General features: G+C 43.4%; 48 protein-coding genes, 1 other RNA gene and 1 pseudogene (1 of these 50 running past the window's edge). 41 read left to right on the top strand and 9 right to left on the bottom strand.

What is annotated here, in order from left to right; translation table 11 throughout:
- From fabK to A3I5_RS0104365, 9 genes are all read left to right on the top strand, one after another.
- On the top strand, window positions 1-363 hold the 3' portion of the coding sequence (gene fabK, locus A3I5_RS0104405) for an enoyl-[acyl-carrier-protein] reductase FabK (RefSeq protein WP_018373415.1). The gene continues 618 nt to the left of window position 1, outside the view; the window shows 363 of its 981 coding nt (coding positions 619-981); its start codon lies beyond the left edge, outside the window; the stop codon is at window positions 361-363.
- Window positions 356-1282 carry an ACP S-malonyltransferase gene (gene fabD, locus A3I5_RS0104400; RefSeq protein ID WP_018373414.1) on the top strand — a complete coding sequence of 309 codons (927 nt, stop codon included), beginning with the start codon at window positions 356-358 and terminating at the stop codon, window positions 1280-1282. The genes fabK and fabD overlap by 8 nt, the downstream gene beginning before the upstream one ends.
- Window positions 1283-1438: 156 nt before the next feature.
- Complete coding sequence (fabG, locus tag A3I5_RS0104395) at window positions 1439-2170, top strand: 3-oxoacyl-[acyl-carrier-protein] reductase (RefSeq protein WP_018373413.1); 732 nt, start codon at window positions 1439-1441, stop codon at window positions 2168-2170.
- A 180-nt stretch (window positions 2171-2350) separates the two neighbouring features.
- The gene (fabF, locus tag A3I5_RS0104390) at window positions 2351-3583 is read left to right on the top strand and encodes a beta-ketoacyl-ACP synthase II (protein ID WP_018373412.1); all 1233 of its coding nucleotides are present in this window, start codon (window positions 2351-2353) and stop codon (window positions 3581-3583) included.
- Window positions 3584-4057, top strand: coding sequence for an acetyl-CoA carboxylase biotin carboxyl carrier protein (accB, locus tag A3I5_RS0104385; protein ID WP_018373411.1), 474 nt, complete (start codon window positions 3584-3586; stop codon window positions 4055-4057).
- Entirely contained in the window at window positions 4054-4533 is a 480-nt protein-coding gene (fabZ, locus tag A3I5_RS0104380; protein WP_018373410.1) for a 3-hydroxyacyl-ACP dehydratase FabZ, read from the top strand. The genes accB and fabZ overlap by 4 nt, the downstream gene beginning before the upstream one ends.
- 203 nt (window positions 4534-4736) lie before the next feature.
- Complete coding sequence (accC, locus tag A3I5_RS0104375) at window positions 4737-6101, top strand: acetyl-CoA carboxylase biotin carboxylase subunit (protein ID WP_018373409.1); 1365 nt, start codon at window positions 4737-4739, stop codon at window positions 6099-6101.
- Between the two features lie 248 nt (window positions 6102-6349).
- Complete coding sequence (accD, locus tag A3I5_RS0104370) at window positions 6350-7216, top strand: acetyl-CoA carboxylase, carboxyltransferase subunit beta (RefSeq protein ID WP_018373408.1); 867 nt, start codon at window positions 6350-6352, stop codon at window positions 7214-7216.
- Window positions 7213-7983, top strand: coding sequence for an acetyl-CoA carboxylase carboxyl transferase subunit alpha (locus A3I5_RS0104365; RefSeq protein WP_018373407.1), 771 nt, complete (start codon window positions 7213-7215; stop codon window positions 7981-7983). The genes accD and A3I5_RS0104365 overlap by 4 nt, the downstream gene beginning before the upstream one ends.
- A gap of 162 nt (window positions 7984-8145) precedes the next feature.
- Here the strand turns inward: A3I5_RS0104365 and serS are convergent, their stop codons facing one another.
- Window positions 8146-9420, bottom strand: coding sequence for a serine--tRNA ligase (serS, locus tag A3I5_RS0104360; RefSeq protein WP_018373406.1), 1275 nt, complete (start codon window positions 9418-9420; stop codon window positions 8146-8148).
- Between the two features lie 35 nt (window positions 9421-9455).
- Window positions 9456-9680, bottom strand: a complete 225-nt coding sequence (locus A3I5_RS0104355; protein ID WP_018373405.1) for a hypothetical protein — start codon at window positions 9678-9680, stop codon at window positions 9456-9458.
- Window positions 9681-10635: 955 nt separating this feature from the next.
- Here A3I5_RS0104355 and rimP point away from each other — a divergent pair.
- The 11 genes from rimP (at window position 10636) to A3I5_RS0104295 (ending at window position 21640) form a co-directional block, all read left to right on the top strand.
- Window positions 10636-11115, top strand: a complete 480-nt coding sequence (gene rimP / locus A3I5_RS0104345; protein ID WP_040834552.1) for a ribosome maturation factor RimP — start codon at window positions 10636-10638, stop codon at window positions 11113-11115.
- A gap of 24 nt (window positions 11116-11139) precedes the next feature.
- Window positions 11140-12372 carry a transcription termination factor NusA gene (nusA, locus tag A3I5_RS0104340; protein WP_018373402.1) on the top strand — a complete coding sequence of 411 codons (1233 nt, stop codon included), beginning with the start codon at window positions 11140-11142 and terminating at the stop codon, window positions 12370-12372.
- 10 nt (window positions 12373-12382) lie between these two features.
- Complete coding sequence (rnpM, locus tag A3I5_RS0104335) at window positions 12383-12679, top strand: RNase P modulator RnpM (protein ID WP_018373401.1); 297 nt, start codon at window positions 12383-12385, stop codon at window positions 12677-12679.
- Window positions 12672-12974: a YlxQ-related RNA-binding protein gene (locus A3I5_RS0104330; RefSeq protein WP_018373400.1), complete on the top strand. Its 303-nt coding sequence runs from the start codon at window positions 12672-12674 to the stop codon at window positions 12972-12974. Before rnpM ends, A3I5_RS0104330 begins: the two co-directional genes overlap by 8 nt.
- A 17-nt stretch (window positions 12975-12991) precedes the next feature.
- A complete protein-coding gene (gene infB / locus A3I5_RS0104325; RefSeq protein WP_018373399.1) occupies window positions 12992-15826 on the top strand; it encodes a translation initiation factor IF-2 in 2835 nt (944 codons plus the stop codon).
- 593 nt (window positions 15827-16419) lie between these two features.
- Window positions 16420-16770 carry a 30S ribosome-binding factor RbfA gene (gene rbfA / locus A3I5_RS0104315; RefSeq protein WP_018373397.1) on the top strand — a complete coding sequence of 117 codons (351 nt, stop codon included), beginning with the start codon at window positions 16420-16422 and terminating at the stop codon, window positions 16768-16770.
- 109 nt (window positions 16771-16879) lie between these two features.
- The gene (locus tag A3I5_RS0104310; protein ID WP_018373396.1) at window positions 16880-17698 is read left to right on the top strand and encodes a Cof-type HAD-IIB family hydrolase; all 819 of its coding nucleotides are present in this window, start codon (window positions 16880-16882) and stop codon (window positions 17696-17698) included.
- Between the two features lie 233 nt (window positions 17699-17931).
- Window positions 17932-18183, top strand: coding sequence for a GFA family protein (locus A3I5_RS13050; RefSeq protein WP_408640763.1), 252 nt, complete (start codon window positions 17932-17934; stop codon window positions 18181-18183).
- Window positions 18184-18419: 236 nt separating this feature from the next.
- Complete coding sequence (glyQ, locus tag A3I5_RS0104305; protein WP_018373395.1) at window positions 18420-19337, top strand: glycine--tRNA ligase subunit alpha; 918 nt, start codon at window positions 18420-18422, stop codon at window positions 19335-19337.
- Window positions 19337-21376, top strand: coding sequence for a glycine--tRNA ligase subunit beta (gene glyS / locus A3I5_RS0104300; protein WP_018373394.1), 2040 nt, complete (start codon window positions 19337-19339; stop codon window positions 21374-21376). Before glyQ ends, glyS begins: the two co-directional genes overlap by 1 nt.
- A 9-nt stretch (window positions 21377-21385) precedes the next feature.
- Window positions 21386-21640: a DUF896 family protein gene (locus A3I5_RS0104295; RefSeq protein ID WP_018373393.1), complete on the top strand. Its 255-nt coding sequence runs from the start codon at window positions 21386-21388 to the stop codon at window positions 21638-21640.
- Between the two features lie 206 nt (window positions 21641-21846).
- Here A3I5_RS0104295 and pbp1a read toward each other — a convergent pair whose 3' ends face one another.
- Window positions 21847-24009 carry a penicillin-binding protein PBP1A gene (gene pbp1a / locus A3I5_RS0104290; RefSeq protein WP_018373392.1) on the bottom strand — a complete coding sequence of 721 codons (2163 nt, stop codon included), beginning with the start codon at window positions 24007-24009 and terminating at the stop codon, window positions 21847-21849.
- A 5-nt stretch (window positions 24010-24014) separates the two neighbouring features.
- Window positions 24015-24611 carry a Holliday junction resolvase RecU gene (gene recU, locus A3I5_RS0104285; RefSeq protein WP_018373391.1) on the bottom strand — a complete coding sequence of 199 codons (597 nt, stop codon included), beginning with the start codon at window positions 24609-24611 and terminating at the stop codon, window positions 24015-24017.
- 71 nt (window positions 24612-24682) lie between these two features.
- Between recU and A3I5_RS0104280 the strand changes: the two genes are divergently transcribed.
- From A3I5_RS0104280 to trxA, 11 genes and pseudogenes are all read left to right on the top strand, one after another.
- Window positions 24683-25222, top strand: coding sequence for an SLOG family protein (locus A3I5_RS0104280; protein WP_018373390.1), 540 nt, complete (start codon window positions 24683-24685; stop codon window positions 25220-25222).
- A gap of 64 nt (window positions 25223-25286) precedes the next feature.
- Window positions 25287-25616, top strand: coding sequence for a cell division regulator GpsB (gene gpsB / locus A3I5_RS0104275; RefSeq protein ID WP_018373389.1), 330 nt, complete (start codon window positions 25287-25289; stop codon window positions 25614-25616).
- Between the two features lie 28 nt (window positions 25617-25644).
- Window positions 25645-26010, top strand: an RNA gene (rnpB, locus tag A3I5_RS12230) — RNase P RNA component class B.
- 88 nt (window positions 26011-26098) lie between these two features.
- The gene (locus A3I5_RS0104270) at window positions 26099-27253 is read left to right on the top strand and encodes a THUMP domain-containing class I SAM-dependent RNA methyltransferase (protein WP_018373388.1); all 1155 of its coding nucleotides are present in this window, start codon (window positions 26099-26101) and stop codon (window positions 27251-27253) included.
- Between the two features lie 13 nt (window positions 27254-27266).
- Window positions 27267-28667 (top strand): cell division site-positioning protein MapZ family protein, encoded by a 1401-nt coding sequence (locus A3I5_RS0104265; protein ID WP_018373387.1) that lies wholly within the window; start codon window positions 27267-27269, stop codon window positions 28665-28667.
- A 358-nt stretch (window positions 28668-29025) separates the two neighbouring features.
- A pseudogene (locus A3I5_RS11610) lies at window positions 29026-30228 on the top strand (IS110 family RNA-guided transposase).
- A gap of 810 nt (window positions 30229-31038) precedes the next feature.
- On the top strand, window positions 31039-32499 hold the full coding sequence (gene gltX / locus A3I5_RS0104255) for a glutamate--tRNA ligase (RefSeq protein ID WP_026216919.1): 1461 nt from the start codon (window positions 31039-31041) through the stop codon (window positions 32497-32499).
- A gap of 164 nt (window positions 32500-32663) precedes the next feature.
- Window positions 32664-33023: a ribonuclease P protein component gene (rnpA, locus tag A3I5_RS0104250; protein ID WP_018373383.1), complete on the top strand. Its 360-nt coding sequence runs from the start codon at window positions 32664-32666 to the stop codon at window positions 33021-33023.
- A complete protein-coding gene (locus tag A3I5_RS0104245) occupies window positions 33007-33831 on the top strand; it encodes a YidC/Oxa1 family membrane protein insertase (protein ID WP_018373382.1) in 825 nt (274 codons plus the stop codon). The genes rnpA and A3I5_RS0104245 overlap by 17 nt, the downstream gene beginning before the upstream one ends.
- Before the next feature lie 18 nt (window positions 33832-33849).
- Entirely contained in the window at window positions 33850-34827 is a 978-nt protein-coding gene (gene jag, locus A3I5_RS0104240) for an RNA-binding cell elongation regulator Jag/EloR (RefSeq protein WP_018373381.1), read from the top strand.
- A 472-nt stretch (window positions 34828-35299) separates the two neighbouring features.
- Window positions 35300-35611 (top strand): thioredoxin, encoded by a 312-nt coding sequence (gene trxA, locus A3I5_RS0104230; protein WP_018373379.1) that lies wholly within the window; start codon window positions 35300-35302, stop codon window positions 35609-35611.
- Window positions 35612-35884: 273 nt separating this feature from the next.
- Here trxA and A3I5_RS0104225 read toward each other — a convergent pair whose 3' ends face one another.
- Complete coding sequence (locus A3I5_RS0104225) at window positions 35885-37429, bottom strand: ATP-binding cassette domain-containing protein (RefSeq protein WP_018373378.1); 1545 nt, start codon at window positions 37427-37429, stop codon at window positions 35885-35887.
- Window positions 37430-38045: 616 nt separating this feature from the next.
- Between A3I5_RS0104225 and A3I5_RS0104220 the strand changes: the two genes are divergently transcribed.
- Complete coding sequence (locus tag A3I5_RS0104220; RefSeq protein ID WP_018373377.1) at window positions 38046-38894, top strand: mechanosensitive ion channel family protein; 849 nt, start codon at window positions 38046-38048, stop codon at window positions 38892-38894.
- A 329-nt stretch (window positions 38895-39223) separates the two neighbouring features.
- Here the strand turns inward: A3I5_RS0104220 and gdhA are convergent, their stop codons facing one another.
- Entirely contained in the window at window positions 39224-40570 is a 1347-nt protein-coding gene (gene gdhA / locus A3I5_RS0104215) for an NADP-specific glutamate dehydrogenase (protein ID WP_018373376.1), read from the bottom strand.
- Window positions 40571-40752: 182 nt separating this feature from the next.
- Here gdhA and A3I5_RS0104210 point away from each other — a divergent pair, with 182 nt between their 5' ends.
- From A3I5_RS0104210 to A3I5_RS0104190, 5 genes are all read left to right on the top strand, one after another.
- Window positions 40753-41688: a dihydroorotate oxidase gene (locus A3I5_RS0104210; protein ID WP_018373375.1), complete on the top strand. Its 936-nt coding sequence runs from the start codon at window positions 40753-40755 to the stop codon at window positions 41686-41688.
- 1459 nt (window positions 41689-43147) lie between these two features.
- A complete protein-coding gene (locus tag A3I5_RS0104205; RefSeq protein WP_018373374.1) occupies window positions 43148-45082 on the top strand; it encodes a beta-glucoside-specific PTS transporter subunit IIABC in 1935 nt (644 codons plus the stop codon).
- 81 nt (window positions 45083-45163) lie between these two features.
- Window positions 45164-46651 carry a prolyl oligopeptidase family serine peptidase gene (locus A3I5_RS0104200; protein ID WP_018373373.1) on the top strand — a complete coding sequence of 496 codons (1488 nt, stop codon included), beginning with the start codon at window positions 45164-45166 and terminating at the stop codon, window positions 46649-46651.
- A gap of 9 nt (window positions 46652-46660) precedes the next feature.
- Window positions 46661-48334 carry a carboxylesterase family protein gene (locus A3I5_RS0104195; protein ID WP_018373372.1) on the top strand — a complete coding sequence of 558 codons (1674 nt, stop codon included), beginning with the start codon at window positions 46661-46663 and terminating at the stop codon, window positions 48332-48334.
- A gap of 334 nt (window positions 48335-48668) precedes the next feature.
- A complete protein-coding gene (locus tag A3I5_RS0104190; RefSeq protein WP_018373371.1) occupies window positions 48669-49922 on the top strand; it encodes a CapA family protein in 1254 nt (417 codons plus the stop codon).
- Between the two features lie 157 nt (window positions 49923-50079).
- Here A3I5_RS0104190 and A3I5_RS11605 read toward each other — a convergent pair whose 3' ends face one another.
- From A3I5_RS11605 to A3I5_RS0104175, 3 genes are all read right to left on the bottom strand, one after another.
- Window positions 50080-50613, bottom strand: a complete 534-nt coding sequence (locus A3I5_RS11605; protein ID WP_018373370.1) for an RDD family protein — start codon at window positions 50611-50613, stop codon at window positions 50080-50082.
- Window position 50614: 1 nt separating this feature from the next.
- The gene (gene sppA / locus A3I5_RS0104180; protein ID WP_018373369.1) at window positions 50615-51628 is read right to left on the bottom strand and encodes a signal peptide peptidase SppA; all 1014 of its coding nucleotides are present in this window, start codon (window positions 51626-51628) and stop codon (window positions 50615-50617) included.
- Window positions 51629-52077: 449 nt separating this feature from the next.
- Entirely contained in the window at window positions 52078-52983 is a 906-nt protein-coding gene (locus tag A3I5_RS0104175) for an AraC family transcriptional regulator (RefSeq protein ID WP_018373368.1), read from the bottom strand.
- 669 nt (window positions 52984-53652) lie between these two features.
- On the opposite strand from A3I5_RS0104175, the gene A3I5_RS0104170 reads away from it, so the two are divergent.
- From A3I5_RS0104170 to A3I5_RS0104155, 4 genes are all read left to right on the top strand, one after another.
- The gene (locus A3I5_RS0104170) at window positions 53653-55092 is read left to right on the top strand and encodes a glycoside hydrolase family 1 protein (RefSeq protein WP_018373367.1); all 1440 of its coding nucleotides are present in this window, start codon (window positions 53653-53655) and stop codon (window positions 55090-55092) included.
- A 24-nt stretch (window positions 55093-55116) separates the two neighbouring features.
- Window positions 55117-55500, top strand: coding sequence for a VOC family protein (locus A3I5_RS0104165; protein ID WP_018373366.1), 384 nt, complete (start codon window positions 55117-55119; stop codon window positions 55498-55500).
- Window positions 55501-55778: 278 nt separating this feature from the next.
- Window positions 55779-57260 (top strand): family 1 glycosylhydrolase, encoded by a 1482-nt coding sequence (locus tag A3I5_RS0104160; protein ID WP_018373365.1) that lies wholly within the window; start codon window positions 55779-55781, stop codon window positions 57258-57260.
- Between the two features lie 202 nt (window positions 57261-57462).
- Window positions 57463-57671: helix-turn-helix domain-containing protein (locus A3I5_RS0104155; protein WP_018372921.1), on the top strand; the 209-nt coding region annotated here is incomplete at its 3' end.

Genomic DNA, 57671 nt, shown 5'->3' with positions numbered 1-57671 from the left:
AAGGACAAAATCTTAAAGGCCAAGGATATTGATACAGTTGTGACAGCGGCTAACTTTGGCCATGCGGTTCGTGCTATTAAAAATAAGTTGACCCGTGATTTTGATATAGCGGAAAAAGAGGCCTTTAAGCAGGATAATCCTGATTTGACGATCTTTGAAAATCTAGGTGCTGGTGCCCTTCGTCGTTCTGTTGTTGATGGGGATGTGGATAATGGATCTGTTATGGCAGGTCAGATTGCAGGATTTATTGGCAGGGAAGAAACGTGTAAAGAGATTCTAGAGGATATCTACTACGGTGCAGCAGAAATCATCACGGCTGAGGCGCAACGTTGGGCAAGTATTGGAGAAGCAGGCAATGACTAAAACAGCTTTCTTATTTGTAGGACAAGGTGCTCAAAAATTGGGCATGGCAAGGGATTTGTATGAAACATATCCTATTGTTAAAGAGACCTTTGAGGAAGCCAGTGAAGTTTTGGCTTATGATTTGAGACGCTTGATTGATGAAGATGAAGCCAAACTGAATCAAACCCGTTTTACTCAACCAGCTATTTTGACGACGTCAGTAGCGATTCAACGTTTGTTAGCCGAAAAGGGTTGGAAGCCTGATATGGTTGCGGGGCTCTCTCTTGGTGAGTATTCTGCCTTGGTGGCCTCAGGGGCTCTTGCTTTTACTGATGGCGTGGCCTTGGTGGCTAAACGAGGAGAGCTGATGGAGACAGCAGCTCCAACGGGTAGCGGTAAGATGGTTGCGGTGATGAATACAGATGTAGCTGTGATTGAGAAAGCCTGTGAGGAAGCGCGTTTGCAGGGTATTGTTTGTCCTGCTAACTACAACACGCCTAAGCAGATAGTGATTGGCGGTGAGGTGGCTGCCGTTGATATGGCGGTGGATCTGCTCAAGAAAGCTGGGGCTAAACGATTGGTTGAGCTCAATGTCTCTGGTCCTTTCCACACGCCTTTGCTAGCGTCAGCTAGCCAGGCCTTAGCAGAAGTTTTAGAGGACGTGCCGTTTACAAACTTTACGTTACCACTGGTCGGCAATACGGAAGCTCGAGTTATGAAAGAAGATCAGATCAGAAGCCTTCTGGCACGTCAGGTCATGGAGCCTGTCAAGTTCTATGAGTCCATCAGAACCTTACAGGAGCTTGGAGCGACTCGCTTCATTGAGATTGGCCCTGGAAAGGTCTTGTCAGGTTTTATGAAGAAGATTGACAAGTCAGCAGAAGTTAGTCAAGTGGAAGATATTGCTAGCTTAGAAGCTCTGCTATCAGAACCTCTTTGAAAACCAAAAGAACAGGTCGTTAATGCCTTGATGTTTTTTTGAAGAGACAATAACTTTCGGTAATAAGCTGCTTTGTGAATTAATATCGCTAGTATATCATGCTTGCTCTTCATCAAGTAAAGATCAGGAGAATTTTATACAAAAAAGGAAATAGTGATGGAAATCAAAAATAAAAATGTATTTGTGACGGGCTCAACGCGTGGAATTGGCCTTGGAATTGCGCATAAGTTTGCTAGTCTTGGAGCTAATGTGGTGCTCAATGGGCGCAACCCCGTTTCTGAGGAAATCTTGGAGCAATTCGCAGACTATGGTGTGACAGTCATTGGGATTTCGGGTGATGTGTCTGATGGTGCTGATGCTAAGCGCATGGTGGAAGAAGCGCGAGCAGTTTTGGGATCTATTGATATTTTAATCAATAATGCCGGTGTGACGCGCGATAAGATGTTGCTCCGCATGACGGAGGAGGATTTTGAAACGGTTCTTAAGACTAACCTGACAGGTGCTTTTAACATGACACAGGCAGTGCTTAAGCCGATGACTAAGGCGCGTGAGGGGGCTATTGTCAACATTTCAAGCGTTGTTGGTCTTATGGGAAATGCTGGTCAAGCTAACTATGCGGCATCAAAGGCTGGTTTGATTGGGTTTTCTAAGTCTGTGGCGCGTGAAGTGGCTGGACGTCATGTCCGTGTCAATGTGATCGCACCTGGCTTTATCGCATCGGATATGACAGATGTGTTATCTGATAAGGTCAAGGAGGCCATGATGGGGCAGATTCCAATGAAAATGTTTGGAACAGCAGATCAGGTGGCTAATGCAGCGGTCTTTATGGCGAGTCAGGATTATCTGACAGGCCAAGTTTTGGCCATTGATGGCGGGATTTCAATGTAAACACCTAGATTTACAGTGAAAGTACCGACCTTAAAACCGTTTTCACTAGTCATCGTCGCTTTTATGAAATAGACTTTATCCATCAAAAAGCGGTCTTAACAGTCGAAAATATCACTTCTCCAAGAATTTTGCTTGTGAACCTCGGTTTTAAGCATTGAGAAAGAATAAGAGGAATCGAAAATGACAGTCAATCGTGTGGTCGTAACGGGTTATGGTGTGACATCACCAATCGGAAATACTCCTGAAGAATTTTGGAATAGTTTGAAGACTGGTCAGATTGGGATTGGAAAAATCACTAAATTTGACACAGAAGATTATGTTGTTAAAAATGCTGCTGAGATCAAGGAATTCCCTTTTGACAAGTACTTTGTCAAAAAAGATAATAACCGCTTTGATTCCTACTCGCTTTACGGCATTTATGCTGCCAAAGAAGCTGTGGCACATGCTAATTTGGATACTGCTGCGATTAACAGAGACCGTTTTGGCGTTATCTTATCAACGGGGATCGGTGGCATTAAAGAAATCGAGGACCAGGTCAATCGTTTGACGGAAAAAGGTCCAAAGCGGGTACGCCCTTTGACCTTGCCTAAAGCTCTTCCTAACATGGCAGCTGGAAATATTGCTATGGAAGTGGGAGCAAATGGGGTTTGTAAATGTGTGATTACAGCCTGTGCATCATCCAATGATGCTCTGGGAGACGCCTTTCGTGAAATTAAATTTGGCTTTCAAGATGTCATGTTAGCAGGTGGTGCTGAGGCAGCTATTACACCATTTGCGATCGCTGGATTCCAAGCTTTAACTGCTATGTCAACCACGGAAGACCCAAGTCGTGCGTCCATTCCTTTTGATAAGGAGCGTAATGGCTTTGTCATGGGTGAAGGCTCAGGTGTCTTGGTGCTTGAAAGTTTAGAGCACGCTCAAAAACGTGGTGCGACGATTCTGGCTGAGATTGTGGGTTATGGCAATACCTGTGATGCTTATCACATGACTTCGCCGCATCCAGAAGGTCTTGGGGCGATTAAGGCGATGAAACTGGCCTTGAATGAAGCTGGTATTGAGCCGTCTGTTATTGATTATATCAATGCTCATGGCACATCAACACCTGCTAATGAGAAGGGCGAAAGTGCAGCGATTGTGGAAGTATTTGGACGAAAAACACCTGTATCGTCAACCAAGTCCTTCACAGGTCATTTGTTAGGTGCTGCTGGCGCAGTTGAAGCCATTGCAGTGATTGAAGCGATGAAACATAATTATGCACCAATGACTGCTGGGACAAAAGAATTGTCAGAAGATATTGAAGCAGATGTCATCTATGGCAATGGTCGCGAGATGGCTATCAACTACGCCATTTCAAACACATTTGGTTTTGGCGGTCACAACTCTGTTATTGCTTTCAAACGTTGGGAGAACTAAATGCAAATTTCAGATATTAAGGACTTGATGGCTCAATTTGATCAGTCAAGCCTCAGAGAATTTTCTTATAGAGCTGGAGAGATCAATCTAGCTTTTTCAAAAAATGAATCACTTGCACTCAGTCCAGTCGCTGTTGCGACACCAGCACCAGCTACGACAGAAGTCTCTAGTCCAGCTGCTGTCAGTCAGCCAGCGTCAGCCGTAGCAGAAACTGATCCAATCGCACCAAGCTTGGCTGAAGGAGATGTCGTGGAGAGTCCGCTGGTCGGTGTGGCCTATCTCTCACCTGGTCCAGACAAGCCTGCCTTTGTTGCTGTTGGTGATCGCGTGAAGGAGGGGCAAACCCTTCTCATCATTGAGGCCATGAAGGTGATGAACGAAATTCCAGCACCTAAGGATGGTGTTATCACAGAGATCTTGGTGGCTAATGAGGAAGTGGTTGATTTTGGGAAAGGTTTGGTGCGAATCAAATGATTGATATTCAAGCGATTAAGGAAGCTTTACCACACCGCTATCCATTTTTACTGGTTGACCGTGCATTGGAAATGTCTGAAGATGAGATTGTGGCTATTAAAAATGTCACCATCAATGAACCATTTTTTCAGGGGCATTTTCCTCAGTATCCCGTGATGCCAGGTGTGCTCATCATGGAAGCGCTGGCCCAGACAGCAGGTGTTTTGGAACTATCAAAGCCTGAAAATAAGGGTAAATTGGTCTTTTATGCTGGTATGGATAAGGTCAAATTCAAGAAGCAAGTAGTGCCGGGAGATCAGTTGGTAATGACCGCTAAGTTTATCAAACGTCGTGGAACCATTGCGGTCGTTGAAGCGAAGGCAGAGGTTGATGGCAAATTAGCTGCTTCAGGAACGCTGACATTTGCGATTGGGAGTGGGAAAGAGCGCGAGCAATCAAAAAAGAGTTCGTTTTTCCACCCCCGCACAGTTGATTAGGCCGGATTTGGAGTGTCAAACACGAACAAATCTGCCAATCAGCAGTGGTTCATTGGCGCTAAAGCACCTAATGATCTTTGCTGGAGTAAGACTAAGTTGGCATAGCCAACAAGTCTTACTCCCAACCACTGCGCTGAGATGTTTACGCAAATTATGAGAGGTGGGGTTGGACTTTTTTCCCAGCCTCAAGATTGGGAGGTAGGATGTTTTCAAAAATTTTAATTGCCAATCGTGGTGAAATTGCGGTGCGAATCATTCGTGCAGCGAGAGAATTGGGCATCGAAACAGTAGCTGTTTATTCAGAAGCTGATAAGGAGGCTCTGCATGCTATCTTGGCAGATGAGGCCATCTGTATTGGCCCAGCCCGATCAGTCGAATCCTACTTAAACATGAACGCAGTCCTTTCTGCTGCTGTGGTGACTGGCGCGCAAGCCATTCATCCAGGATTTGGATTTCTATCTGAAAACTCCAAATTTGCCACCATGTGTGAAGAGGTTGGGATCAAGTTTATTGGACCATCAGGCCAAGTAATGGATGCGATGGGTGATAAAATCAATGCCCGTACGGAGATGATTAAGGCTCAGGTACCAGTCATTCCAGGTTCAGACGGCGAGGTTTATAATGCTGATGAGGCTTTGGAAATTGCTCAGAGAATTGGCTACCCTGTCATGTTAAAAGCATCAGCAGGTGGTGGCGGGAAAGGGATTCGTAAGGTAGAACGAGCAGAAGATCTAATCGCAGCCTTTGAGAATGCCTCTGCCGAAGCCCAAGCAGCCTTTGGTAATGGAGCGATGTATCTAGAGCGCGTGATTTACCCTGCTCGCCATATCGAGGTGCAGATCCTAGCTGACCAGCAGGGAAATGTCATTCACCTAGGAGAGCGAGATTGTTCTATCCAGCGGAATAACCAAAAAGTCTTGGAAGAAAGTCCTTCAATTGCGATTGGAAAAACGATGCGAGATGAGATTGGTGCTTCAGCTGTACGAGCTGCTCAGTCAGTCGGCTACGAGAATGCAGGCACGATCGAGTTTTTGTTAGATGAAGCTAAGGGCGAGTTCTACTTTATGGAAATGAATACCCGTGTGCAGGTCGAGCATCCTGTGACGGAGTTTGTCACAGGTATAGATATTGTCAAGGAGCAAATCCGACTTGCAGCAGGAGAGGCACTTTCTATCACTCAGGAAGAAGTGACTTTTACAGGTCATGCCATCGAATGTCGCATCAACGCGGAGAATCCCGCCTTTAATTTTGCACCGAGTCCAGGCACCATTACCAATTTGCATCTGCCAGCTGGAGGTGTTGGTCTGCGTGTGGATTCGGCTGTTTATCCAGGTTACACGATTCCACCTTATTATGATTCGATGATTGCCAAGGTCATTGTTCATGGGGAAACGCGCTTTGAAGCCCTCATGAAGATGCAACGAGCGCTTTATGAGTTTGATATTGATGGTGTCATGACCAATGTGGATTTTCAATTGAACCTCATCTCAGATGAGCATGTGGTTGCTGGAGATTATGACACAGCCTATCTGGCGGAGCATTTTTTGCCGAGCTACCAAGAGAAGTAATAAGCAGTTTTCCTATTGCTCCGCTGAAAAAAGCAGAAAATTGACAAGCAGTATGAACGATATGTAACAAGAAAGAAGTTTTGCACGTCTGAGTTTTAAAAGAATTCATTTTTTCGTTTAGTGTTCTTGAATTTTGCTTAGCGTTATTTTTCAGTGGCTCTGCGATTTTGGTTTTTTCCGAGATTAGGATTGGGAAGACTTTTCACTAAGAACAGATGGAACACTGTAGAGAATCGAAGGAGTAAGGTATGGCCCTATTTTCAAAAAAGGAAAAATACATTCGGATTACCCCCAATCGGTCAATCCGCAATGAGCCAGCTCAAACAAAGCCAGAAGTACCTGATGAGCTTTTTGGCAAGTGTCCAGCTTGCAAGAAGATGGTGTACCGAGAAGATCTGGGCCAGACTAAAACCTGTCCAGTGTGTGGTTATAATTTTAGAATCACTGCTCAGGAGCGGCTGCGTTTGACTGTCGATGAGGGGAGTTTTGAGGAGTTATTCACGGGTATTGAGACTAAAAACCCTCTGAATTTTCCTGGTTATTCTGAAAAAATTGCGAGTACAAAGGAAAAAACAGGTCTGGATGAGGCGGTCATGACAGGCTTGGCTAAGATTGATGGCCAGCAGATTGCTTTGGGGATCATGGATTCTCGTTTTATCATGGCGTCGATGGGGACGGTTGTCGGTGAAAAAGTGACCCGTCTCTTTGAACTTGCGACAGAAAAAGGCTTGCCTGTGGTAGTCTTTACAGCTTCTGGTGGCGCTCGGATGCAAGAAGGCATCATGAGTCTCATGCAGATGGCCAAGGTTTCTGCAGCGGTGAAACGCCATTCTAATGCTGGTCTGTTCTACTTGACTATTTTGACAGACCCAACAACTGGCGGAGTGACTGCTAGTTTTGCTATGGAAGGTGATGTGATCATAGCAGAGCCACAGACTTTGATCGGTTTTGCTGGTCGTCGTGTCATTGAAAATACGGTTCGGGAGACTTTGCCGGACGATTTTCAAAAGGCTGAGTTCTTGCAGGAACACGGTTTTGTTGATGCTATTGTGGCTAGGCAAGACTTGCGAGCAACAATTGCTCGTCTGCTGCATTTTCATGGAGGTGGTCAATGAGCCAAGTCAGTCGTATTATCAAATCGGCGCGTGATCAATCGCGTTTGACAAGTTTAGATTTTGCAGAACACATTTTCGATGATTTTATAGAATTTCATGGAGATCGTCACTTCCGTGATGATGGTGCTGTTGTCGGTGGTATTGGGCTTTTGGCAGGCCAGCCAGTGACTTTTGTCGGCATCCAAAAAGGGAAGAACCTGCAAGGCAACCTCAAACGTAATTTTGGACAACCCCATCCCGAAGGTTATCGTAAGGCTTTACGCCTTATGAAGCAGGCAGAGAAGTTTAAACGTCCCATCGTTACTTTTATCAACACAGCAGGTGCCTATCCTGGCCTAGGAGCTGAAGAGCGCGGTCAAGGGGAGGCAATTGCCCGCAATTTGCTTGAGATGAGTGATCTTAAGGTGCCTATCATTGCTATCATCATCGGGGAAGGTGGCTCTGGTGGAGCGCTTGCCTTGGCTGTGGCAGATAGGGTCTGGATGCTGGAAAACTCCATGTACGCCGTTCTCTCACCAGAAGGCTTTGCTTCGATTCTCTGGAAAGATGGAAGTCGTGCTATAGAGGCCGCTGAACTCATGAAGATCACCTCCTTTGAACTCCAAAAATTAGACATTGTTGATACCGTTATTCCAGAGGAGGGGCGCTCTAATCTGGAGTTGGTCGCACAAATCAAAGAAGATCTCATACAAGCTTTCGCGGAGCTTGGACAGCTCTCTGTAGAGCAGCTGTTAAATGCGCGCTACGCGAGGTTTAGGAAATATTAGATTTAGAGGAATGAGGTTTAGTGGCATTCACCCTTTTCCAACGTACCTTTATCTCGTATCTGAATGAAACGATTAAAAACTGCATGAAATCAACGTTTACTAAACATTGATTTCATGCAGTTTTACTGTTTTTAAAGTTTTTACTCAGCTCTGTCCTGGCTATTAAGGTTTAATCACCTCAACTCCTCCCATATAAGGGCGAAGAGCTTCTGGAATAGTGACGGAGCCGTCTTCATTTTGGTAATTTTCAAGGATAGCAGCAACGGTGCGGCCGACAGCCAATCCTGAACCATTGAGGGTATGAAGAAGCTTCACTTTGCCATCTGCCTCATCGCGGTAACGGATTTGGGCACGACGGGCTTGGAAGTCCTCAGTGTTAGAACAGCTTGAGATTTCACGGTAGGCGTTTTGAGCCGGAATCCAAACTTCCAAGTCATAAGTTTTAGCAGCTGAGAAGCCCATGTCTCCAGTACAGAGAGCCAATACACGATATGGAAGACCGAGTTTTTGGAGAATGTTTTCAGCGTTGGCAGTCATTTTTTCCAACTCGTCATAGGACTCTTCTGGCTTAGCAAACTTGACCATCTCTACCTTGTGGAATTGGTGGAGGCGGATAAGACCGCGGGTGTCGCGCCCAGCAGATCCAGCTTCAGAGCGGAAAGATGGGCTCATGGCTGTGAAGTAGATTGGCAGATCCTTGCCATCAACGATTTCATCGCGGTAATAATTGGTCAGTGGCACCTCAGCAGTTGGGATGAGGACATAGGGGCTGTCTGCTAGCTCAAAGGTATCTTCCTTGAATTTCGGATATTGGCCTGTACCAAACATGGAATCCTGGTTAACCATATAGGGAGGAATGACTTCAGTATAGCCTTCTTTGGCATGCTCATCCAGCATGAAGTTGTAGAGGGCGCGTTCAAGACGAGCTCCGAGGCCTTTGTAAAAGAGGAAGCGAGCGCCAGTGACCTTACCGCCACGCTCCCAATCCAAAATACCTAGATCCTCACCCAAGTCCCAGTGCGCCTTAATCTCAAAGTCAAACTCGCGTGGTGTTCCCCAACGGCGGACTTCGACGTTATCTTCTTCATCAGCGCCAATTGGTACAGAGTCATGGGGGATATTTGGGATGGTTGTGATGATAGCTGTAACCTGCTCTTCAATACCTGCTAACTCAGTATCGATGTCCTTGATTTCAGCAGAAAGAGCCTGCATAGCAGCGATCTTGTCATCTGCATTTTCTTTGTTACGTTTAGCTTGGGCAATTTCAGCTGAGACGGTATTGCGCTCTGCTTTTTTCTCCTCGGCTACGACTAAGAGCTCACGGCGCTTACCGTCTAGCTCTTTTAGAATTGCGATAGTATCTGCCTCAACACCACGAGTGGCTAATTTTTCAGCAACAGCGTTGAAGTCTGCACGAATTTTTTTAATGTCTAACATAGGTTTTCCTCCAAAATGTAATTAAATATAGTGAATTAGGTGGTAAAGTCGTCTGGACTGATCGCCACAGAAGGGAAGTGTCTTAACTGTGTCAGGTCTGTGTCCAGAGGGAGATCGTAGATGGCGAGATAGTCATTTGGAAGCTGCTCCTTGAGTGCTTTGTAGCGTTTCGAGACAGCAAGATGGTCACTAGAAGCGTAGACAACTTGTACAACGGCTTCAGACGTATCTGCAAAAGCATGAACAATAATCTGAATCATAAAGAACCTCTTCGTCTAAGATGTAAGAGAACAAAAAATGTGTGGGAAACTGAAGAAGCTACCGTTGACCCAGGAAATCAGTGTTCACAGCTTTAAGGCTACTTTTTACGCCTCAATCGTTCGGCACAGTCAGTAGATCTCCAAAAACCAGTCTCGATGTTGAAAAAGCTTTTCCTGAATCAAAGTATAAGCTGTGACTATTAAATCAAGGCCATACAGGCTAGCCTGTTTTCAGCTGTTTGGCGTGATGTCATGAATGATAGATTTTCACTCCCCTATTTATCTGGAAAGAGCGTCATCAGGCTAGCAAAAACACTCCTGCTCATGCTGGAGCGTGTTACCGCGGTTCCATCCAGCTTTCACAAAAGTGCTTGATTACTTATAAAATTGTGTCGTAACGGTAGAATTTCACATGCTTTCCTTATCTGCTCACAGCAACCGCAGACTTTCTGAAAAGGACTGGCACCCTACTTATCCGTTAGAGGTCTTGTTTGGTTTACCTTTTATGACGCTACTAACCCAGTTTGTCACACATCCGTGTCTCGCCCTAAAAGTAACTTAGACAACTATCATTATACAAGATTTTAAGAAGAATGTAAATAGGCATGCCAAATGTCTGAAGAAAAATCTTCCAAATTATTTCCGAAATATTGCAAATTCAAGCCTATGCAGAAAACATTTTTTCATAGGTCATTGAAAGATGCAAAACTGAAGAATTTCAGATAAACCTCATCCAGTTTTTTCATAGGCTGCCACAAATAGGCGTTTTTGTCATTTTCACAACTTTTTTCAACAAATGATTTTTTCATGCGTTTGGCGTGTGTAAAACATCTAGTTCTTGCATTCTTTCTGAGGGTGTGCTATAATACACTTAGTTGAATAGGAAAAAGGAGGTTGAGGCAGCAAGTCTTGACCTCTCTTATATGCTTTTATCTCTATAGAAACGGAGGACATTATCATCGCAAGCAAATCTATTGTTGAGCTGGTAACTGAGGTTGTCGCCCCAGCCATTCAGATTCCGTATGAGCTCGTGGATGTCGAATATACCAAAATGGGCGGCGACATGGTTCTGAGTATTTTTATCGATAAGGAGGGTGGTATTTCGCTCAATGACACAGCAGACCTGTCGGAGATTATCAGTCCGCTTTTGGATGAAATTAAGCCGGATCCTTTCCCAGACCAGTATATGCTTGAAGTGACTAGCCCAGGTCTTGAGCGTCCGCTTAAAAATGCGGAAGCTATCGAAAAGGCTGTGGGTAAGTACATCAATGTTAGTCTGTATAAGGCTATCGATAAGCTCAAAATTTTTGAGGGAGACCTGATCTCTTTTGATGGCGAGACTCTACATATGGTCTATATGGACAAGACTCGTCGCAAAGAAGTGAAAATTCCCTATGAGACGGTTGCTAAGGCGCGTCTCGCTGTAAAACTGTAACGCTAATTGAATAAAGGAACAATCATGAGCAAAGAAATGCTAGAAGCCTTCCGTATTTTGGAAGAAGATAAAGGAATCAAAAAAGAAGATATCGTTGATGCGGTAGTGGAGTCGCTTCGATCGGCCTATAAGCGCCGCTATGGCCAGGCTGAATCCGTTGCGATCGAATTTGACGAGAAAAAAGGCGACTTCCATGTCTACACAGTTCGCGAAGTCGTGGACGAAGTGTTTGATAGTCGCTTGGAGATTTCTCTCAAAGACGCAATGGCCATCAGTTCAGCCTATGAGCTTGGGGACAAGATTAAGTTTGAAGAATCTCCCACGGAATTTGGTCGTGTCGCAGCCCAGTCAGCCAAGCAGACGATCATGGAAAAGATGCGCAAGCAGACCCGTGCTATCACATACAATACCTACAAGGAACATGAAAATGAAATCATGTCAGGAACAGTGGAGCGTTTTGACAACAAATTTATCTATGTTAATCTAGGAACTATCGAAGCTCAGCTATCTAAGCAAGATCAAATTCCTGGTGAAGTTTTCCAATCTCACGACCGTATCGATGTTTATGTTTACAAGGTTGAAGAAAACAACCGTGGTGTCAATGTGTTTGTAAGTCGTAGCCATCCTCAGATGATCAAGCGTCTTATGGAGCAGGAAATACCTGAGGTTTATGATGGCACTGTGGAAATTATGAGTGTGTCTCGTGAAGCTGGTGATCGTACCAAGGTTGCCGTTCGTAGTCACAACCCTAACGTTGATGCTATCGGGACTATCGTCGGTCGTGGCGGTGCTAATATCAAAAAAATCACTGGCAAATTCCATCCCGCCAAGTACGATCCGAAGTTGGACCGCATGGTGCCAGTGGAAGAAAATATTGATGTCATTGAGTGGATGGAAGATCCCGCTGAATTTATCTACAATGCCATCGCACCAGCAGAAGTGGACATGGTTCTCTTTGACAGTGAAGATGCTAAGCGTGCAACAGTTGTTGTTCCCGATAACAAGCTGTCGCTTGCCATTGGTCGTCGTGGACAAAATGTTCGTCTGGCGGCTCATTTGACAGGTTTTCGTATCGACATCAAGTCTGCTAGTGAGTACGAAGCCCAAGAAGACCAATTCTTCCCAGACGCTATCGAGCCAGAATCGGATACATTTGGAGAGGAAGAGGACGGATTTGCGGCTGTCGCGTTGGCAGATTTGGATGATGACATGCTGGCTGCAGCAGCAGAATTTGGTGTGAGTGCAGACCAAGACTAGGAGGTGGCGGATGGCAAAAGTTCGTAAAATCCCACTCAGAAAATCGGTGGTTTCCAATGAAATCATTGATAAGCGAGACCTCTTGCGCATCGTTAAAAATAAGGAAGGTCTGGTCTTTATAGACCCGACTGGCAAGGCCAATGGTCGTGGTGCCTACATCAAGTTGGATAACGAGGAAGCAATGCTTGCCAAGAAAAAGCAGGTCTTCAACCGTGCCTTTAGCATGGAAGTGGATGAGAGCTTCTACGATGATTTGATTGCCTATGTTGACCATAAAGTCAAAAGAAGAGAGCTCGGCCTTGAATAATCAACAGAAATTATTAAATTTATTGGGATTGGCCCAACGCGCTGGAAAGCTCATTTCCGGAGAAGAGTTGGTCGTCAAGAGTATCCAGACTGGTCAAGCGAAACTCATTTTTCTGGCTCAGGATGCAGGCCCAAATTTAAGTAAAAAAATAACGGATAAATCCGACTATTATCAGGTAAACGTCTCTACAGCGTTGACAACGTTGGAAATTAGCACAGCCCTTGGCAAACCGAGAAAGGTTCTAGCCGTGGTTGATGCTGGATTTGTAAAGAAGATGAGGTCTATTATGGAATAGAACAGGAGGACAGGGTATTGTCTAAGAAGAGATTAAATGAAATCGCCCGTGAATTGGGGGTTCCGAGTAAGGAAGTCGTTGCTAAAGCTCAAGCGCTCGGATTCGATGTCAAAAGTCATGCATCGAGTGTTGAGGCAGATGCAGCAGCTAAGATTGCTGCTAGCTTAAGCGGTAGCAAGCCTGTATCAACACAAAAGACAGAGCCTAAGATGACTAAGGTTGCTGAAAAACCAAGGGCTACTGCTCAACCCGCTGCTAAAAAAGAAACGGCGCCAGTAGCTGAGAAGCCAGCTGTAGAAAAGTCTACTGAGAAACCTGTGGCAGCAGAAACCAGCTCATCGACTCAAACTACTGCTTCAGTTGCTCGTCCGCAGAGCCGTAATTTTAAGGCTGAACGTGAAGCAAGGGCTAAGGCCCAAGCGCAAAAAGGTCGCGGTAGTCAAAATAACCGTCGCAATGACAATCGTGCTAGCAATAGTCAAGGTAATGACAACCGTCGCTCTAACGATCGTAATAATCGTCGCAACGATAATCGCAAGGACAACCGTCCTAATCGTGAGGATCAAAATCGTGGTCGTGACAACCGCAGCGGACAGTCAAACCGTCGCAGTGATAATCGACAACGTCAGCAAGCATCACAAGCAGCGCCAAGAATTGACTTTAAGGCACGAGCAGCGGCTCTTAAAGCTGAGCAAAATGCAGCTTATGCTGCAAGCAGTGAAGAACGCTATAAGCAGGAGTTAGCGGCTAAAGAAGCCAGACGTCAAGCACAAGCTCGGAAACCAAAATTGGAAGAGGTCTTTGTAGATCCAATGCCAACTGTTCCAGCAGAGCCTGTCAAGCCAGTCGTATCTGTAGCGCCAGTTGCAGACAAACCTGTTGATAATCGTCGTAAAAAACAAGGTAAACAAGACAAATCGCGCAGTTTCCGTCAGGATAATGAAGATGGGCCGCGCAACAAGCAAACTAATAGAAATCGAAACAACCAACAAGTGCGAAATCAAAGAAATTCCAATTGGAACAACAAGAAAAACAAGCGTGGCAATAAGAATCAGGTTCAAAAACCCGTTACAGAGCGTAAATTCCATGAATTGCCAACCGAATTTGAGTATACAGCAGGTATGACTGTCGCTGAGATTGCAAAGCGTATCAAACGTGAACCGGCTGAAATTGTTAAGAAACTCTTTATGATGGGTGTCATGGCAACTCAAAACCAGTCTCTAGATGGGGATACGATCGAGCTTCTCATGGTGGATTACGGAATTGAAGCCAAGGAAAAAGTTCAAGTCGATGAGGCTGATATTGAACGCTTCTTCGTAGAAGATGGCTACCTCAACGAGGACGAATTGACAGAACGTCCGCCAGTCGTAACCATCATGGGGCACGTTGACCATGGTAAGACAACGCTTCTTGATACCCTGCGGAATTCTCGTGTGGTAACAGGAGAAGCTGGAGGAATCACCCAGCATATCGGTGCCTATCAAATTGAGGAAAACGGAAAGAAAATTACTTTCCTTGATACTCCAGGTCACGCGGCTTTCACATCGATGCGTGCGCGTGGTGCTTCTGTCACTGATATTACCATTTTGGTTGTCGCAGCTGATGATGGTGTTATGCCTCAAACAGTTGAAGCAATCAACCATGCCAAAGCGGCTGACGTGCCAATCGTTGTCGCCATCAACAAGATTGATAAGCCAGGAGCTAATCCCGAGCGTGTCATTGGTGAATTGGCTGAGCATGGCGTTATCTCGACTGCTTGGGGTGGTGATTCTGAATTTGTGGAAATCTCTGCCAAATTCAACCAAAATATTGATGAGCTTCTTGAGACGGTTCTCCTGGTGGCAGAGCTACAAGAGCTACAGGCAGATCCTACCGTTCGTGCTATCGGTACGGTTATTGAAGCCCGTCTGGACAAAGGAAAAGGTGCGGTTGCCACTCTCTTGGTGCAACAAGGGACTCTCAATGTTCAGGATCCAATCGTTGTCGGCAATACCTTTGGTCGCGTTCGTGCCATGACTAATGACCTTGGTCGCCGCGTCAAAGTCGCTGGGCCATCAACGCCAGTATCTATTACAGGTCTCAATGAAGCACCGATGGCAGGGGATCATTTTGCGGTTTATGCAGATGAAAAAGCTGCGCGTGCAGCAGGTGAAGAACGTGCTAAGCGTGCCCTTCTTAAACAGCGTCAAGCAGCTAGTCGTGTCAGTCTGGACAACCTCTTCGATACCCTCAAAGCAGGGGAAGTGAAATCTGTCAATGTTATCATCAAAGCAGACGTTCAAGGGTCAGCTGAAGCCTTGGCAAGCTCTCTTCAAAAGATTGAAGTTGAAGGTGTGAAAGTGACGATTGTCCATTCAGCGGTTGGTGCTATCAATGAATCAGATGTGACACTCGCTCAGGCTTCTAATGCTTTCATTGTCGGGTTCAATGTACGTCCGACATCAATGGCTCGTCAACAAGCTGAGGCTGATGAGGTCGATATCCGTCTTCACAGCATTATCTATAAGGTGATTGAAGAAGTTGAAGATGCGATGAAAGGGATGCTTGATCCTGAGTACCAAGAAAAAGTCATTGGTGAAGCGGTTATTCGTGAAACCTTTACCGTATCAAAAGTCGGTACTATTGGCGGTTTCATGGTCTTGTCTGGTAAGGTCACTCGTGACTCCAAAGTGCGTGTTATCCGTGACGGTATCGTTATCCACGATGGTGACCTGATTAGCCTTAAACACTATAAGGACGATGTTAAAGAAGTGACTAACGGTCGTGAGGGTGGTCTCATGATTGATAAGTACAACGACCTCAAGATCGATGACACCATTGAGGCTTATATCATGGAAGAAGTCAAACGCTGATACTCGCCAAAAACTAACCTCTGACATCGTTATCTCACTTTGATGATGTTTAACTTTATCGGAGATGTTGGAACGGCAAGTTAGTAGAGAGTTGGCAGAAATCGTGATTCTAAAAAAACGATTTTATAGCCTTTCTCTCGTACAGTTGAGTAGGGGCTAGGTAATCTGTTTTACCAACGCCCCGAACTAGCAATAAAAGAGCGAGGATAGTCATTTTTAATAAAATCACGACTTCTATCTCACTTTCTGACTTACCGCCGTTTTCCATCGGATTTTTAACGGGCTTATATCTTAACGAACTGAACACGCCCTAAAAAGCTAGATAAAATTCAAAAATTTCCTAGAGTCTACAGACTCGTCGTCAATTTTTTCATTTTTCAACGCTTTTTTTAACGGGCTTTGTATCTTAGAACTGAACACGGGCTAAAATGCTAAATTAGTCTTATCGGACTGGGACCGTAGACGTCTGGATTTTCTTCGATTTTATCTGTGAAAATCCTAGTCGTCCTGGTCGGGGTGCGTCGACGTCATCAAAGATGACTGACTTACCGCCATTTTTCAACGCCCTTTGTATCTTAGAAAGGAAGCAAATTATGGGAAATGCATTTCGTACGGATCGGGTTGGTATGGAGTTGATGCGTGAGATCAATGACATTCTTCAAAAGAAAGTGCGTGATCCACGTGTTCAAGGCGTGACCATCACCGATGTGCAGATGGTGGGAGATCTCTCCTCTGCCAAAGTTTATTACACAATTTTGAGCGATTTGGCCTCTGATAATCAAAAGGCTCAAACTGGCCTTGAAAAAGCCAAAGGGACCATTAAACGGGAACTTGGTCAGCGATTGACCATGTACAAAATTCCGGATCTGGTCTTTGAGAAAGATCAATCGATCGCCTATGGTAATAAGATTGATGAGATGCTCAGAAATCTGAATAAAGATTAATCAAAAAACGTTCCTGTAGGAACGTTTTTTAGGTTTATAAGCGACCACGCCCTGAAAAAATGGTAGACTAGAACTGTAGACAAAAATTAGCTTATGAAATGGAGGGAATATGATTAAACTAATCGCTATCGACATGGATGGGACCTTGCTGGATTCTAAAAAACAGGTCCCTGAGGAAAATATCAAGGCCTTACGTCAGGCGGCAGATCAAGATGTCAAAATCGTCATCTGCACAGGTCGTCCTAAATCTGGAGTAGTACCAATCTTTGAGCAGCTGGGTTTGGAGACAAAAGAGGAGTATGCGATTCTTGACAATGGTTGCACCATCTATAAGGCTAATGACTGGTCACTCCTAGCCTATGAGTCTCTTAGTTCAGGTGATATAGATTGCTTAGCGGAGTCTGCTGAAACCTATCCAGAGATTTCCGTGACTTATTTTGACTCAGATCATTACTATATCTTAGGTGAAGAGGTGCCAGACTTGGTCAGCTATGATGCGGGGCTGGTTTTCACCACGCCGACACCAACGACTCTAGAGCATCTGAAAAACAGTTCAGTTCCGATTTTTCAGGGAATGTTTATGGGAGACGCGTCAGCCTTGGATCGTTTTCAGGCAGAGCAAGAAGAGCGTCTCAGCCAAGTCTTCTCGACAGTGCGCAGCCAATCTTGCATCTACGAAGCCATGCCTAAGGGTACGACAAAAGCTAGTGCCTTGGCCAAGCTAACAGAGAAATTAGGCTTGGAATCTAAGGAAATTATGGCCATCGGAGATGCCGCTAATGACATCGAAATGCTGCAGTTTGCAGGCATCAGTGTAGCTATGGGCAATGCCGGCGAGGCAGTTAAAGCAATCTGTAACCATGTGACGACCAGCCATGATGAAGCAGGTGTGGCCAGAGCTATTGAGCAATTGGTTTTGAAAAAGTAATCGTTGTTGATGTGTATGACCACCTGAAATAAGGCACCTTACTTGTGGGAATTAACTGTGAAAAAACACTGCTCACAATCATTAGACAAACTCAGACAAATCTGGTACAATGGGTTCAGAAAGAAAATCCTATCAGCGGTTTTTAGCGAGCCTGAGGTGGTGGAAGTCAGGTGAACCAAGAGACGGATTGGCGCTTTCGGTACAATCGTATACAAATGAAGTAATAAATTAGGGTGGAACCGCGTTTTAAACGCCCCTATGTCAATGGCATAGGAGTGGGGAGCGCGGTTCTTTTTTGTATCTTAGCTGAGAATGAGTGGGAAGGAAGTCTCAGGGAGCTATTTTTTATATGTAAATCTGTCACTAATGGTGTTGATGATGAAATCACAGTATGTCATTGTTCCTTTTGCCGCAGGTCAACAGTTTCGGCCTATTCGGTGAATAGCAGAGTGTTTAAGCAGAAATTGGAGCTATTAACCGGATAGGATTGTTTGTTTAGCTACGAATCAACTTCAGGAAAAATACGATATTACTGTGAGAACTGTTATAGATAATTATTTCATTATCAAGATGACTTTTCTAAATAACTCACCTTAAAAATAGGCACAGTTGACCACTTTGATCAGGCATTTTCAGGTGGAAACATGCGTCATATTCATCGGACTTCTGACTATGATTGGTTGCTGGACTGATAATTTTAGATTAACAATGGAGGATAGATATGTCTAAAAAACTTACATTTCAGGAAATTATCCTGACCTTACAACAATACTGGAACGACCAAGGCTGTATGCTTATGCAGGCTTATGACACAGAGAAGGGGGCTGGTACTATGTCGCCCTACACCTTCCTGCGCGCTATTGGGCCGGAGCCTTGGAATGCGGCCTATGTAGAGCCTTCGCGTCGTCCGGCTGACGGGCGTTACGGGGAAAACCCTAATCGGCTTTACCAACACCACCAGTTTCAGGTGGTGATGAAGCCATCTCCAAGTAATATTCAGGAGCTTTATCTGGAGTCCTTAGAACGTTTGGGTATCAATCCACTGGAGCATGATATCCGCTTTGTTGAAGATAACTGGGAAAATCCATCAACAGGTTCTGCTGGTTTGGGATGGGAAGTTTGGCTAGATGGTATGGAAATCACGCAGTTTACTTACTTCCAGCAGGTTGGAGGTCTAGAGACCGGTCCTGTGACGGCTGAGGTGACCTACGGTTTAGAGCGCTTGGCTTCCTATATTCAAGAAGTTGATTCGGTTTATGAGATTGAATGGGCGCCTGGTGTTAAGTATGGAGAGATTTTCCTCCAGCCTGAGTACGAGCATTCTAAGTACAGCTTTGAGGTGTCTGATCAGGATCTGTTGCTTGAGAATTTTGAGAAATTTGAAACGGAGGCAGGTCGTGCTCTTGAAGAAGGGCTTGTCCATCCAGCTTTTGACTATGTTCTTAAATGTTCGCATACCTTTAATCTTTTGGATGCGCGCGGGGCAGTTTCCGTCACCGAAAGGGCAGGTTATATCGCTCGCATCCGTCATTTGGCGCGTGTCGTCGCAAAGACTTTTGTAGCAGAGCGCAAAAAATTGAGATATCCTCTTTTGGATGAAGCAACCCGTCAGCAATTATTAGCAGAGGAGGCAGAATAATGACTAAAAATTTATTGATTGAACTGGGCTTGGAAGAGATGCCAGCTTACATTGTCAGCCCTGCTATGGAGCAGTTGCGCGACCGCTTAATTGCTTTTTTGAGGGAAAACCGTTTGACCTTTGACAGGGTGGAAGCCTTCTCGACACCGCGTCGCTTGGCGGTCCGCGTATCTCATTTGGCAGACAAGCAAGAAGATCTAACAGAGGATTTTAAAGGACCAGCCAAGAAGATTGCCCTAAATGCGGACGGTAGCTTTACCAAGGCTGCAGAAGGTTTTGTTCGTGGTAAAGGATTGACAACAGATGCCATCACCTTTCGTGAAGTGAACGGTGAAGAGTATGTCTACGTGACAAAAGAAGAGGTCGGACAGCCTGTTGAGACTGTTCTTGCAGGTCTTGCTGAGGTGCTCAAGAGCCTGACTTTCCCTGTCACCATGCGCTGGGCAGGTAATAGTTTTCAGTATATTCGTCCTGTTCATACCCTTGCCGTTCTTTTGGACGATATTGCCTTAGATTTGGAATTCCTAGATATCTCCTCTAGCCGAGTTAGCCGAGGCCACCGTTTTCTTGGTCACGAAATTACCCTGACATCTGCCGATAGCTATGAAGATCAGCTTCGTGAGGTCTATGTTATTGCTAATCCGAATGAGCGTGTGAATAGGATTGTGGATCAGATTCATGCTCTGGAAGTTAAGCATGATGTCAAGGTGGAGATCGATGAGGAATTACTCAATGAAGTCCTTAACCTTGTCGAATACCCAACAGCTTTCTTAGGGCAATTTGACCAGCGTTATTTGGCAGTGCCTGAGGAAGTTCTCGTGACCTCTATGAAGAATCACCAGCGCTACTTTGTTGTCCGTGATCAGGACGGTAAGCTCTTGCCTTACTTTGTCTCTGTCCGAAATGGTAATGATCAGCACTTGGAAAATGTTATTAAGGGCAATCAGAAAGTCCTTGTAGCGCGTCTAGAAGACGCTGAGTTTTTCTGGCGTGAGGATCAAAAACTACAGATCGCAGACCTTGTGGAGCGCCTGAAATCGGTCACCTTCCATGAAAAGATTGGCTCATTGACAGAGCATATGGCACGCACTAAGGCTATCGCTGAGGTTCTGGTTGACATGGCGAATGTTTCTGCAGAAGATGCGGCTAGTGTAGCGCGTGCAGCTGATATTTACAAGTTTGACCTTTTGACTGGCATGGTTGGCGAGTTTGATGAACTTCAAGGTGTCCTTGGTGAGAAGTACGCTCGCTTAGCAGGCGAATCTGATGCAGTGGCAACAGCTATTCGTGAGCACTACATGCCAACCTCAGCAGACGGCAAATTGCCTGATACCGTTCCTGGTGCGGTTCTAGCTATTGCGGATAAGCTGGATACCTTGCTTAGTTTCTTTAGTGTGGGCTTAATTCCAAGCGGTTCAAACGACCCCTATGCCCTTCGCCGTGCCACAGCTGGTATCGTACGGATCTTGGATAAATTCGGTTGGAATCTTTCGCTTAAGGATCTAGTTGATAAACTTTATGCCCTAAAACTTCCTAGTCTTAGCTATGCTAACAAGGCTGATGTCATGGCCTTTCTCAAGGCCCGTATCGAGAAGATGTTTGATACTGCTGTGCCAAAAGACATCATAGCAGCAGTCCTTGCAGGAGATAACTTTGTCGTTCGTGATCTTATTGATTCGGGAAATGCCCTGCTTGAAGCTAGTAAGACTGACAATTACAAGCCTTCAGTTGAAAGCTTAGCTCGTGTCTTTAACCTTGCTAAGAAAGCTCCAGCAGCTGTTACAGTGACTCCAGAACTCTTTGAAAATGACCAGGAGAAACTCTTGCATGAAGCTGTTGAACAACTTGACTTGACTGACCGTGCGGATGAGCAGGTGGAAGCCCTGTTTGCCCTTAGTTCAGTCATCAATGACTTCTTTGACAATACTATGGTTATGGTCGAGAATGAGGCTGTCAAGAACAATCGCTTAGCCCTCTTAGCGAGCCTGACTGCTAAGGCTGGACAAGTTGCCCAGTTTGACCAACTGGCCACTAAATAAGGAGAAGACATGGAACAAGAAAAGATTGATCGTATTAACGAACTGGCACGTAAGAAAAAAGCAGAAGGCTTAACGCCTGAAGAACAAGCCGAGCAAGCCCGCTTGCGAGAAGAGTATATTGAAGGCTATCGCCGCTCCGTCCGCCATCACATTGAAGGCCTTAAGATCGTTGATGAAGAGGGAAACGACGTAACCCCAGAAAAGCTCAAAGAAATCCAACGTCAAAAAGGCTTGCATGGACGCAAGCCAGAAGACAACACTTAAAAGACAAACAACACGTTAACGAATAACCAGTTAGCGTGTTGTTTTCCATGAAAAGCAACTCTAACTTTTTAAAAAAAATGAGTATTAGAATCCGATAATACACTAGATGCTAGTCCGATTTTGAGAAGTTACTGTCAAAATTGAATAATAGCAAAAATGCTGAGCCAAACTTTGGTCTCAGCATTTTTCTACTCATTTATATATTTTTATTCTTCTTCAGAGGGTGAAGCACTTGTATTTGTGTCTGAGGAGCTAGCTTGTGTGGAACTATCAGTAGTCTCGGTTGACTCTTCTTCAGAAGAAGTTGAAGTAGAAGAAGAGCTGTAAGTGATACGCGCTCCATTCAAGTAGACATGGTTGCCATATCTGTATAAGCCATCAGGTATGGTCCAGTCTTTGGTGCCACTACCTGTTGTTTCGTAAAGGTAGAGCATCATGTTTCGATAAACATCAGTGGCAACGTACAGACTGGAATCTAGGATTGGAACCATACGGTTTTTATAGCCGGTCCAGACTGCCATCGCATATTGGCTGTTATAACCGACAAAGCTTTCGTCTGGAGCAACAATACTAGAGCTATAGATTGGATAGTTTTGAGCTAACTCGGCCATCTCATCGTCAGTATAGTTTGACGTTCCTGTTTTACCAGCTTGGTAAAGGCCACGAATTACCGCATTGTTACCTGCTCCGTAGTTAAAGACAGTCTTCATCATATTGGTCATCATGTATGCTGTTGTGGCTTTCATAGCTTGACTACCCTCAGGCTCAAAGGTCATCTCAGTTTCATCTCTAAAGACAACTCTGTTGACGTACTGCGGTTTATAGTAGGTTCCTCCATTAGAGAAGGCAGCGTAAGCTGCAGCCATTTTTTCAGAACTGGCGCCGTACTTAATGTCGGAAACACTGGTTGCAGATGAAATAGCATTGGAGTAGAACATTTCTGGGTAATTAATTCCAAGTTTATTAAGAAAGGTTAGTGAATTCTTCAATCCGACAGCTTCAAGGGATTTGACCGCAGGAACATTGCGGGAGTACATAATGGCATCTTGTATAGTAATGTAGCCAAAGTAGCTCCTATCCCAGTTGTTAACAGGGGTGGTCGTTCCTGGATAGTAGTACGGAGCGTCATTGATGATGTCAGAAGTTGCATTGTAAATACCATACTCAATAGCTGGAGCGTAATCGGTGATTGGTTTCATGGTTGAACCCCAGTCTCGATTTGTCTCGACAGCTTGGTTAACTCCAAGTGAAGCGGCCTCAGTTTGATGGCGAGATCCTAGCTGTGCTATAACTTTACCGTTTGTAACATCGATAACAGTAGATGCTACTTGTAATTCATTATCAGGGTAGTTAACATAGGTATCTGAATGGTAAATGTCCCAAAGGCGCTGTTGAGCATCTGAATTAACATTGGTGTAGACATGGAGACCAGCATCCATCAGATTATAACCTGTCTTTTCCTGAACTTCTTCGATGACTTCTTTGATATAGTTGTCCATATATTTTGGATAACTGGAGGTAGGTTTTAGAGGCAACAAGCCGTCTTCGATAGGTGTTGCAACAGCGGCGTCATACGATGCTTGGTCAATGTAGTTGTGTCTTAACATCTGGCTTAAAACAAGATCACGACGATATTTAGCGGCCTCAGGAGCAGCATAAGGATCGTATTGATTCGGTGCTTGTGGCATGCCTGCTAAAAGAGCTAACTGGGCTAAGGAAAGCGTATTAAGGTTTTTTCCATAGTAAGCATTAGCAGCGGTTTGCATGCCGTAATTTCCATTAGCCATGTACACCTTGTTGACGTAATAGGTCAGGATTTCTTCTTTAGTATTGCGACGTTCTAATTGGAGCGCTAACCAAGCTTCTTGGGCCTTACGCGCAATGGTCTGATGTTCTTTTGTTGTAGAGAAAAAGGATAGTTTAATAAATTGCTGGGTAAGTGTTGAACCGCCTTGTGTGCTTGAAGAGGTCAAATTATTCCAGACTGCGCCAAGGATTCGGACGACGTCAACCCCACGATGGTCGTAAAAACGATGGTCTTCAATGGCTACAATCGCATTCGCCAAATCAATAGGGATTTCTTCAGTAGTTGCGTTTGTCCGTTTTTCTGAACCAAGATCAGCTATCAAGTTATTGTCCGCGTCGTAAATCAAACTAGAACTAGTAGCGGTTAGAGATTCCTCAGTGAGCTCTGGTGCAGTGACAGCATAGTAGAAAAAGAGAGAAGCTCCTGCAATAAATAAAGCAACAAAAAGCCCCAACAATAGGTTAGCCAGTATAACAAGGCTACGTTTCAAAGGATTACTGGTATCCGTTAATTTTTTAGTTTTTTGTAGAAAAGCTGAAAAATTGAAATTTGGTTTCTTCATAAATGTTAGTTACCACCTATTAAATGTCTGTCAACCACATCAAGATATGGGACACTTGGAAAACTTTGAAGCGGAATTTCAAAGCCATGTTCACGAATATAAGAAAGAGGCATAGACTTGCCACCCTGATCGATTTGATAAAACGAAATCAAAGGCTCAGCAGGTAGTAAATAAGTCTCTTTCAAGCTTGAAAAATGAAGGAGCACAAAGCATATTCCTCCTTGCTTTACAACGCTTGCCATGTGGTCGATCTGGTGAGCATGAAAGTTTTTCAAGGGCATGGAAGTCGTCTGTCTGGTTTCCTTGGCTTCAAAATCAATGTAATGACCTTTGTAAACACCTGAATAGTCTGTTGTTGATGCCTGCCTAAAGTAAGCTTCGACAATCTTAGCACGACTTCGTCTAGGGTAGTCAACCTTGACGATTTGTACAGGAGTTGGCTTCTTATGAATGACTGCAATTTCTCTTGAGAGATAGTAGGTGTTGCTGTCATTGATCAAAGTTTCAAAGGACATGCCACGATTGGCAAAATTGACCGCTTTTTTTTTCAGAATTGGAGATTTGGAAAGACTAGCACGTTTTGCATTGGGGTAGTTGACCATAGAGCTCCTTCCTGATAAAATAATATCACCATATTATATCATATTCAAAAAGAGAATGCTTAAAACGGAGGTTGGAAGCCTTGCGATTATTACTATCAGGTTACAAGCAGACCGATTTAGGAATTTTTAACGAAAAAGATCCTCGATTAAAAGTGATTAAAATGGCTATCAGACGAGATTTGCTGAGCCTTTTAGATGAGGGCTTAGAATGGCTGGTTTTTACTGGAAACTTAGGTTTTGAGTATTGGGTCTTGGAAGAAGCCCTGCAATTGAAGGAAGATTATGGTTTGCAGCTAGCTTGTATTTTACCATTTAAAACCCACGGTCAGAATTGGAGTGAACAAAATCAGGAAAAACTAGCGAAATTCAAATCGTTGGACTTTGTCAAGGTGGTCTACCCACACTATGAAAACCCCAGTCAATTTAGGGTTTATCATCAATTTTTAATTGACCATACAGATGGTGCCTATCTCTTTTATGATTCTGAAAATGAAACGAATTTGAAATATTTGTATGAAAAATTGCAAAATCAAGACGATTATTTTTTGAAAATTTTACGATTTGATGACCTTAACGACATTGCTGAAAACTTTTCGAATTTAGGTGGATAATGCTTGCTTTTTTGGGGTGAAATCATCTATAATAGAAGTTAGTAATCACGAGATGGAGAGAGACATGGCAGGTATTAAGTACACAACGAAAGATATTTTTGAACAAGAGTTTAAAATCTCAATGCGAGGCTACAATAAGGAAGAAGTTGATGAATTTTTAGATGATATCATGAAGGACTATGATGTCTATGAAGCAAAAATTAAAGAGTTAAAGGCTGAGATTGCTCGTCTTAAGGCCCAGGAAAAATCAGACTTAGCTCCGCTATCAGCTGGTTCGCCGATCACTGAGAGACCAGAGTTTGCCCGTGCTTCAACAGCCACAAATTTTGATATACTCAAACGTATCAATCGTTTGGAAAAAGAGGTCTTTGGCAAGCAGATCACAGGAGATTAGTTTTTGCTTTTAAAATAGAAAAAGTGCAATTTTTGGATAATCGCGCGAGCCTTGATGTTCGTGAGGAAAGTCCATGCTAGCACTGGCTGTGATGCCAGTAGTGTTTGTGCTAGGCGAAACGATAAGCCTAGGCGCGCCGAGTGCGTGACGGCGGTTAAACGAGCTAAGTCGCAAGATAGGCTTTACTAGACCTGAAAGTGCCACAGTGACGAAGTTTTTGTGGAAACACAAAAAGTGGAACGCGGTAAACCCCTCAAGCTAGCAACCCAAACTTTGGTAGGGGCATGGGATAGGAAGAATCCGAATGACTATCCTGACTGCGTAAGCAGTAGACAGATGATTATCGAAGGAACTGGTTCCTAGTCAGTTCTGGAACAAAACATGGCTTATAGAAGATTGCATATAGGTCGAGGTTGGGGCATTACCTCAGCCTCGTTTTTTCTCAAAAAGACGTTTAATACAATATATAAGATAGAAGAAATATGAAGAATCAATTTAATTTAATAGCGACAGTTGCGGCAGGGTTAGAAGCAGTCGTTGGTCGTGAACTCAAGGAATTGGGTTATCAAACCCAAGTGGAAAATGGACGTGTACGCTTCTCAGGAGGTACTCAAGCCATTATTGAGACAAATCTCTGGTTGCGTGCAGCAGACCGTATTAAGATTGTGGTTGGTGAATTTCCTGCCCGAACTTTTGAAGAACTTTTTCAAGGTGTTTTTGCACTTGATTGGGAAAATTACTTGCCATTAGGAGCGAAATTTCCAATTTCTAAAGCAAAGTGTGTCAAATCTAAACTCCACAATGAACCGTCTGTTCAGGCAATCTCTAAAAAAGCTGTGGTCAAAAAGCTTCAAAACCATTATCATCGTCCAGAGGGAGTGCCCTTGCAGGAGATTGGTGCAGAGTTTAAGATTGAGGTGTCAATTTTAAAAGACCGTGCCATAGTGATGATTGACACGACTGGCTCCAGTCTTTTCAAACGTGGCTATCGGACGGAAAAAGGCGGAGCACCGATTAAGGAGAATATGGCAGCGGCCATCTTGCTTTTATCCAATTGGTATCCAGACAAGCCCCTGATTGATCCCACTTGTGGTTCAGGTACTTTTTGCATTGAGGCTGCTATGATCGGCAAGAACATCGCACCGGGACTTTACCGTGAATTTGCCTTCGAGACTTGGCCTTGGATTGATAGTCAGGCTGTGAACAAGGCGCGTCAAGAGGCGAAAGCGACGATTAAAGCAGATGTGGAACTAGATATTGCAGGCTATGATATTGACGGTCGCATGATTGAGATTGCTAAGAAGAACGCTGAGAAGGCTGGTCTTGAAAATGTCATCCAATTTAAACAAATGCGTCTACAAGACCTAAAAACCGATAAAATTAACGGTGTCATCATCTCAAATCCGCCTTACGGGGAGCGATTACTGGATGACAAGGCAGTTGATATTTTGTATAATGAGATGGGAAAAACCTTTTTACCACTTAAGACTTGGTCTAAGTTTATTCTAACCAGCGACGAGAACTTTGAAACCAAGTACCAGCAAATTGCTGATAAAAAACGAAAACTTTACAATGGGACCTTGAAAGTTGATCTTTATCAATTCTTCGGGGAACGTGTGAAACGCCAAATGCAATAGAAGGAGAGTGAAGATGTCAGATAAAAATAAGTCAAATCTGCCTGAGGATGCCGAGCGTATTTTGGACTTAGAAGATGCCAAGGAGATGACGGTGGCTCAAGCGGCTAAGACTCAAGGTGAGATTGAGGCCGGTATCACTGAAGATGACAGTTTATTGGATCGCTATATCAAACAACACCGAGACGAAATCGAAGCGGATAAGTTTGAAACGAAGAAAATTCGTGAAGAAGAACTGGTTCAGGCTAGCGCTCTAGCAGATCAGCAGGAATCACCTGAACTTGACGAAACGATTGCGGTACCCGTAACACCTGTTGATTCTAGCTTATCAGTATCTGCTTCACAAGCACCAACAATACCATCAACAACAGAAGACGACAGTTTTGATGATTTTCCTGAAAATGAAGAGTATTTAGCAGATGAACGGGCTGAAAAACGTCGTAAAATGATTGGCCTATTGCTTGCAGCTCTAGCTCTTTTGGGAATCGGCTTTACTTTATATAGCCAACGCAGCGCTCTGTCAGGCCTTTTTGGCAGCGATAGGTCATCTAACTCTACGACACGTTCAAGTGCTTCAAGTTCCTCGTCTAGTCAAGAAGAGTCTGCTCCGCTTAAGGCCTTTAATGAGCTTTATGGGACTTTCTTTACAAATGATGCTCAGACAGCCCTGAAAAACGACAGCTTTGAGCAACTTTCAGCGCTTGAAACAGCCCTAGCTACTCTTGAAGGGACAGCTGAATATGAGTCTGCTAAAGCTAAATTTGATAAATTAAAGGCAGCTATTGAAGCCATCCAAGCTGTCAATGGCCAGTTTGATAAGCCGGTTTTGGTCAATGGAGAAATTGATACGACAGCAACGGTTAAACCTGATGTTGCATTTGCAACGGTGACGACAGGTATTTCTTCTATAGATGCAGCTATCACAGCTGCTGTAAACTTCGGTCGGTCGCAACAGGAAAATGCTTCTGTTGGAGCAGCACTACCTTCACAAGGGAGTGCAGGTGCCGCCGAAACAACTCCTAGCGCACCAGCTTCTACAAGTTCAGCTTCTTCTAAAACAGTCACCCTATCTAATGGTATCGTACTGGATTATGGCAAGCGGGTGGTCTATGGTAGTGATCAAGTGGCGCTTAAACGTGAGTTATCTCGCGTTCCTTATAATGATGAGGTTATTGCAGATGCTCACAATGAAGCTTGGGAATTTGCACCAGGCGTCCTTGAAAAAATTATTGCAACCTCCAATCAACGTGGCTATTTCTCAGGAAATGAGTTTATTCTAGAAAAGGTCAACATCATTAACGGACGCGGTTATTACAATATGTTCCGAACTGATGGTACTTACCTCTTTTCTATCAATGCTAAGACAGGTTATTTCGTTGGTAACGGTGCCGGTTATTCAGATGCTCTCGATTTTTAAGATGGTAAAAGGTGTGAGCCTATTGTTTTTAAATCCCGATATTGGAGCTTGAATGCAAGATCGGTTCACTATTACAATATGAAGATGGGAGTGGGAAAGAACTCGAGCAATCAAAAATATACTAAGATTAGTAGTGAAGAAATCTCCGACGGGAGAGAGTACTCACTACTTTTTCATTATGTTAAAGTAGAGGTGTCTTGTTAAGTCGTGGGCTCTTTTGACGCTAGATGTCGTATCAAAAACTGGCAAGACACCTGTTTTAGTAGGAATGTTATCTAAGTATGTGGGACGATAAACGTCGTGTATTGAAAATGACATCACTAAAATAAGGAATCAATCAAGACAAAGAGGTAATATCATGCGTGCAGTATTTGGAATTGACGTCAGTAAAGCTAGCTCTGAGGTGGCTATTGTGATCAATGGAGAGAAAGTTCATGGTTATTCGATAACGAATGACGTCATCGGTTTTTCTCGTCTCTTGGAAGATTTAAAGACTGTCCATAATCCTGAGATTGTCTTTGAGGCAACAGGAGTCTATTCTCGTCGCCTTCAAGCTTTTCTAGAGGACAATGATTATGCTTATACAAGACTCAATCCACTAGCTGCTAAGAAGCAACTAGATAGCTTGCGTGTGCGTAAAACAGACAAGATTGACGCCGAGAAATTAGCACAATCTCAATTTGTTCTCAATCGTAAACCAACTGATATCCAAGAAGAAGTCTACCAAGAACTACGTGACCTCAGTCGTTTCTATCAAAACTTGACAGAAGATATCGTACGTACTAAGAATAGACTTCATAAAGTCTTACAAGTCACTTTTTCTGAAATTGAGACACTCCTCTCAGCACCAACCGGGGAACAATACTGGAACTTGGTCATGAGCTTTCCAAGTAAAGACTACGTGCTAGCTTTGAATGCAAGTGAATTAGAAAATAGTGTTCGTTTATCTACGTCAAAACGAATCTCTGATAAGCGAGTGTCCGATCTAACGGAGAACTTACAAGACTTAGCGAAACAGTCTTATTGCGCTGTTAAGAAAACCTCCCCAATCATTGAAGAGGTCAGATATGACGCAGAGGAGTTATGACGACTTTCCAAGCGTAGAGAGGATGTTCTAAATCATATGGTAGCCTTGGCTCAACCTCTACCAGAGTACGACATTTTATTATCTATTCCCGGTATCGCTGAAACAACAGCGACAAGTATCATTGGAGAACTTGGAGACATTCGTCGTTTTCAGTCAGCTAACCAAATCAATGCCTTTATTGGGATAGATCTCCGTCACTATGAGTCTGGAAACTTTTTAGCCAAGGAACACATTACAAAACGTGGGAATCCTTATGCCAGAAAGATTCTGTTTAAGTGTATCCACAACATGGCATCGGCTAGCCATACGAATCCTTGTCACATCGCTGAGTTTTACGACAAAAGAAAACGACAATCGCAAGTGACTTCAACGAAACCACATACGATTGCCGCTATGCATCGTCTTATTCGGACGATACATTACCTCATAACGCATAACAAACAGTACGACTACCATTCAACCCAAAGTCAATAAGGTTTGTCTATGCTTTATCATTGTAACACCTTATCGAAAAAATCGCTAGATAAGGGGCTCTTTTACTGTACACTTTTTTCAGACTAAACAACCTAAAAAGAGTCAGTAGATATCTTAATTCTACTGAATTTCTAAAAAATGATTCTAAAATTCATTGAGTTACTTGACAAATGGTAGAAAAAGAGTTCGTTTTCCTACCCCCGCACACTTGTTTAGGCCAGATTTGGAGTGTAAAACACGAACAAATCTACCAATCAGCAGTGGTTCATTGGCGCTAAAGTACCTAATGATCTTTGCAGGGGTAAGACTAAGTTGGCATAACCAACAAGTCTTACTCCCAACCACTGCGATAAGATGTTTATACAAACTATGAGAGGTGAGGTTGGGCTTGAGCCCAGCCTCTTGCTCTGTTCCCTATAAACATGTAACCGTTGAAGCTTATGTATACAACAATAAAATTGCATGAAAACTTCGTTAAGTAAACGTTGATTTCATGCAGTTTTGTTATCCTGCATTTTTTAAAAGCACAAGAATAAATATATGAAGAGACAAGGAATAGCATTAGAGGAAGCGTCTTATACTATTTGAAAATCAAAAGGCTACATCGTCAACTCGTCTTGTCTATTTTTGATTGTCTTTGAGAATTAGACTTTATTCCATCGTAAAAACACGTTTCACACTAACTGACACTTTCAAGAAATAAGAGGCTGAAACAGATCATTATACGTTTGTGAAAAAGTGGAAGCAACTGTCCACAATACTAGGAATTGTGCTATAATAGGAATGATTGAAAACAAACAGGAGATGAATATGACCAAGACAATTCGTGTGCGTTACGCACCAAGTCCAACTGGACTTTTGCATATCGGGAATGCCCGTACAGCTCTTTTTAACTACCTCTATGCTCGCCATCATGGCGGAACTTTCCTCATTCGTATTGAAGACACCGACCGCAAGCGCCATGTCGAGGATGGTGAACGGTCTCAACTAGAAAATCTGCGTTGGTTAGGGATTGATTGGGATGAAAGTCCAGAAACTCACGCCAACTACCGCCAATCAGAACGCTTGGAGCTTTATCAAAAGTACATTGATCAACTTCTGGCTGAAGGCAAGGCTTACAAGTCTTATGTGACCGAGGAAGAGTTGGCAGCAGAGCGCGAACGTCAGGAAAAAGCTGGTGAAACACCGCGCTACATCAACGAATTTTTGGGCATGTCAGAAGATGAAAAAGCAGCCTATATCGCTGAGCGTGAGGCAGCTGGTATCGTACCAACTGTGCGTTTAGCGGTTAATGAAGCAGGAATCTATAAGTGGAACGACATGGTCAAGGGAGAGATCACTTTTGAGGGCGCCAATATCGGTGGCGACTGGGTGATCCAGAAAAAAGATGGTTACCCAACCTATAACTTTGCTGTGGTAGTTGATGATCATGACATGCAGATTTCTCATGTGATTCGCGGGGATGACCACATCGCCAATACCCCCAAACAACTGATGGTTTATGAAGCTTTGGGCTGGGAAGCGCCAGAGTTCGGTCACATGACCCTTATCATCAACTCTGAGACTGGGAAAAAACTATCCAAACGCGACATCAATACCCTGCAATTTATCGAAGATTACCGCCAAAAGGGCTACCTGCCTGAGGCTATCTTTAACTTCATCGCTCTTCTTGGTTGGAATCCTGGTGGAGAAGATGAGATTTTCTCTCGTGAACAATTGATTGCGCTTTTTGATGAAAATCGCCTCAGCAAATCTCCAGCCGCCTTTGACCAGAAAAAACTGGATTGGATGAGCAATGATTACATCAAAAATGCCGATCTTGACAAGATTTTTGCCCTTTGCAAGCCTTACTTGGAAGAAGCAGGACGTTTGACGGACAAGGCTGAAAAATTAGTGGAACTTTACAAACCTCAGATGACTTCTGCTGATGAAATCGTCCCATTGACAGACCTTTTCTTCTCAGACTTCCCAGAGCTGGGCGAAGCAGAGCGTGAAGTCATGGCTGCTGAGACTGTGCCAACAGTCTTGGAAGCCTTTAAAGCCAACTTAGAGGCCATGTCTGACGAGGACTTCTTGCCAGAAAATATCTCGCCACAAATCAAGGCTGTCCAAAAAGAGACTGGGATTAAGGGAAAAAACCTCTTCATGCCAATCCGTATTGCTGTTTCAGGAGAAATGCACGGACCTGAGTTGCCAAATACGATTTACCTCTTGGGGCGTGAGAAATCAATCAAGCATATTGACCAAGTGATAGAAGAGCTCAAACGTTAAGAAAATATAGAGAAGCTTTCTTGGTTAAACGCTGAGTTCATCGACAAGCAACTGTAGATAAAATTTAATCGAAATACCATAAAAAGCTAAGAATTTGTAAGGATTCTTGGCTTTTTTGTAAAATGTGTTATAATAATAAGGTAATTAGGAGATGGAGGATCTTTTTGAGAAAGAGTTATCGTATCAAACGTGAAAAAGATTTTTCAACTATTTTCAAGCAAGGGCAAAATGTTGCCAATCGAAAATTTGTCCTCTATCGTTTGGATAAAGAACAAGCGCACTTTCGAGTTGGCTTGTCAGTCAGCAAAAAGCTAGGCAACGCTGTTGTTAGAAACCGTGTAAAACGACTGATGCGGCATGTTTTAATCAATCATCGCCAGCAGATTAAGGCTGAGGATTTTGTCTTGATTGCCCGCAAAGGGGTGGAAGAGTTGAACTACCATGAAGTTGAAAAGAATCTGTTGCATATTTTGAGATTAGCTAATTTATACCAAGAAGGAAGAGATTGTGAAACGAACGACTAAACTAACCAGCTTACTGATAGCAAGTATTCTATTTTTGTCAGCCTGTGCGCGAACGCCAGTCAGTCAACCACCTATAACGAGCGAAACACCCGGTCTTTGGAACCAATTCGTCTATTATTTTGCAGAAGCCGTTCGTTTTTTGAGTTTTGGTGGCAGTATTGGCATCGGGATCATTCTTTTTACGATTATCATTCGGACTGTTCTTCTTCCTCTTTTTAAAGTTCAGATGGCCTCGACTCGGAAAATGCAGGACTTGCAACCTCAAATCAAAGCTTTAAGGGAAAAGTATCCAAGTCGTGATGACATGGTTTTGCTTAATGAAGAGACGCAAAGGCTTTACAAAGAAGCTGGTGTCAGACCGATGGCCTCTATGATTCCCCTTTTTATTCAGATGCCTATTCTGATTGCGCTTTTCCAAGCACTTAGCCGAGTAGAGTTTCTGAGAACAGGTCATTTTCTTTGGCTCAATCTTAGCCAGCAAGACCCTTATTATATCTTGCCTGTTTTAGCGGCAATCTTTACTTTTTTAAGTTCCTGGCTAAGCAATAAGGCTCAAATTGAGAAAAACGGAATGATGATGGTTATGACTTATGCCATGCCAGTTATGATTTTCTTCTTTGCTGTAACAGCTTCAAGCGGGGTAGCCCTCTATTGGACAGTCAGCAATGCCTACCAAGTTTTCCAAACGCTTCTTCTTAACAATCCTTTTAAAATTATTGCTGAGCGCGAAGAGAAGGTTCGGAAAGAAAAAGAGCGTCAGGCCAAAATTCGCCGTGCTCAGAAGAAAGCTACTAAAAAAAGAAAATAATAGACTAGGAGAATTCTTATGTTATTCACAGGAAATTCAGTAGAAGAGGCTATCCAAGCAGGCCTTGGGCAACTCCAGATTCCACGTCACAAAGCGCACATCACCGTTATTGCGCGTGAAAAGAAGGGATTTCTTGGTTTTGGAAAAAAGCCAGCCCAAGTAGAAGTTGAAGCAATCAACGAAACCACGGTTCAAAAGGCAAATCAACAGGCTGTTCGCGGTGTTCCAGAAGAAATAAACGCTCAAAACGAGCCTGTTAAGAGTGTTAGTGAGGAGACTGTTGACCTCAGTCGTGTCGTATCAGCTGTCAAAAAAGCTGAGCAAGACGGCACAGCAATTGGTGATGAAATCAAGGCTGAGATTTTGAAGAATGAAAAATCTGCAACAACAATCCTTGAAGAAACAGGGAAAGCTGATATTCTAAATGAAAAACCGCAGCAACCTCAGTCGTCAGAGACAAGTGCTATCCATCGCGAAGCTGGCGAAGAAACAGGTTTTGACCAAATGGGTATTCCTGTTGAGCCAACTTACAAGGTGGAAACTGTTGCTGCTGAGGTATCGTCCTACCTTCAGTCCATTTTAGATGGTATGGATGTGGAAGCTGAGTTGGATATCACTCACAATCATCGCTCAATCAGTGTCCAAGTAGAAACAAATGAACCAGGGCGCGTCATCGGTTATCACGGTAAAGTGCTCAAGTCTCTCCAGCTTTTAGGACAAAACTATATCTATAACAATTACGCTAAAAATTTCTATATCACAGTCAATGTTAATGACTATGCAGAACACCGTGCAGAAGTCTTGCAGGGATATGCTCAAAAAGTTGTGGATAAGGTTTTAGAGACAGGCTCTGCCTACCACACAGACCCCATGTCTAACAACGAGCGCAAAATGATCCACCGTATCGTTTCCAAGATTGCTGGTGTTACATCGTACTCAGAGGGCAACGAACCGCATCGTTATGTGGTTATTGATGTTGATGGTCAAGATTTTTAATAATTTTTCAACGCCTTGGTTCAGGTGAATCAGGAGTGAAATAATTTCATTTCAGCCAAGATGGGTTAAAAGATAATGGGTTAAAAGATAATTCTATTTTGAGAAGCTATTATCTTAATCTTACCTCTTTAAGTATCATAATCAAAAATACAGTAGGACACACAAAAAGTGGTCATCAACTCAAAGTTGGTAACCACTTTTTATTATAATACTATTTAAAGATCATCTTGAGAAAGCTGTAAGAAAATCCAGTTAGTATACTGATGATAAACCATTTGGCTTTTGGATGCTTTGATTTGAAATTTTTTGAAGACATAGTGTTACCTCTTGGGATATGTTTTTGCTCTTTCAGAAAAACTAGGAGAAGTTTTTCCTCATATCTTTGTCCTGTTTCGCCACCGTAGCAGAATTCGGACAAAAGTGTTCTTTTAGTGTACAATGGCAGTAGATAAAGCATTTAAAGGAGAACTATATGCAAGCAGTAACAGATGCGACATTTGCGCAAGAAACCGCTGAAGGTTTGGTTTTGATTGATTTTTGGGCGACTTGGTGTGGGCCATGTCGTATGCAGGCACCGATCTTGGAGCAATTATCAACAGAATTTGATGAGTCAGACCTCAAGATTGTCAAGATGGATGTGGATGAAAATCCATCTACTGCTCGTGAATTTGGTATCATGAGTATTCCGACCCTCATGTTCAAAAAAGATGGCCAAGTTGTTAAACAAGTTGCAGGTGTACACACCAAAGACCAACTCAAAGCCATTATTGCTGAGATTGGTTAGTCAAGATGAAACCCTTCAGGTTAGCCTGAAGGGCTTTGTGTTTTAAGGATAGTTATTCAAAAATGGCATGTCGTCTGGTAGATCTTTTTGAAGCAAAGAAATATCAATTTTGATTCAATAGAGTTCCAGAGGTCAAAAGCTAGCATCTGCATTGCTAGGAGAGGGACTTTAATTCGGCAGATTATTTTTTGATCATCAAGGGCATTTTTTGAAAAGTGGTGAGTAGTGGAAAAAGTAACTTTGAATGAACCTGTTGAACGGAGAAACCTGTTTTTAGTCTAAGCTATCAACATCTATCAGTCCATCTTTTCTGATTTCGTAGTAACGGTCACAAACTTCTCTTAAGAAAAGTCGGTCGTGAGAAACAGCCAAGATAGCTCCTGGGAATTGGGCAAAGAGTTGGCGGAGTTCTGGTTGAGAGGTGGGAGAGATATTTCGGCTAGGCTCGTCCAACAAGAGGACTTGAGGTTGCGCTAAGACAAGGTTTAAAAGTAGTAGCTTAGCACGTTGACCACCGGAGAGCTGGGCGATGGGGTGTCTGGCTTCCTCTCGTGTGAAATTCAGTAGTGCCAAATGGCTGAGAATGCGGGTCTCCTGACTCAGCTCACCGCTCGGATTGAGGAAGTGTAGAGGCGTCTGACTGACATCCAGCAAACTGTCGTAGTCCTGTGGCATGTAAGCGATTTTGAGATCGGGTTTTCTTTTGAGTTGGTTAAAAATGGTTTTTAACAAGGTTGACTTGCCAATACCATTGCGACCAATTATTCCAATTTTGTCCTGTCCTTTTACAGTTAGGGAAATCCCTTGGGAGAGGTTTTTATCGTCAATCGTAAGCTCAAAATTTTCCAAGCGTACAACGGTTTTGGAGGCTGGCAGAGGGGCAATCCCATCAAAGTGTAGGTTGATGGCTTCTTCTTTAATCGGTATTTCTGTCAGTTCTTGGGCTTCTCGTTGATAGCGTTTCTCATGGGAGAGAATATTTTTCATTTTCTTAGCTAAGAGACGGCCTAGAAAATCGTTTTTAGTCGTTCGCAGCTGGTGTTCCAGAATTTGCTTTTGCCTACGATTTTCGGCCAAGCTAGCCTCATGTTCAGTCCGCTCTTTCTTGGCCCGTTTCATATCACGGTGGTAACTCTGGTCACGCTGATCTTTGTAGTTTTCATAATCCAGATTTTGAACCTGGCTTCTGGCTTCAGCTCTCTTTTTTATCCGCTCCAAATGGATCAGTTTGTTGGCGGTCTGGGAGAGAAGAGCTTCATCGTGGGAGACAAAGATAATGGTCTGATTGCTTTCTTGGATAAAAGTTTCCAGCCAGAGAAGGGTTTGTAAATCCAGATCATTGGACGGTTCATCTAGGAAAATAACCTCAGCTTCGCTGGCTAATTTCTTAATCAATTGCACTTTCAACATTTCCCCACCAGAAAGGCTACCTAGGAGTTGGTCAGTCGCGAAACGGTCGCTGTCAAAGTCAAGTTCAGCGGCAAAGCGGTAGAGTTTGGTATAATCAAGAAAGGTCTCGTTATCGCCGAAAATATAGGCATTGAGTGTCAGCTGACGTTCAGATTTAGGCAGGCTTTGGGGCAGGTAGGCGAAACTAGAGAAGTGGCGACTTACGGTACCAGAGCAACTAGCGTAGCTGTTGATGTCCTCTGGAGTCATGAAAGCCTTGAGCAAGGTCGTCTTACCGTTGCCTTCCTCGCCAATCAGGGCAACCTTGTCGCCACGGTTAATGGTCACGGTCAAGTCTTTAACCAGATCTTTAAGATCTTTGAGATGAGTGATGGTCAAATCTTGGGTTTGGATAATTGTTTGGGTCATAGCGTTCTCCTTTGAAACGATAAAAAGGCCTTTACTGAATAGCAAAGACCTAGAATCCTCCGAAATACACTAAAACAACCCTAAAAGAGCATGATTTAATCTCAGAAAAATAGAAGCACACACCAAAAATCTTTTCTATCCAGTATAACTGCTAAAAAAGATTAATTGCGCATGTCTCCTGTACCTCCGATTGATTTATCCCTAGTGTAGCACAATAGGTTGCCCTTTGTCAAATGCTTTTTTCTTAAGTTGTTATGTCAAGGGCAGGGAGAAAATTGTTTTAGAAACCTTACATATTTATAGGTAATCTTCAAAGGTTAGTGCTAGGGTAAAGTTATGGTTGTCTGTCTCGGTTTCATTCTAGAATTGATTGTGACAGGTGTTTGGCGATGCCACTGGGGAAACCATGACCGCCTAGCTTAGGGCACATTGTCTCAACGTTCAGTCTGACGATTTTTGCCTTTATGAATCGTTATTATGGTGAACGGTGTTTTGAGCTTCTATTTGGGCAAAAAGAAAAAATCTTATCCAGAGGTCGAGGGATGTCGGATAAGATGCGTAGTATCGCCTTTTTTATTTTTTTGATATAATGGTTGACAGCGAAGAAAGGAAATCCATGCTAACGTTTTTTGAAAAATACCTATCACAATTTGATTTTGACGCTTTATTGATGGAAGCCTTCTCTAAAATCATTTCCCTGATCTTATTGATGCTTGTTTTTTACATCTTGAAGAAAGTCCTTCATGTGACTGTTCAGAAAATCATCAAGCCCTCTGTCAAATGGACGAATAATGATGCCAATCGTCAGCGGACCTTGACCCGTCTGATTGAAAACACACTTAATTATGTCCTGTATTTCTTTCTCTTTTATTGGGTCTTGAGTATTATTGGGCTGCCGGTATCTAGCCTATTGGCAGGAGCTGGGATTGCTGGGGTGGCTATAGGACTTGGAGCGCAAGGCTTTTTATCTGATCTGGTCAATGGCTTCTTTATCATGTTGGAGCATCAGTTAGATGTCGGAGATTTTGTCACCTTGACCAATGGCTCCATTAAGTTGTCGGGTAAGGTGTATAGTGTGGGGATCCGAACGACTCAGGTTCGAGATTCTGATGGAACGCTGCACTTTATTCCCAATCGCAATATCCTTGTTGTCAGTAACCAATCCCGTGGCGACATGCGTGTCCAAGTGGATTTGCCGCTGCCAGTAAATGTTGATTTGGAAAAAGTATACAGTATTTTGGAGAAAGTAAATGCTGAATTGGTGCCTGATTTCCCTGCTATCACCCAAGCACCAACTATTTTAGGACCACAGCCCTCTGTGACTGGTCAGATGGTATTGCGCATTCATCTCTTTGTGGAAAATGGTCAGCAGTCTGCTACTTATCAAGCTGTGTATATCCGCTACCAAGAAGCTCTGAAAGAAGCAGGAATCGAGTTTGTTGCCCAACCCTATACTTGGAAATAAGAGCTACGAGCTCTTTTTTGAATCTGTATTCACAGAATAGAAGCGATATTGTTGACACGGAGAGAAAGTAATTTCCTGTCTGTGATATGTACCAAAAACTCAGATACAAATGCTAACCAGAGGGCTGCACAGGGACTAGAGGGCATACTTAATGGTTAGGATAAAGGTCCATGAAAGGGCTTCGCTCACCGTTTTTCTAGTTAAATCTGGTGGTCATTTTTGATCAGTAGAGCAGTAGTTTTACTGATCCGAACTATTGTGAATTGTTTTTTACAATCAAAAATAAAGGACTGAACGTGAGCCAGTCCCGATTTTTATCTCATAAAGATTTAAACCACGCCTTGGATGATCATGGCGTCAGCAACTTTTTCAAAGGCTGCGATATTAGCACCTGCTAGATAGTCGCGTCCTAGGTCGTAGGTTTCAGCGGTTTCTTTTGCTGTTGCAAAGATATTCGCCATAATGTCTTTGAGGCGATTGTCAACTTCTTCGCTGGTCCAGGACAAACGTTGGCTGTTTTGGCTCATTTCAAGAGCGGATACAGCAACTCCGCCAGCATTGGCAGCCTTAGCTGGGCCATAAAGGATACCGTTATCTCGATAAATTGTAATAGCAGAAAGGTCAGAAGGCATATTAGCTCCCTCAGCAACTGCGTAAACACCATTTTTAATGAGACGCTCGGCCTTTTCACTGTCAATTTCATTTTGTGTGGCGCATGGGAGGGCAATATCCGCAGCACCCTCATAGTTCCAAACAGAGCCTTCAAAGTATTGAGCGGTTGATTTTTCAGCAGCGTATTCAGTCAAGCGAGCACGGCGTTTTTCTTTGATGTCAACAAGGAGGTCAAAGTCAATACCTGTCTCATCAATGACGTAACCATTAGAATCGGAAACAGAGATGACCTTGGCGCCCAATTCCTGTGCTTTTTGGACAGCGAATTGAGCTACATTCCCAGAACCTGAAATCAAGACAGTCTGGTTATTGAAGGACTTACCGTTAGCCTTGAGCATTTCATCTGTGAAGTAGACGAGACCGTAGCCTGTTGCTTCTGGACGGATCAGAGAGCCACCAAAGGCGAGAGGTTTACCAGTTAAGACGCCAGCGTCAAATTGGCGGAGACGCTTGTATTGACCAAACATATAACCAATCTCACGTCCGCCAACACCGATGTCACCGGCAGGAACGTCAAGTGAAGGGCCGATGTGCTTGTGCAGCTCGGTCATAAAACTTTGGACGAAGTTCATAACTTCACGGTCCGTCTTGCCTTTAGGATCAAAGTCCGACCCGCCTTTACCACCGCCGATTGGTAGACCAGTCAAGACGTTTTTGTAGATTTGTTCAAATCCGAGGAATTTAAGAATGGACTGGTTTACAGTTGGGTGAAAGCGAAGACCGCCCTTATACGGACCAACTGCTGAGTTAAATTGAACACGATAGCCACGATTGACCTGCACTTTGCCGTTTTTATCGGTCCAAGGCACGCGAAAACTGATGACGCGTTCAGGCTCAACGATGCGCTCTAAAATATTCTCTTCAATATACTCAGGATGTTTTTCAATGACAGGTTCAAGAGTGTCAAAGAGCTCTTCAACAGCTTGAAGAAATTCGGTTTCGTGTGGGTTGCGTGCCTTTACAGTGGCAAAGGCTTGTTCAATATATGCTTTAGCAGTTGTCATGGTGTCTCCTTAATTAATCTGATGGTAAATTATATCACACGAAAGAGCATCTGTCAATAAATGTTTGAAATTTTCAGAAAACTGCGAAATCCGAATGTTTTTATCTATGTATAGAGTTTCTAAGATAAAAAGCAGTTTATTTTGCTATACTATTAAAAAATAAAAGCAACGATGGAGGCAATATGGTTTCAACAGCATCACAGATAGGACCGTTTCATTTTGATAATGTGTTGATGAACGCAGCGGGTGTTTACTGCATGACCCGTGAGGAACTAGAAGCGGTTAGGCATTCTGCAGCGGGGACCTTTGTCACAAAGACTGCAACTTTAGAAGCACGGGCAGGCAATCCTGAACCGCGTTATCAAGAGGTACCACTTGGCTCTATCAACTCCATGGGGCTTCCCAACCAAGGGTTGGATTACTATTTGGAATATCTCCTAGAGTTACAAGAGACTGTGCCTGAAAAGACGTATTTCCTATCTTTGGTGGGGCTGTCTCCTGATGAGACTCATACGATTCTCAAGAAAGTGCAGGCATCTAGCTATAATGGCCTTGTTGAGCTTAACTTATCCTGTCCTAATGTACCTGGCAAACCTCAGATTGCCTATGATTTTGAGACGACAGAGCATCTCTTGACAGAAGTCTTCTCTTATTTTACAAAGCCGCTTGGTGTGAAGTTGCCTCCGTACTTTGACATCGTGCATTTTGATCAGGCAGCGGCTGTTTTTAATCAATTTCCGTTGACCTTTGTCAATTGTGTCAATTCTATTGGAAATGGGCTATATCTTGAGGAGGAGACTGTCTCAATCAAGCCTAAGCAAGGTTTTGGAGGTCTCGGTGGTCAATATATCAAACCAACTGCCTTAGCTAATGTTCATGCCTTTTACCAGCGCCTTAAGCCTGAAATTCAGATTATCGGAACTGGTGGTGTCTTGACTGGACGCGATGCCTTTGAACACATTCTTTGTGGTGCCAGCATGGTTCAAATTGGGACCCAATTGCAGAAAGAAGGCGTTGGCATTTTTGAGCGCGTGACGGCTGAGTTGCAGGCCATCATGGCTGAGAAAGGTTATCAAACTATTGAAGATTTCCGCGGGAAGTTGAAATATATCGATTAATCTGCAGGGTGGTTCATTTTGCAGATGGTTGATGTGATAGCTTCGTTACAATACGGCTGAGCCTAGCCTTTGCACAATTGAGTGGGCTGTAATAGTTGATACAATCGCGGATTAGGGCTCACTCGGCAGTAGTTCATTGGCGTTAAAGCACCTAATGACCTGTGCAGGGATAAGACGGAGTTGGTATCGTCAACAAGCCTTGCTTTAAAACCTCAGCGTCTCGTTCTATAATATCAAGATTTGTAATAGAACTTACCACAGCTAAGCGTTTAAACGGTTCAGGGAAACACCACGAGTAGAAACATCTTAACAAACAAGTCACAAATTGTTTGGGAAGACTGAGTTAAAGGTACATATTTTTCTAAAATCATTTTAGTTATTTGCAAAAAAATTTTAAAAAAATATGTAAAATCGTTGACTTTTGAAAACGTTTACGCTATAATAAAACCATAAAGAAGAATATCTCAATTCAAAGTACACGAGTGAGGTTATTCTGGCCTAGGCAAATGTAAAATTTTCGAGAACAGCTAGGACTTTGGTGGCGACGGTTGCCATAACTCTAACGGTTCTTTCGCACAACGTATTTATTGGAGGTATGCAAATGCTCAAGATGAATATGAGTCGGTACAAAAACGGCGACAACTAGAGTTTAAAAAATAAGTTTTCTTATGGAGTAACTCAGGTTATCGCAACGTTGAAAAAATCTAGATTTGTTAAAGGAATGCGCAAGCATTTTACCAAAAGGAGCAGACGACAGGGTCTGTCATGGAGGTAACAAGATTAATCAAGAAAAAAGTTATAGCCAATAGCGTGTAGCATCTACCATAGCGTGTCATTCTAGGAAGAATAGCGAAAGATAATTGTGAGATTGTAGATAAGCTACCATGAAAGAGTGTTTAATCTAGAAAAAACCTTAGGTGAAAGATAAGGTTTGAAGTATAGTTAAGTTATCGTTCGTCGATTCGGCTTATAAGAAAAATTAAATATGCAGGAGGGGTCAGGGCAAGAGCTCTGGCCTCTTAGATTTTTTCATCACAAGGAATGCGTCTGGCACTGCCATTTTTTATTATTGCTAGCAGGGACATGATCGTTTGAAAACTTGCAGTGTCTAGGGCAGAACTGCAATTGTAATGCCATCTTTGCACAATTTTTTTAAAAAAGTTTTTAAAACCGCTTGCATTATTTTTAAAATGTGATAGAATAAGTTCATGGATTGTTACTGGTTATGCAGGCAAAACCTAAGTAAATGTGAAATAATACTCTGCTTTTTGAGGGTTCTCAAAAGGTGTGTTGTTTGACGTTTATTTAGGTTTTTCTTTTGTTTCTTAGACATGGTACCACTAAGAAGCCAGTATCACTCAGACTCTTTGAAAATTCAAGGGATACACGGTCGATGTACGTCGGGTTTCTTTGGTTTTTATGGAGTCACCATCAAAAAAATATTTAAGGGGAGTATCTCATGGCTAAATACACTGAATTAGCAGAAGATATTGTTGCTCACGTCGGGGGCAAAGAAAACATTAAAGACTTGAAACATTGTATCACTCGTTTGCGTTTCACATTGAAAGATGAAAACCTTGCAGACACAGAATACTTGAAAAATCATGACGGTGTCGTTACTGTTGTAAAAGCCGGTGGTCAGTACCAAGTTGTTATTGGAAATCACGTACCAGAAGTTTATGCTGAAGTGACTCAAGTTGCTGGCTTAGCTGGAGGTGGTAGCCTTGATATTGATGAAGGTGATGTAGCGCAGGGAAATCTTTTTGATAAGTTTGTTGCTCTTATTTCAGGTATTTTCCAGCCTTTCCTTGGGCCATTAGCAGCTGCAGGGATTGTTAAAGGTATTGTAGCTATCTTGGCTGCAACTTTGGGCTGGAATTCAACCAACAGTGCACTATATGCTATCTTAGAAGCTGCAGGTGATGGTTTCTTCCAATTCTTGCCACTTTTGATTGCCTTGACTTCTGCTCGTAAATTCCGCATGAACGAGTTTACAGCCCTTGCGATTGGTGCAGCTTTGGTTTATCCAACATTGCCTGGAACAGTTACAGCCCTTAAGGAAGCTGGTCTTGATAATGTTTTGGGCATTCCGTTTGCTCTTCCGGCATCAGGAAGTTACCTGCAAACTGTTATGCCAGTTATCTTGGCTGTTTGGGTGGCTTCGCATATTGAGAGATATTTCCGCAAGATTACTCCAGATGTTGTGAAACTCTTTGTAGTTCCATTCTTTACGATTCTTCTGACTGTTCCACTGACTTTCTTGGTTGTAGGTCCGGTGGCCAATATTGCTTCTGATATGCTTTCAGCTGCCTTTACAGCTGTCATGAACTTTAGCCCTCTTCTTTATGGACTTTTGCTCGGTGGTTTATGGCAAGTGATGGTTATGTTCGGTCTTCACTGGGCACTCGTGCCACTTGCAATCTTGCAATTCTCACAAAATGGTTGGACAGATATTTTGCTTGCGGCATCTCTTCCAAACTTCACACAGACAGGTGTCTTGGCAGCGATTATGCTTAAGACTAAGGAACAAAAGGTGAAGTCAATTTCCGCTCCAGCTTTGATTTCTTCTATCTTTGGTGTGACTGAACCAGCAATCTACGGTGTAACTCTTCCGATGAAAACACCATTTTATATTTCATGTGCTGTTTCAGCTTTGGTTGGTGCTGGTCTATCTTTCTTTGATGTCAAGGGATATGCCTTCGGTGCACTTGGAATTTTCCAATACCCAGGTTATGTTGGTCCTGACACTGGACTTATGCCTATGTGGATTATGGTTGGCTTCACGGTTGTTGCTATTGTGGCATCATTTGCGATCCAAATGCTTGTTCCAGTTCCGACATTGTTTGGCGGTGCACCAGTGGAGGCTTCTGAAAAAAAGCCTAGTGCTGAAGCGGTAGCTTCTGTAGCTGCTGTGGAAGCGACTGATACCGTTTCAGAGACTTCTTCTGTTTTGGCTAGCCCATTGACAGGTGAAGTCGTAGCCCTTGCAGATGTGAAAGACCCAGTCTTCTCATCAGGTGCTATGGGACAAGGTATTGCCATCGAGCCAAGTGTTGGTGAAGTGGTTGCACCAGCAAATGCGACGGTAAGTCTTCTATTCCCAACAAATCATGCTATTGGTTTGCAACTTGATAACGGTGCGGAGCTTTTGATTCACATCGGTATGGATACGGTTGAATTGGACGGCAAAGGCTTCACAGCTCATGTGAAACAAGGTGACCGTGTCACTCTTGGACAACCTTTGGTATCCTTTGATATTTCAACGATCCAAGAAGCAGGTTTTCCTGTAACAACACCGATCATCGTTACGAATACAGCGGACTTTGCTAGTGTCACAGCAACTGCAACAGGTGCTGTAACAGCTGGTCAAGACTTGCTGGAAATTCTCAAATAGCAATTCTATAAAGGCATGCTGATAAGTGTGCCTTTATGAATGACATAAAATGTAAGCGATTACTAATCTGTGGAGGTTATGATGAAAGTAAAATGGAAATATTTGTTAATAGCAACTGCAGTTTTAGCTTTGGTAGCCTGTTCGACCCGAGGAAAAAGAGAGACAGCGAGTGGAGCGACTATCTCTGATGCTAAGATTGAAGTGTCGGGCTATGAGTGGGGACCATCCGTTTCTGGGGTTATTGTGGAATTATCCGAGAACGTTTCTGCTCTCTCTCCTGATGGGCTGACAGTTTTGACCGCGGGTGTTAAACGCACAGTCAAAGATGCCTATTTATCAGACGAAAAAGGCCAAAAAGTTGATGGTCCAAGCCAATTTGCCAAGCTAGACCTAGACGTTACCTATACCTTTGGTGGCAAGGACAATACTTCACCGTTCTTCTTTAACCTGAAAACCATGATGAATGAATGGGCGGCTGAATACCCTGTTCAAATCAAAGGCTTAGCTATCGGTAATAAGAGTCTTGACTTTGAGACAGATGCTATCAAAAAGCGTGTCATGAATGACACAGCTGCTTTCAATGTGCGCGGTGAGCACAAAGGAACTTATGCCAATCCATTGGCAGGAACGACTGAAGAGCTGGCTCTTCAATATGCGGCTTATGAGCCAGAAAAGCTGAGAAAATCAGATGCTAAAAGCCCACTGATCATATGGCTCCATGGCCAAGGCGAGGGTGGCACTGATATTGACATCACCCTCTTGGGCAATGAGGTGACGGCTTTGACACGTGAAAATATTCAACAGTATTACACAGCTACGGGCGATACATCTGAAAAAGGGGCTTACGTTCTAGCGGTACAGACACCAACTTACTGGATGGATGAAGGAGACGGCAGCAATGGTGGCGGTGCTGGTAAATCTCGCTATACAGAAGTCTTGATGGATACCATCGAAGCTTATGTGGCTAGCAATCCAGATATTGACAGGAATCGTATCTATCTCGGTGGCTGTTCAAATGGTGGCTACATGACGATGAACATGGTTGTAGAGTATCCGGGTTACTTTGCTGCAGCTTATCCGCTTGCAGAGGCTTATTCTTTTTATGATTATCAGCGTAATGCTGACGGTACCTATGCCAAAGAAGAGAGCAGTGATGGAACAACTTCTAGCTTCATTCCGACTGGTCAAACCTTTATCACAGAGGATAAGATTGAAAAGCTGAAAAATTTGCCACTGTGGTTTGTGATGTCGGCTGATGACCAAGTTGTTTTGCCAGAACGGTATGTTTTGCCAACTTATCAAGCTTTGGTACAAGCAGGGGCAAAAAATGCTTGGTTATCCTATTACGAAACGGTTCAGGGTCAGGACATCCCTGAGAATCAATATTTGGGGCACTGGTCATGGTTATATTTCTTTAACGATCAGGTGACAGGTGTGCAGGATGTGGAGCAGGTGAAATCCGCCAGTGATCTGGCATCAGTCTACACGCCAAGTAACGCTGATCATGGTGGTACCTCTAAAGCCAGCCATGCCACGATCTTTGAATGGATGAATGCTCAGAGCAAATAGGAGATGAATATGAAGGCACTACACTATCTACTAGGCCTTATCGGCCTATCAGTCTTGGTTGCCTGCGGGCAAGAAAGCACAAAACCAGCTAAAACCACCTTTAATCAGGAAGTAACTCAGACTATTGAAGCTGGTAAGGTCAGGGGACAAAAAGATAACGAAAATAAAGCTATTGAATGGCTAGGAATTCCGTATGCGCAGGTCACTGAGCGCTGGACAGCACCAAAAGCGATTGATCAGTGGTCAGAGACTTTTGATGCGACGACCTACGGTGAGTCAGCGCTTCAGTTGTCAAATGGTGAGGTCAAGGGAGTTGAAAATGCCCTCAACCTTGATGTCATACGTCCTGACACAGACGCGACAGACTTGCCTGTCATGGTCTTTGTCCACGGCGGCAACAATCAAACTGGAACGGCTCAAGAAATCAAAGGAAACACCTTTGTCAATGCCCTCAATGCGGTCTATGTATCGGTTAATTACCGTTTAGGAGCTCTTGGCTTTAATCCGCTTCCTGCTCTGAAAACGGGCAGTGATGCGGAAAATTCTGGCAACTACACTCTGTTAGACTTGGCAGCTGCCTTAGATTGGGTTAAAGCTAACATTAAATCTTTTGGTGGTGATGCGAATAATGTGACACTGGTCGGTTTTTCTGCTGGTGGTCGTGATGTTATGGCAACCTTGATTTCACCGATTTTCAAGGATAAGTATGCCAAGGCAATCTCTTTCAGTGGTGGAATGACCTTGGCAGATGAAAAAGAGAGCCAGAAGATCTTTGCCAAAGCCTTTGCCTCACTGGTGGTGGAAGACAAGGTCAAGGCTAACGAGAAAGAAGCTATCAACTGGCTCTTGTCTGACGATGCAGCAGTCGCTGACTATTTACATGGTCTTAAAGCAGAGCGCTTAGCCCCTCTCATGGGCAGTGCTGGCATCCGCATGTCTGTCTTTCCGCATCTCTATAAGGATGGGCATGTTTTGCCTAAAACTGGTTTTGACGGTGCGACCTTTAACGATGTGCCCCTGCTCCTCGTGACTGGTACCAGCGAATTTTCGCTCTTTACCGCCTTTGACACCTATTTTATGGAAGATTACATGGCTGGCAAGTTGGCTGAAAATGAAAGTAAGATGTCAGAGTTTCTTTATGCTCGAAATTACGGTGGAGACTTTTACCGTCTGTCAAATGGTGTGGAAAGTGCCCGTATGCTAGATGGTCAGTACACTTCTGAAATTTATATCGGTCAGATTGCTTATGGGGAAAACGCTGATGTGACACCGACGCTTGCACGAGGACTATCTGCTTTCCACGGCGTTTTTGAACCCCTACTTCAGACACCCTCTAATTATGCTACTTTGATTGGCGAGGATTTCTATAACGATGGGCAAGTAGCATTGGCTACAGCTTTCAAAGGCTATTTAAAATCGTTTATCGCAACTGGCAAACCAGGCGATGACTGGTCTGCATGGATAGCTGATAAGCAAGAGGTTCTCAGGCTTGATGCTGACAAGTCGTCAGCTAAGATTAAGATGTCCACAGATAAGGAAACAGCCAAAGGCGTTATTGCTAAGATGGAAGCTGATGACAGCTTGACAGCTGAGCAAAAGAAAGTCCTCAACGAACAGGTTCTCAATGGACGCTGGTTCAGCGAACCGTTGGATAATGCAACCTTCAATTATCTAACAAAGTAAAAGATAGAGCTGAGCAAACACTCTAAAACTAGTAAACTGCATGAAGACTTCGGCGAATAACCGTTGATTTCATGCAGTTTTAATTTGACCAAGAGATGAGAGTATAGTGGCACGCCAATATATTTAAGTTTCAGTAAATCAAAACGAATGGCAGTCCTTTCAAGTGTAAAAGGTGTACAGGCCATGGTTTTTGTTTTCTGATTGTTATTGATATTTGGCTGTATCGTTCTTGATATGACAGATTTTACAGTATCTACAGCGTTTTCAAAATTTAGGTGCAAACTGTTTGTAAATCTGATAAAATAGATGTAAGAAAAGATTAGGAGATACTGCTATGTCAGATTTACGCCGTCAAAAGAGGTCACGCAATGAGTCTAAACTCATTTTGTTAGGTTTACTAACCGCTTTTGTTTTAGTTGGTTTTACGTTCTTGTTTCATCAGTGGCAGAAGGACAGTGTTCGTTTTAGAGGGCATTCTGAGACTGAAAAGACCACTTCTGTAACAGAGACTGATGAGAAAAAGACCGCACGTGTTATGGCTCACGGCGACCTTCTCTACCATGACATCATTTACATGTCTGCCCGTCAAGCAGACGGTAGCTATGATTTTACCAATAATTTTGAATACGTGAAACCTTGGTTTGATCAAGCAGACTTGGTCATCGGTGACTTTGAAGGGACGATTTCTGCGGAGCTACCTCTAGCTGGATACCCGCTTTTTAATGCACCAGCTGAGGTTGTAACAGCTATCAAGGCTGCTGGTTATGATGTTATGGATTTAGCCCACAATCATATTTTAGATTCTTACCTGTCGGGGTTAGTCTCGACTGCCCGATCTTTTACGGATGTTGGGATTGATACGGTTGGTGTCTACCCAGAAGGCAATCGCTCTTCTGCACCGCTATTGATCAAAGAAGTCAACGGCATAAAAATAGCCATCTTAGCTTATGCTTATGGCTTTAATGGGATGGAGGGCAATTTGTCAGCTGAAGAGCAGGCTAACTACCTATCTAATCTTGACGAAGCTCAGATGAAAAAAGAACTCGAAGCAGCAGAAACTGCGGCGGATGTGACAATTGTCATGCCCCAAATGGGTGTGGAATACAGCTTGGAGCCGACTCAGGAGCAGGTCGACCTCTACCACAAGATGGTGGAGTGGGGAGCGGATGTCGTTTTTGGCGGTCATCCACATGTAGCAGAGCCTTCTGAGACAGTGGAAAAAGACGGAGAGCAAAAGCTCATCATCTATTCTATGGGGAATTTTATCTCCAATCAACGCATGGAAACCATGGAGGGGGTTACGAATTACCAGTGGACTGAACGTGGGGTCTTGATGGATGTAACCTTTGAGAAAAAGGGAGATAAGACGACGATTAAGACGGCAAAAGCCCATCCTACCTGGGTTAATCGTACTCCAAATGGCGGTTATTCGCCAGAAGGTTACGAACTTTACAATTATCAGACCCTCATCTTAGAAGATTTCATTCAAGGTGGCAAACACCGTGACAAGCTGGATGCTAATACTCAGGCACGGATCGACACCGCTTATACCGAGATGAATGACTTGATGGGACTGCACTGGGAGTAAGAGGGTTTGGCTGGCATATCTAGAGTGTAAAAAATCGAGGTTGAGACTTTGTATCTCAACCCGATTTTTAGTTTTTAGGGTGCATGTGTTTCCTCATCTTATACTTCAAAACTATTGGTATACTGAAGAATTTTGAAGACATTATTTAGTCACTTGATTAGATAGGGTTGGTAACTTCTGGAGCATCTGTTGGTGCTGTCTCTGGAAGTACGATATGGCCTTGTGCTGCTTGATTGAAGTAGTCCACTTGTTTGAGGTTGATGACTACGGTGTCGCATAGCATATCCATCAGATGTTGACGATGGCGAGTAAAGACCAAAGTCACCGCAACGATTGGCAGGAAGTGGAGAATGGTTCGACCTGCTAATTCACGAACAAGCAAGGTTTTGAGGTCGGCTTCCCCAGTTTTAAAGTTAATCACTTTGAGATTAAGCAAGTACTTGCCGACAGTTTGTCCTTTAAAGTAGACCATGGTACCAGTAAAGTAAGCCAGAAGAATGAGAAGCTTAATCAAGGTATACCACCAATGTCCTGTAGCATCAGCAGGTGCTACAAAGTGATGAACCGTCAAATTGAGCAGGATTTTGGTAATCGCGCCAACCAGCAGACTATCTATTAGAAAAGCACCAAATCGAATCCAGAAACCGCCAAAGACCTGTTTAGGCCATTTTTTGAGAGGGAGTTGTTCCATATTAGAAACCTCCTTGCATGCGGTACTCTAGTTTCATGTCATCAAGTGATTCAAGTTTGTCAATCATTTGGTTCAGTTGCGAAGCAGGTGTGTCATCTGAGTTCAGACCGAGCTTTCCTAGGAAACTTGGAAAGAGTTTACCAAATCCCATATCGTTAGAAGTATAGGTAAAGACTTGTGCATCGGCTAAATCATGATCATCACGCAGGGCTTGGAGAGCGTCTTTTTCATAGCCAATCTCGTCAATAAGCCCAACAGCTTTAGCTTGGCTTCCACTGTAAATACGGCCATCTGCTAATTTGCGAACCTCGTCCTCAGACATTCCACGGCCTTCAACGACAACATCAACAAAACGCTGGTAAGATTCATCAATATAAGTTTGGAGAACTTGACGTTCTTCGTCGGTTATGTCACGAGAAGCAGAAAGAATATCTTTCATGGCTCCTGATTTGAAGACTTCCTGTTTGACACCGAGTTTTTCAAAAAGGCCTTTGGTATTATAAGAACTCATGATAACCCCGATAGATCCTGTGGTTGTTTCATTAGCTGCAAAGACTTTTTCGGCCAACATGGAGAGGTAGTAGCCACCGCTTGTTGCAACGCTACCCATGGACGCATAGACAGGAATCTTGGTTTCGGCCTGAATTTCTTTCATGCGGTCATAGACTTCGCGTGTCGCATAGACTCCACCACCTGGAGAGTCAATACTGAGTAGCACTGCCTTGATGGAAGAATCTTTCTTGATTTTGTCAATTGATGCTAAGATACGATCGTGGAAATATTGACCATCTTCAGTACCGATAGTTCCCTTAACGGGAATGACCAGAATTCGACTGAGCGTGCTGCCTTCTTCCACCACCTCTTCGTGTAGGTCAGTGTTTAAGCCAAAAAGTTGGTTGATCGTAGTCGCACTAGTGTTCTCTTCAATCTCACTCTTCTTAGGTGATGAGCTAAAGAGTGATGTTAGCAGAACAAGTCCTGCAATTCCGATTACAATACCTTTTTTCTTATCCATAAAATCTCCTTAGTTATAAGATACAAAGGGCGTCAAAAAATGCGATGGAAAATGGCGGTAAGTCAGTCATCTTTGATGACGTAGACGCACCCCGACCATGACGACTAGGTTTTTCACAGATGAAATCAAAGAAAATCCAGACGTCTACGGTTCTAGTCAGATGAGGCCAATTTAGCATTTTAGCCCGTGTTCAGTTAGTTAAGATATGAGGCCGTGAAAAAATACGATGAAAAATGAGGAAACAGACGACAAGTCACAAGACTTGAGGAAGTTTTCGAATTTTACCGAGCATTTTAGGCCGAATTCAATTAAAAGCTACAAAGTTAGACTTTGCACCGCAACAGTTAACTGTATGACTGTAATATAACATATTTGATGACTAAAGTCAATCGTTTTCAGACAGTTGTTGCATTGTTTACTATTCAACAGGTGACACTGCTGTGTTTGCCTCACTCCTTGTTCGCTGCTTTGAGGCGTTTAGCCTTGCGGTATTGACTTGGTGTTTGCTGATAATATTTGCGGAATTGTCGGTTAAAATTAGAGAGATTGTTAAACCCGACTTCCTCTGCAATTCTTAAAACAGGCTTCACCGAATGTTTGAGCTCTTGTGTGGCCATGTGGAGGCGATGTTGGATGACGAAGTCCATAGCAGAGGTACCAGTTTGACTCTTGAAAAAAGTCATGAAATGGGTCTCACTGTAATTAGCTTGCTCCGCCAGCTCAGCAATCGTCAAGGGTCGGGTGTAGTTGCGCTGGATAAACTCGATGATAGCTCGAATTTTTTCGTTTTTCCGGTAAAAATCATCTGTCATTTTTTGACGGACATAATTGTGCTTGTAGGCGGTGTAAATAAAATGGCTGAGTAAGGATTTGAGTTCTAATTCGTAGAATTCAGGTTTGTCCTTTTCAAGGGAGATGATATTTTCCAGCGTAGCACGCAGATCTTCATAACCTGAATCAGCTGGCTGAATCCTCATGACAAACTTAGAAGAGGCATTTTGCAGAGGTTGCAAAAGGTGGATACCGGCCTGATCCATCTGAGAGGCGCCTAGAAAGTCCAAATGGACCATGATACTATCGGTGACATGCCCTTGGTTAGCAATCGGGTGAATCGAGTGGAGGCCATTAGGTCTGATGAGAATAATATCTTCTGCTTTGCTTTCAAAGCGGTCATAATCGATATGAAAATTAGCCGTTCCTTCGCGGACGAGTATAATCTCCATTTCGGGATGCCAATGAAAGAGGATATCGGGAATGCCGTTTTTGACCTCCGTGTGTTTCATAGTAACAGGCAAGAGTCTGTTTTGGTGTTGAACAGCTTGCTTATAGTCTTGGATCAATTCTTGAACGGCCATGAGAGCTCCTTGCTTGATGGTAGAAATTTTTCTTTAGGAAGAGATGGTTCAACGCTTTTTGATATTTCAGTAGTTGAACGCCTGCTAAAATCCTCGGTAATAGTTACAAATGACTTTGGAGTCAAGCAATTCTAAAATGCTTTGCTTATTCTCCGATAGATTTCTAAACACGCTTTGTATCCTGTATACTATAATAGTATCAGTTTTTAAGAGAATAGGCCAAGAAAAAGGTACGGGATTAGGGTATAATCATAATGATAGTGTATAAGCCTAGGTTTTAGGTTTAATCATTTTTACACTTCACTTTTAACTAACTGAACACGGGCTAAAATGCTCGGTAAAATGCGTGAGTTCCCTTGAGTCTTCGGACTCATTGGTCACTCCCTTATTTTCCAACGCATTTCTATACGCCCTCATATCTTGTATAACTGAATTCGGCCTAAAATCCTCGATAAAATTTGAAAACTTCCTCAAGTCTTGGGACTTGTCGTCTGTTTTCTCATTTTTCATCGGATTTTTTTCACGGCCTCATATCTTAATCAACTGAACACGCCCTAAAAAGCTTGATAAAATTCAAAAATTTCCTAGAGCCTACAGGCTCGTTGTCAATTTTTTCATTTTTCAACGCTTTTCTTAACGGGCTTTGTATCTTAAAATAAGGAGAAAAACATGACTTATACATTTCCAAAAGACTTCCTCTGGGGAGGAGCGACAGCTGCGAACCAATTTGAAGGAGCATATAATATTGATGGTAAAGGACTTTCTGTTCAGGATGTGACACCGCAAGGCGGGATTCCTGCTAAACCAGGAGATCGTAATCCCTTAATCACTGAAGTGCCAACTGAGGACAATCTCAAGCTTGAAGGGATTGATTTTTACCACCGCTACAAGGAAGATATCGCCCTTTTTGCAGAAATGGGCTTCAAGGTTTTTCGACTGTCCATTGCGTGGTCGCGGATTTTCCCGAATGGAGATGAGCTGGAGCCAAATGAGGCTGGTTTAGCTTTTTACGATAAGGTGTTTGATGAGCTGGATAAGTACGGTATTGAGCCTTTGGTGACGCTATCTCACTATGAGACACCGCTTCATCTGACTCGTAAATACAATGGCTGGGCTAGTCGTGACTTGATAGGTTTTTACGAGCGCTATGTCCGTACGGTCTTTACGCGTTACAAGGACAAGGTGAAGTATTGGTTGACTTTCAATGAAGTCAACTCAGTTCTTCATGCGCCATTCATGTCTGGTGGGATTGCAACACCTGTTGAGGAATTGTCTAAGCAGGATCTCTACCAAGCGGTTCACCATGAGTTAGTAGCGTCAGCTTTGGCAACGAAAGTCGCCCATGAAATCAATCCAGACTTCATGGTCGGCTGTATGGTGATTGCTATGCCAGCTTACCCAATGTCAGCTAACCCACTGGATCAATTAGCGGTGCGTGATTTTGAGAACCAAAACTATCTCTTCTCAGATATTCATGCACGCGGGAAATATCCGAACTACATCAAGCGTTTCTTTAAGGAAAATGACATTGAAATTGATTTTGCTGAAGGAGATGCGGAGCTCTTGGCCGAGCATACGGTGGACTTCATTTCCTTCTCGTACTATATGTCTGTCGCTCAGGCGCATAACCCAGAAGCCTATGAAACAGGTAAGGGCAATATCCTAGGCGGCATTTCCAATCCATTCTTAGAAGCATCTGAGTGGGGCTGGCAAATTGACCCTGTTGGTCTGCGTTTAGTCTTGAATGATTTTTACGATCGCTACCAATTGCCACTCTTTATCGTGGAAAATGGTCTAGGTGCTAAGGATGTCTTGGTTGATGGTCCAGATGGCCCAACGGTAGAAGATGATTACCGTATTGACTACCTGCAAAAGCACTTGGTGCAAGTTGGCGAAGCGTTGCAAGACGGTGTCGAATTGCTGGGCTACACAACTTGGGGCTGTATTGACTTGGTATCTGCGTCAACAGCCCAGCTCAGCAAGCGCTACGGTTTTATCTACGTTGATCGTAATGATGATGGGACAGGCACTCTGGCCCGCTATAAGAAAAAATCCTTCAATTGGTATAAGGAAGTCATTGCCACCGATGGTGCAAGTCTTTATAAGTAGGTCAAGTAAATCTAGGGAGTTTTGATGAAAATTGAACACGCTGCGCTTTACGTGCGAGATTTAGAAGCGACCAAAGTCTTCTTTGAGACCTATTTTGGAGCTCAAGCTGGAGACAAATACCACAATCAGAAAACGAGTTTTCAATCCTATTTTCTGACGTTTGATTCTGGTGCGCGTCTTGAAATTATGACGCGGGAAGACTTGGTGGATTTACCAAAAGAGCTGACCCGCGTCGGCTTTGCCCATCTGGCCTTTAGCTTAGGTAGCAAGGAAGCGGTTGATCAGCTGACGGACCGCCTGCTGGCCGATGGTTTCCAGCATATCAGTGGACCGCGTGTCACTGGCGATGGCTACTACGAATCTTGCATTTTAGACGCCGAAGGCAATCAGATTGAATTGACGGTTTAATTGATCTCTCTATGGACAGTTTGTTTTCAGAAGATTTTATCGGCATCATGCTATAGTACCAGTTATTCGTAGAATAGCATGCGAAAAGCAGGAAAAATCATGGTATAATGACAGAAAAGAGATACTTTAGTGGCAGGTATTCCCTGTCTGGTAAGCAAAGTGTCAATTGAACTTGGCCTAAATTCTCAGTGAAAATTTGTAAAGATTTCAGCTTTATTGCTTTCTTGTTTTCATGCGGGATTTTAAAGGGTCGTATATCTTACATAAAGGAGAACATCATGTCAACATTTCCTAAACATTTCCTCTGGGGTGGTGCGATTGCTGCCAACCAAGCAGAAGGAGCTTACAATGAAGATGGTCGCGGTCTGGTTCAGACTGATGTAACAACTGGCGGAACCAAGAATAGCCCGCGTTTTACAACCTATATTGATAAGGACGGTAAACCTGGCAAGTACGCTTCCATGGGGCATATGGGTGGCCATTTGCCAGAAGGAGCTGAGTATGCTGTTTTGGATACAGAATATTATCCAAATCACAAGGCGGTTGATTTCTACCATCGTTATAAGGAGGACATCAAACTTTTTGCTGAGATGGGCTACTCCGTCTTTCGTCTGTCTATTTCTTGGGCACGGATTTTTCCAAATGGAGATGACGCAGAGCCAAATCAAGCTGGTCTTGATTTCTACCGTAGCGTCTTTGAAGAATGCCGCAAATATGGTATTGAGCCCTTAGTATCTATCTGGCATTTCGATACACCTCTGTCCTTAGAAACTCGCTTTGATGGCTGGAACAACCGTAGATTAGTCGATTTTTATGTCCGTTACTGCGAAGTGATTTTCAAAGAATACAAGGACTTGGTTAAATACTGGCTGACCTTCAACGAAATTAACAACACGATCATGTTCTTGGATATGTTCGGTGAACAGCCAGATGAGGCTTATCAGTCAGCCTATCAGCAGTTGCACCATCAGTTTGTCGCGTCAGCTAAGGCTGTTAAATTAGGTCGTGCCATCAATCCAGATTTCATGTTTGGTAATATGATTTGCGGTATTACTTTCTATCCAGGCTCTAGCGATCCAGCAGACATCTTGCTCAACGAGCATGCTTGGCAGCAAAATATCTTCTATTGTGGAGATGTACAGGCCAAAGGTCGCTATGGCTCGTATGCTAAACGCCTCTGGGATGCCCACAATGTCACTATCCAGATGGAAGAAGGAGACTTGGAAGTCTTGGCAGAAGGCATGGTTGACATGTATACCTTCTCTTACTACATGTCAACAGTGATTACGACCCACGAGGTGGACGACAAGGTTTCTGGAAACTTCTCTGTCGGAGCACGCAATCCGTATTTGACCTATTCTGACTGGGGTTGGGCACAGGATCCGACCGGCCTTCAGTACTATCTGGAAAAAATCTATGACCGCTATGAAGTTCCTCTCATGGTTGTAGAAAATGGTCTTGGTGCTTTTGACACTGTTGAAGAAGACGGCTCTATCCATGACGACTACCGTATTGACTACCATCGCGCCCATATCAAGGCGATGGCGGATGCTATTGCAAACGGCGTTGACCTAATTGCCTACACCACTTGGGGCTGTATCGACATCGTCTCTGCTGGTACGGGTGAAATGCGCAAACGCTACGGTTTTATCTATGTGGATATGGACGATGAGGGCAAGGGCACTATGGAACGTACACCAAAAGCTTCCTTCCACTGGTATAAGAAAGTAATTGCCTCAAATGGTGAGGACTTAGATTAGGAATGCAAATGAAAACAGCCTGGTTGGGCTGTTTTTGTGTTTGCTTTCTATCTTACTAGCCAAGGTTATTTTTTGCCATCAACTCCGCCATGGTTTCGGCGCTTTCTTGCATACCACGCGCCACCCACTCATCAATCCAGCCAAAAGTGCCGTAGCTGCTATACTTCTTTAGATTTTAGATAGTATATGATATACTGATTTTATGACATACGAATTAGATTTTAGAAAACGCGTCATTGCTTACGTTCAGGAAGGACATACCAAAAAGGAAACGAGTAAGTTATTTGGAATTAGTCCCAATACCCTCTATCTCTGGGAAAAACAACTCAGAGAGTTGAATAGCTTAGAATGTCAGCCCCGTAAGCGTAAACCATTCAAAATACCGCTGGAAAAGTTGGAACAATTTGTTCA

Source organism: Streptococcus merionis DSM 19192, assembly GCF_000380085.1.
GTDB classification, from domain to species: domain Bacteria; phylum Bacillota; class Bacilli; order Lactobacillales; family Streptococcaceae; genus Streptococcus; species Streptococcus merionis.
This window is presented reverse-complemented; position numbering and strand designations above follow the sequence as displayed.

Coding starts and splice junctions, on each gene's coding strand:
- fabD (WP_018373414.1), top strand. CDS start 356: ATGACTAAAACAGCTTTCTTATTTGTAGGACAAGGTGCTCAAAAATTG.
- fabG (WP_018373413.1), top strand. CDS start 1,439: ATGGAAATCAAAAATAAAAATGTATTTGTGACGGGCTCAACGCGTGGA.
- fabF (WP_018373412.1), top strand. CDS start 2,351: ATGACAGTCAATCGTGTGGTCGTAACGGGTTATGGTGTGACATCACCA.
- accB (WP_018373411.1), top strand. CDS start 3,584: ATGCAAATTTCAGATATTAAGGACTTGATGGCTCAATTTGATCAGTCA.
- fabZ (WP_018373410.1), top strand. CDS start 4,054: ATGATTGATATTCAAGCGATTAAGGAAGCTTTACCACACCGCTATCCA.
- accC (WP_018373409.1), top strand. CDS start 4,737: ATGTTTTCAAAAATTTTAATTGCCAATCGTGGTGAAATTGCGGTGCGA.
- accD (WP_018373408.1), top strand. CDS start 6,350: ATGGCCCTATTTTCAAAAAAGGAAAAATACATTCGGATTACCCCCAAT.
- A3I5_RS0104365 (WP_018373407.1), top strand. CDS start 7,213: ATGAGCCAAGTCAGTCGTATTATCAAATCGGCGCGTGATCAATCGCGT.
- serS (WP_018373406.1), bottom strand. CDS start 9,420: ATGTTAGACATTAAAAAAATTCGTGCAGACTTCAACGCTGTTGCTGAA.
- A3I5_RS0104355 (WP_018373405.1), bottom strand. CDS start 9,680: ATGATTCAGATTATTGTTCATGCTTTTGCAGATACGTCTGAAGCCGTT.
- nusA (WP_018373402.1), top strand. CDS start 11,140: ATGAGCAAAGAAATGCTAGAAGCCTTCCGTATTTTGGAAGAAGATAAA.
- rnpM (WP_018373401.1), top strand. CDS start 12,383: ATGGCAAAAGTTCGTAAAATCCCACTCAGAAAATCGGTGGTTTCCAAT.
- rbfA (WP_018373397.1), top strand. CDS start 16,420: ATGGGAAATGCATTTCGTACGGATCGGGTTGGTATGGAGTTGATGCGT.
- A3I5_RS0104310 (WP_018373396.1), top strand. CDS start 16,880: ATGATTAAACTAATCGCTATCGACATGGATGGGACCTTGCTGGATTCT.
- glyQ (WP_018373395.1), top strand. CDS start 18,420: ATGTCTAAAAAACTTACATTTCAGGAAATTATCCTGACCTTACAACAA.
- glyS (WP_018373394.1), top strand. CDS start 19,337: ATGACTAAAAATTTATTGATTGAACTGGGCTTGGAAGAGATGCCAGCT.
- A3I5_RS0104295 (WP_018373393.1), top strand. CDS start 21,386: ATGGAACAAGAAAAGATTGATCGTATTAACGAACTGGCACGTAAGAAA.
- pbp1a (WP_018373392.1), bottom strand. CDS start 24,009: ATGAAGAAACCAAATTTCAATTTTTCAGCTTTTCTACAAAAAACTAAA.
- recU (WP_018373391.1), bottom strand. CDS start 24,611: ATGGTCAACTACCCCAATGCAAAACGTGCTAGTCTTTCCAAATCTCCA.
- gpsB (WP_018373389.1), top strand. CDS start 25,287: ATGGCAGGTATTAAGTACACAACGAAAGATATTTTTGAACAAGAGTTT.
- A3I5_RS0104270 (WP_018373388.1), top strand. CDS start 26,099: ATGAAGAATCAATTTAATTTAATAGCGACAGTTGCGGCAGGGTTAGAA.
- A3I5_RS0104265 (WP_018373387.1), top strand. CDS start 27,267: ATGTCAGATAAAAATAAGTCAAATCTGCCTGAGGATGCCGAGCGTATT.
- gltX (WP_026216919.1), top strand. CDS start 31,039: ATGACCAAGACAATTCGTGTGCGTTACGCACCAAGTCCAACTGGACTT.
- jag (WP_018373381.1), top strand. CDS start 33,850: ATGTTATTCACAGGAAATTCAGTAGAAGAGGCTATCCAAGCAGGCCTT.
- trxA (WP_018373379.1), top strand. CDS start 35,300: ATGCAAGCAGTAACAGATGCGACATTTGCGCAAGAAACCGCTGAAGGT.
- A3I5_RS0104225 (WP_018373378.1), bottom strand. CDS start 37,429: ATGACCCAAACAATTATCCAAACCCAAGATTTGACCATCACTCATCTC.
- A3I5_RS0104220 (WP_018373377.1), top strand. CDS start 38,046: ATGCTAACGTTTTTTGAAAAATACCTATCACAATTTGATTTTGACGCT.
- gdhA (WP_018373376.1), bottom strand. CDS start 40,570: ATGACAACTGCTAAAGCATATATTGAACAAGCCTTTGCCACTGTAAAG.
- A3I5_RS0104210 (WP_018373375.1), top strand. CDS start 40,753: ATGGTTTCAACAGCATCACAGATAGGACCGTTTCATTTTGATAATGTG.
- A3I5_RS0104205 (WP_018373374.1), top strand. CDS start 43,148: ATGGCTAAATACACTGAATTAGCAGAAGATATTGTTGCTCACGTCGGG.
- A3I5_RS0104200 (WP_018373373.1), top strand. CDS start 45,164: ATGAAAGTAAAATGGAAATATTTGTTAATAGCAACTGCAGTTTTAGCT.
- A3I5_RS0104195 (WP_018373372.1), top strand. CDS start 46,661: ATGAAGGCACTACACTATCTACTAGGCCTTATCGGCCTATCAGTCTTG.
- A3I5_RS0104190 (WP_018373371.1), top strand. CDS start 48,669: ATGTCAGATTTACGCCGTCAAAAGAGGTCACGCAATGAGTCTAAACTC.
- A3I5_RS11605 (WP_018373370.1), bottom strand. CDS start 50,613: ATGGAACAACTCCCTCTCAAAAAATGGCCTAAACAGGTCTTTGGCGGT.
- sppA (WP_018373369.1), bottom strand. CDS start 51,628: ATGGATAAGAAAAAAGGTATTGTAATCGGAATTGCAGGACTTGTTCTG.
- A3I5_RS0104175 (WP_018373368.1), bottom strand. CDS start 52,983: ATGGCCGTTCAAGAATTGATCCAAGACTATAAGCAAGCTGTTCAACAC.
- A3I5_RS0104170 (WP_018373367.1), top strand. CDS start 53,653: ATGACTTATACATTTCCAAAAGACTTCCTCTGGGGAGGAGCGACAGCT.
- A3I5_RS0104165 (WP_018373366.1), top strand. CDS start 55,117: ATGAAAATTGAACACGCTGCGCTTTACGTGCGAGATTTAGAAGCGACC.
- A3I5_RS0104160 (WP_018373365.1), top strand. CDS start 55,779: ATGTCAACATTTCCTAAACATTTCCTCTGGGGTGGTGCGATTGCTGCC.